This is a genomic window from Actinomyces sp., assembly GCF_030524025.1.
In the GTDB taxonomy this organism is placed as follows: domain Bacteria; phylum Actinomycetota; class Actinomycetes; order Actinomycetales; family Actinomycetaceae; genus Actinomyces.
On sequence record NZ_JAUNHI010000003.1, the window covers coordinates 105,648 to 162,231 of the forward strand.

At 73.0% G+C, this 56,584-nt stretch carries 48 protein-coding genes, 2 tRNA genes and 1 pseudogene (1 of these 51 running past the window's edge); 18 read left to right on the top strand and 33 right to left on the bottom strand.

Features of this window, described 5'->3' with window-relative positions; translation table 11 throughout:
* Positions 1-92: 92 nt before the first annotated feature.
* The gene (gene ppgK / locus Q4C85_RS02515) at positions 93-842 is read right to left on the bottom strand and encodes a polyphosphate--glucose phosphotransferase (RefSeq protein WP_303139212.1); all 750 of its coding nucleotides are present in this window, start codon (positions 840-842) and stop codon (positions 93-95) included.
* A 347-nt stretch (positions 843-1,189) separates the two neighbouring features.
* Between ppgK and Q4C85_RS02520 the strand changes: the two genes are divergently transcribed.
* Positions 1,190-1,471 (top strand): DUF1540 domain-containing protein, encoded by a 282-nt coding sequence (locus Q4C85_RS02520; RefSeq protein ID WP_303139214.1) that lies wholly within the window; start codon positions 1,190-1,192, stop codon positions 1,469-1,471.
* 143 nt (positions 1,472-1,614) lie between these two features.
* Here the strand turns inward: Q4C85_RS02520 and Q4C85_RS02525 are convergent, their stop codons facing one another.
* The 9 genes from Q4C85_RS02525 to Q4C85_RS02565 form a co-directional block, all read right to left on the bottom strand.
* A complete protein-coding gene (locus Q4C85_RS02525; RefSeq protein WP_303139216.1) occupies positions 1,615-2,478 on the bottom strand; it encodes a hypothetical protein in 864 nt (287 codons plus the stop codon).
* 228 nt (positions 2,479-2,706) lie between these two features.
* Positions 2,707-2,779 (bottom strand) — tRNA-Ala (locus Q4C85_RS02530).
* A 32-nt stretch (positions 2,780-2,811) separates the two neighbouring features.
* Positions 2,812-2,884, bottom strand: a tRNA-Ala gene (locus Q4C85_RS02535).
* Positions 2,885-2,969: 85 nt separating this feature from the next.
* A complete protein-coding gene (locus tag Q4C85_RS02540; RefSeq protein WP_303139217.1) occupies positions 2,970-3,569 on the bottom strand; it encodes a histidine phosphatase family protein in 600 nt (199 codons plus the stop codon).
* A complete protein-coding gene (gene rsfS, locus Q4C85_RS02545; protein WP_303139219.1) occupies positions 3,566-3,988 on the bottom strand; it encodes a ribosome silencing factor in 423 nt (140 codons plus the stop codon). Before rsfS ends, Q4C85_RS02540 begins: the two co-directional genes overlap by 4 nt.
* A gap of 60 nt (positions 3,989-4,048) precedes the next feature.
* Positions 4,049-5,797 (bottom strand): hypothetical protein, encoded by a 1,749-nt coding sequence (locus Q4C85_RS02550; RefSeq protein ID WP_303139221.1) that lies wholly within the window; start codon positions 5,795-5,797, stop codon positions 4,049-4,051.
* Positions 5,790-6,470 carry a nicotinate-nucleotide adenylyltransferase gene (nadD, locus tag Q4C85_RS02555; protein ID WP_303139222.1) on the bottom strand — a complete coding sequence of 227 codons (681 nt, stop codon included), beginning with the start codon at positions 6,468-6,470 and terminating at the stop codon, positions 5,790-5,792. The genes Q4C85_RS02550 and nadD overlap by 8 nt, the downstream gene beginning before the upstream one ends.
* A 140-nt stretch (positions 6,471-6,610) precedes the next feature.
* Positions 6,611-7,564, bottom strand: a complete 954-nt coding sequence (locus Q4C85_RS02560) for an ROK family protein (protein ID WP_303139224.1) — start codon at positions 7,562-7,564, stop codon at positions 6,611-6,613.
* Positions 7,565-7,569: 5 nt separating this feature from the next.
* Complete coding sequence (locus Q4C85_RS02565) at positions 7,570-8,463, bottom strand: SIS domain-containing protein (protein WP_303139226.1); 894 nt, start codon at positions 8,461-8,463, stop codon at positions 7,570-7,572.
* 231 nt (positions 8,464-8,694) lie between these two features.
* On the opposite strand from Q4C85_RS02565, the gene Q4C85_RS02570 reads away from it, so the two are divergent.
* From Q4C85_RS02570 to Q4C85_RS02590, 5 genes and pseudogenes are all read left to right on the top strand, one after another.
* Positions 8,695-8,904, top strand: a complete 210-nt coding sequence (locus Q4C85_RS02570; RefSeq protein ID WP_303139227.1) for a hypothetical protein — start codon at positions 8,695-8,697, stop codon at positions 8,902-8,904.
* Positions 8,905-9,132: 228 nt separating this feature from the next.
* Positions 9,133-9,678, top strand: a pseudogene (locus Q4C85_RS02575) (glycosyltransferase); the annotation flags it as partial.
* A gap of 122 nt (positions 9,679-9,800) precedes the next feature.
* Positions 9,801-10,229 carry a hypothetical protein gene (locus Q4C85_RS02580; RefSeq protein WP_303139228.1) on the top strand — a complete coding sequence of 143 codons (429 nt, stop codon included), beginning with the start codon at positions 9,801-9,803 and terminating at the stop codon, positions 10,227-10,229.
* Positions 10,230-10,311: 82 nt separating this feature from the next.
* Positions 10,312-11,772: a cell wall metabolism sensor histidine kinase WalK gene (locus Q4C85_RS02585; RefSeq protein ID WP_303139229.1), complete on the top strand. Its 1,461-nt coding sequence runs from the start codon at positions 10,312-10,314 to the stop codon at positions 11,770-11,772.
* Positions 11,769-12,431, top strand: coding sequence for a response regulator transcription factor (locus Q4C85_RS02590; RefSeq protein ID WP_303139231.1), 663 nt, complete (start codon positions 11,769-11,771; stop codon positions 12,429-12,431). Before Q4C85_RS02585 ends, Q4C85_RS02590 begins: the two co-directional genes overlap by 4 nt.
* Before the next feature lie 24 nt (positions 12,432-12,455).
* Here the strand turns inward: Q4C85_RS02590 and Q4C85_RS02595 are convergent, their stop codons facing one another.
* Entirely contained in the window at positions 12,456-12,815 is a 360-nt protein-coding gene (locus tag Q4C85_RS02595; protein WP_303139233.1) for a hypothetical protein, read from the bottom strand.
* Between the two features lie 326 nt (positions 12,816-13,141).
* On the opposite strand from Q4C85_RS02595, the gene Q4C85_RS02600 reads away from it, so the two are divergent.
* Positions 13,142-13,918 carry a DeoR/GlpR family DNA-binding transcription regulator gene (locus tag Q4C85_RS02600; RefSeq protein ID WP_303139235.1) on the top strand — a complete coding sequence of 259 codons (777 nt, stop codon included), beginning with the start codon at positions 13,142-13,144 and terminating at the stop codon, positions 13,916-13,918.
* Between the two features lie 89 nt (positions 13,919-14,007).
* Positions 14,008-16,215 carry a 1,3-beta-galactosyl-N-acetylhexosamine phosphorylase gene (gene gnpA, locus Q4C85_RS02605; RefSeq protein WP_303139237.1) on the top strand — a complete coding sequence of 736 codons (2,208 nt, stop codon included), beginning with the start codon at positions 14,008-14,010 and terminating at the stop codon, positions 16,213-16,215.
* A 72-nt stretch (positions 16,216-16,287) separates the two neighbouring features.
* Here gnpA and Q4C85_RS02610 read toward each other — a convergent pair whose 3' ends face one another.
* Positions 16,288-17,631, bottom strand: coding sequence for a glutamate-5-semialdehyde dehydrogenase (locus Q4C85_RS02610; RefSeq protein WP_303139239.1), 1,344 nt, complete (start codon positions 17,629-17,631; stop codon positions 16,288-16,290).
* 207 nt (positions 17,632-17,838) lie between these two features.
* On the opposite strand from Q4C85_RS02610, the gene Q4C85_RS02615 reads away from it, so the two are divergent.
* Complete coding sequence (locus tag Q4C85_RS02615; protein ID WP_303139241.1) at positions 17,839-19,002, top strand: AAA family ATPase; 1,164 nt, start codon at positions 17,839-17,841, stop codon at positions 19,000-19,002.
* A gap of 250 nt (positions 19,003-19,252) precedes the next feature.
* On the opposite strand, the gene proB is transcribed toward Q4C85_RS02615, so the two are convergent.
* From proB to Q4C85_RS02640, 5 genes are all read right to left on the bottom strand, one after another.
* Positions 19,253-20,413 (bottom strand): glutamate 5-kinase, encoded by a 1,161-nt coding sequence (gene proB / locus Q4C85_RS02620; RefSeq protein WP_303139242.1) that lies wholly within the window; start codon positions 20,411-20,413, stop codon positions 19,253-19,255.
* Entirely contained in the window at positions 20,410-21,993 is a 1,584-nt protein-coding gene (gene obgE, locus Q4C85_RS02625; protein WP_303139243.1) for a GTPase ObgE, read from the bottom strand. The genes proB and obgE overlap by 4 nt, the downstream gene beginning before the upstream one ends.
* Positions 21,994-22,107: 114 nt before the next feature.
* Positions 22,108-22,365, bottom strand: a complete 258-nt coding sequence (gene rpmA, locus Q4C85_RS02630; protein ID WP_303139245.1) for a 50S ribosomal protein L27 — start codon at positions 22,363-22,365, stop codon at positions 22,108-22,110.
* A gap of 47 nt (positions 22,366-22,412) precedes the next feature.
* The gene (gene rplU, locus Q4C85_RS02635) at positions 22,413-22,730 is read right to left on the bottom strand and encodes a 50S ribosomal protein L21 (protein WP_303139247.1); all 318 of its coding nucleotides are present in this window, start codon (positions 22,728-22,730) and stop codon (positions 22,413-22,415) included.
* A gap of 179 nt (positions 22,731-22,909) precedes the next feature.
* A complete protein-coding gene (locus Q4C85_RS02640; RefSeq protein ID WP_303139248.1) occupies positions 22,910-25,624 on the bottom strand; it encodes an Rne/Rng family ribonuclease in 2,715 nt (904 codons plus the stop codon).
* A gap of 454 nt (positions 25,625-26,078) precedes the next feature.
* On the opposite strand from Q4C85_RS02640, the gene Q4C85_RS02645 reads away from it, so the two are divergent.
* The 5 genes from Q4C85_RS02645 to Q4C85_RS02665 all read left to right on the top strand — a co-directional run bounded on the left by Q4C85_RS02645 (position 26,079) and on the right by Q4C85_RS02665 (position 34,257).
* Positions 26,079-27,575 (top strand): cytochrome ubiquinol oxidase subunit I, encoded by a 1,497-nt coding sequence (locus Q4C85_RS02645; RefSeq protein ID WP_303139249.1) that lies wholly within the window; start codon positions 26,079-26,081, stop codon positions 27,573-27,575.
* A gap of 25 nt (positions 27,576-27,600) precedes the next feature.
* Positions 27,601-28,734: a cytochrome d ubiquinol oxidase subunit II gene (gene cydB, locus Q4C85_RS02650; protein WP_303139251.1), complete on the top strand. Its 1,134-nt coding sequence runs from the start codon at positions 27,601-27,603 to the stop codon at positions 28,732-28,734.
* An 84-nt stretch (positions 28,735-28,818) separates the two neighbouring features.
* Positions 28,819-30,561, top strand: coding sequence for a thiol reductant ABC exporter subunit CydD (cydD, locus tag Q4C85_RS02655; RefSeq protein ID WP_303139253.1), 1,743 nt, complete (start codon positions 28,819-28,821; stop codon positions 30,559-30,561).
* Complete coding sequence (gene cydC / locus Q4C85_RS02660) at positions 30,558-32,345, top strand: thiol reductant ABC exporter subunit CydC (protein WP_303139255.1); 1,788 nt, start codon at positions 30,558-30,560, stop codon at positions 32,343-32,345. Before cydD ends, cydC begins: the two co-directional genes overlap by 4 nt.
* Positions 32,338-34,257, top strand: coding sequence for a GAF domain-containing sensor histidine kinase (locus Q4C85_RS02665; protein WP_303139257.1), 1,920 nt, complete (start codon positions 32,338-32,340; stop codon positions 34,255-34,257). The genes cydC and Q4C85_RS02665 overlap by 8 nt, the downstream gene beginning before the upstream one ends.
* A gap of 15 nt (positions 34,258-34,272) precedes the next feature.
* On the opposite strand, the gene Q4C85_RS02670 is transcribed toward Q4C85_RS02665, so the two are convergent.
* The 7 genes from Q4C85_RS02670 to Q4C85_RS02700 all read right to left on the bottom strand — a co-directional run bounded on the left by Q4C85_RS02670 (position 34,273) and on the right by Q4C85_RS02700 (position 41,892).
* Positions 34,273-34,926, bottom strand: a complete 654-nt coding sequence (locus Q4C85_RS02670) for a response regulator transcription factor (protein ID WP_303139259.1) — start codon at positions 34,924-34,926, stop codon at positions 34,273-34,275.
* Positions 34,927-35,018: 92 nt separating this feature from the next.
* Positions 35,019-36,029, bottom strand: a complete 1,011-nt coding sequence (gene mutM, locus Q4C85_RS02675; RefSeq protein ID WP_303139364.1) for a bifunctional DNA-formamidopyrimidine glycosylase/DNA-(apurinic or apyrimidinic site) lyase — start codon at positions 36,027-36,029, stop codon at positions 35,019-35,021.
* A gap of 4 nt (positions 36,030-36,033) precedes the next feature.
* Complete coding sequence (rnc, locus tag Q4C85_RS02680; protein WP_303139261.1) at positions 36,034-36,834, bottom strand: ribonuclease III; 801 nt, start codon at positions 36,832-36,834, stop codon at positions 36,034-36,036.
* On the bottom strand, positions 36,834-37,391 hold the full coding sequence (locus tag Q4C85_RS02685; RefSeq protein WP_303139262.1) for a DUF177 domain-containing protein: 558 nt from the start codon (positions 37,389-37,391) through the stop codon (positions 36,834-36,836). The genes rnc and Q4C85_RS02685 overlap by 1 nt, the downstream gene beginning before the upstream one ends.
* Positions 37,392-37,471: 80 nt before the next feature.
* The gene (locus Q4C85_RS02690; protein ID WP_303139264.1) at positions 37,472-38,035 is read right to left on the bottom strand and encodes an ATPase; all 564 of its coding nucleotides are present in this window, start codon (positions 38,033-38,035) and stop codon (positions 37,472-37,474) included.
* Entirely contained in the window at positions 38,019-38,561 is a 543-nt protein-coding gene (gene coaD, locus Q4C85_RS02695) for a pantetheine-phosphate adenylyltransferase (RefSeq protein WP_303139265.1), read from the bottom strand. The genes Q4C85_RS02690 and coaD overlap by 17 nt, the downstream gene beginning before the upstream one ends.
* Positions 38,562-38,628: 67 nt before the next feature.
* A complete protein-coding gene (locus tag Q4C85_RS02700; protein ID WP_303139266.1) occupies positions 38,629-41,892 on the bottom strand; it encodes a glycoside hydrolase family 2 TIM barrel-domain containing protein in 3,264 nt (1,087 codons plus the stop codon).
* 117 nt (positions 41,893-42,009) lie between these two features.
* Between Q4C85_RS02700 and rsmD the strand changes: the two genes are divergently transcribed.
* The gene (rsmD, locus tag Q4C85_RS02705) at positions 42,010-42,603 is read left to right on the top strand and encodes a 16S rRNA (guanine(966)-N(2))-methyltransferase RsmD (protein WP_303139268.1); all 594 of its coding nucleotides are present in this window, start codon (positions 42,010-42,012) and stop codon (positions 42,601-42,603) included.
* Positions 42,604-42,633: 30 nt separating this feature from the next.
* Here the strand turns inward: rsmD and Q4C85_RS02710 are convergent, their stop codons facing one another.
* A complete protein-coding gene (locus Q4C85_RS02710) occupies positions 42,634-44,931 on the bottom strand; it encodes an ATP-dependent DNA helicase RecG (RefSeq protein ID WP_303139270.1) in 2,298 nt (765 codons plus the stop codon).
* Positions 44,932-44,956: 25 nt separating this feature from the next.
* On the bottom strand, positions 44,957-46,810 hold the full coding sequence (locus Q4C85_RS02715) for a DAK2 domain-containing protein (RefSeq protein ID WP_303139272.1): 1,854 nt from the start codon (positions 46,808-46,810) through the stop codon (positions 44,957-44,959).
* A gap of 280 nt (positions 46,811-47,090) precedes the next feature.
* Here Q4C85_RS02715 and rpmB point away from each other — a divergent pair, with 280 nt between their 5' ends.
* The gene (gene rpmB, locus Q4C85_RS02720) at positions 47,091-47,282 is read left to right on the top strand and encodes a 50S ribosomal protein L28 (protein WP_303139274.1); all 192 of its coding nucleotides are present in this window, start codon (positions 47,091-47,093) and stop codon (positions 47,280-47,282) included.
* Positions 47,283-47,378: 96 nt separating this feature from the next.
* Here the strand turns inward: rpmB and Q4C85_RS02725 are convergent, their stop codons facing one another.
* Positions 47,379-48,419, bottom strand: a complete 1,041-nt coding sequence (locus Q4C85_RS02725) for a thiamine-phosphate kinase (protein ID WP_303139276.1) — start codon at positions 48,417-48,419, stop codon at positions 47,379-47,381.
* Entirely contained in the window at positions 48,406-49,602 is a 1,197-nt protein-coding gene (locus Q4C85_RS02730; RefSeq protein ID WP_303139278.1) for a D-alanine--D-alanine ligase family protein, read from the bottom strand. Before Q4C85_RS02730 ends, Q4C85_RS02725 begins: the two co-directional genes overlap by 14 nt.
* A 102-nt stretch (positions 49,603-49,704) precedes the next feature.
* Between Q4C85_RS02730 and Q4C85_RS02735 the strand changes: the two genes are divergently transcribed.
* Positions 49,705-50,409, top strand: coding sequence for a hypothetical protein (locus Q4C85_RS02735; RefSeq protein WP_303139280.1), 705 nt, complete (start codon positions 49,705-49,707; stop codon positions 50,407-50,409).
* On the opposite strand, the gene Q4C85_RS02740 is transcribed toward Q4C85_RS02735, so the two are convergent.
* From Q4C85_RS02740 to leuC, 5 genes are all read right to left on the bottom strand, one after another.
* The gene (locus Q4C85_RS02740; RefSeq protein ID WP_303139281.1) at positions 50,387-51,427 is read right to left on the bottom strand and encodes an NAD(P)H-dependent glycerol-3-phosphate dehydrogenase; all 1,041 of its coding nucleotides are present in this window, start codon (positions 51,425-51,427) and stop codon (positions 50,387-50,389) included. The genes Q4C85_RS02735 and Q4C85_RS02740 overlap by 23 nt on opposite strands.
* A complete protein-coding gene (locus Q4C85_RS02745) occupies positions 51,424-52,239 on the bottom strand; it encodes a 1-acyl-sn-glycerol-3-phosphate acyltransferase (RefSeq protein ID WP_303139366.1) in 816 nt (271 codons plus the stop codon). The genes Q4C85_RS02740 and Q4C85_RS02745 overlap by 4 nt, the downstream gene beginning before the upstream one ends.
* A gap of 60 nt (positions 52,240-52,299) precedes the next feature.
* A complete protein-coding gene (murA, locus tag Q4C85_RS02750) occupies positions 52,300-53,622 on the bottom strand; it encodes a UDP-N-acetylglucosamine 1-carboxyvinyltransferase (RefSeq protein WP_303139282.1) in 1,323 nt (440 codons plus the stop codon).
* A gap of 170 nt (positions 53,623-53,792) precedes the next feature.
* Positions 53,793-54,446 carry a 3-isopropylmalate dehydratase small subunit gene (gene leuD, locus Q4C85_RS02755; protein ID WP_303139284.1) on the bottom strand — a complete coding sequence of 218 codons (654 nt, stop codon included), beginning with the start codon at positions 54,444-54,446 and terminating at the stop codon, positions 53,793-53,795.
* Between the two features lie 22 nt (positions 54,447-54,468).
* Positions 54,469-55,875 carry a 3-isopropylmalate dehydratase large subunit gene (gene leuC, locus Q4C85_RS02760; protein WP_303139286.1) on the bottom strand — a complete coding sequence of 469 codons (1,407 nt, stop codon included), beginning with the start codon at positions 55,873-55,875 and terminating at the stop codon, positions 54,469-54,471.
* A gap of 165 nt (positions 55,876-56,040) precedes the next feature.
* On the opposite strand from leuC, the gene Q4C85_RS02765 reads away from it, so the two are divergent.
* On the top strand, positions 56,041-56,584 hold the 5' portion of the coding sequence (locus Q4C85_RS02765; protein WP_303139287.1) for an IclR family transcriptional regulator. It continues 197 nt past the right edge of the window; only the first 544 of its 741 coding nucleotides appear in the window; the start codon lies at positions 56,041-56,043; its stop codon lies off the right edge, out of view.

Below are 56,584 nucleotides of genomic sequence, written 5' to 3' on the forward strand. Positions count from 1 at the left end.
CCCGGCCGCGTGGCGGCTGGGCGGCCTGGGGGGGGGGGGGGGGGCCGCCGGCGCGCCCCCCCCCCCCCCCCCCACCCCACCGTCACGTCGGGTCAGGAGCTGCGGGACGCCTGGTAGGCGGCACCGACGATGCCCGCGGTGTTGAACAACGTGGCGGGAACGATCTCGGTCTTGAGGTCGAGCAGCGGCAGGAACTTGTGGTGCTTCTTCGACACCCCTCCCCCGACGACGAACAGGTCCGGGGAGAACAGCATCTCGACGTGGGAGTAGTAGCGCTGGAGACGCTTGGCCCACTTGCCCCACGACATGTCCTGAAGGTCCTTCTGCCCGGCCGAGGCCCGTGTCTCGGCGTCGTGGCCGTCGATCTCGAGGTGCCCGAGCTCGGTGTTGGGCACGAGGGTCCCGTCGACGACCACCGCGGAGCCGATGCCGGTTCCCAGGGTGGTGACGATGACGGTGCCGGCCACGCCCTTGGCGGCGCCATAGGCGACCTCGGCCAGGCCGGCGGCGTCGGCGTCGTTGAGGGCGGTCACGCCCCGCCCCAGGTGGCGCATCATCAGCTCGTTGACATCGACCCCGGTCCAGGACTGGTCGAGGTTGGCCATGAAGGGGACGGTGCCGCGGACGATCGGGGCCGGGAAGGCGATGCCGACCGGGATCTCACTGCCGACTTCGAGACGCTCGAGCAGCTCACGACACACCTCCGCGACCGCGTCGGGCGTCGCCGGCGTCGGCGTGACGATCCGCACCCGCTCTCCGATCAGCTCCCCACTGTCCAGGTCGACGAGCGCGCCCTTGACGCCCGAGCCTCCGATATCGATCCCGCATCCCACTGCTGTCATCGTGTCCTCCTCAAGCATCGTCGCGTGACACGGGCCTCAGAATATCGTAGGCGCCCGGCTCCTCGTGGCCGTCCGGCGGGGCCAGATGGGCAGCGGCGGGACCTTCTGGGCAGCATAGGCAACACTGAGCGCATTACCTCATGGCGCACTTGGCCAAGACCTCGCCCTCGCCCGCGCGCCGACCATTGGCAGGCGTGTCGGTCATACCATTCTTCGCCTGGAATGACGCGCATGAGCCGCTTGTGGCCCCCACCAGCGCATCCCCCTGTTGCCGACCGGATTCGGTCGTCTTAACGTCGAATGCGTCAGATGCGTCCATGTCCGCCCCGCAACGAGAGGAGCCCACCATGTCCACCGTCACCGCCGTCACCTCCTGCGCCACGACCTCCTGCGCCTACAACCACAATGGGTGCACCGCCTTCGCGATCACCATCGGCGGTCAGGACGCCGCCCCGTCGTGCACGACCTTCATCAGCCTCGACGCGCGCGGCGGCCTGCCCGTCGCCCAGGGCCACGTCGGCGCCTGCCAGCGCCTGGAGTGCGTGCACAACACCGACCTCATGTGCTCGGCCGAGGCCGTCAGCATCGGTGGCGACACTGCGGGCTGCCTGTCCTACGAGGCCCGCTGAGTCCAACGTTCCTCTGCCGGACCCGTCCGAGCCCGGCAGGCTCCCGCCTCGACCTGGCGCGCGCGACGCGTCGCACCTGACCGACGGGGCCCCACCGCATCGGTGGGGCCCCGTCCTGCGCCCGGCCGAGGCGGTCAGATGCGCTACGGGCGCGCCCCGGCCGAGTCCCGCACGAGACGGTCGAGCTCGTCGACCACCTCGCGAGCCGTGGGGGCCGTCCGGAGAAGGTCGACCCGGACGGTCACCGCCTCCGGACCGGTCAGCTGCATGAGGGTGACGTCCTGCGGGCAGGCGTCGACGCACAGCACCTGCCCGGCCAGCCCGGCGCAGGCGGCGCCGAGCGGACGCACCGAGCACAGGCGCCCCGGGACGGAGCCGTCAACGACCCCCGCGCACAATGCCGCCAGAACCGGTGTCCCGAGCGACTTGACGGCCTCCTGGGCGGCGAGCTCATCGAGGGCCGACCACAACGGAGCCTGCGGCTCGACCCCCGCCGGGTCGAGGAGCTCAGCAACGGCGTGGCCATGAATCCCCAGGGCGTCGTGGACGACGACACGCTCGGCCAGGACGACTCCGAGCCGCCCGCTCGGTGCGTGGGAGAGCTCGATGATGCCATCGAGCGGGTCACTGCCCGCCACCGCGCAGTGGCAGGCCGCGCTGTGGGCGTCGGCCAGGGCGAGATCCCGCTCCTGCCCCTCCAGCCAGGTCAGGACCCCCAGAAGGTGGGCCGAGGCGGCCGTCAGATGCATGCCGGGCTCGGCGGCGTCGAGGGTGATGTCGAGGCGCACCGAGGTCGCCACGCCGGCGGGCGTGCGAGCCAGGGCCGATGTGGGGCAGGCGGCCACGAAGATCCGGCCGGTCGTGTCCATGGCGTGCAGGACGAGCTGGTCGTCGCCCGGGTCGATCCGGAAGGCGGTCAGGCTCGCGCTGCCCGACCCGGCCAGGAGGCGCCGCCCCATGCGCCGGGAACCGACAACGGGCGCGCTCGACGGGTTGCTGGAGGTCACGGGTCCCCTTCCGCACGGGATGGCTTTGAGGTAAGGCAACCCTAATGGTCTGGGGAGGTCGGCGCCACCCCTTGGACCTACTCGTCCAGGCGCCGGACACGGAGTCGGTCGCGGCGGTCATGACCGCGATCATCGGCTTCATCCTGTCGGCATCAACGCTCCGGCGCTTGTACCGCACAACCACGCGTGCCCCGCGACAGGCGGGGCACGGTTCGTTTCTTCTGTCGGTGGAGCTAGGGGGATTCGAACCCCCGACCTCTTCCATGCCATGGAAGCGCGCTACCAACTGCGCCATAGCCCCGTGGATTCACCGCGCCGGCACCGGCGTGGTCGTGGAGCTAGGGGGATTCGAACCCCCGACCTCTTCCATGCCATGGAAGCGCGCTACCAACTGCGCCATAGCCCCGGGACGGGCGCCGCCGCGACGGGCGACGCGGATAACTGTAGGGAGTCGCGCGCACCGAGGGCAAATCCCGGTGGCGTGCGCTACCTCACCCGAGGTTCCACCCCAGGAGCGTCCAGCCCGGGGGGCGGTCCCCCGAGCTGAGGAGGGCGTGGCGGCAGTTGTCCAGGCCGCGCAGGCCGAACCAATCCGCCGGCTCCATCCCGAGCAGATGGGTCGCCCCGAGCGTGAGCGACGCGCCGTGCGAGACGACAACGACCGTCTCATCGCCGCTGAGCCGCGCGATGCGCCTGAGGGTGGCCCCGACTCGCTCGGCGGCGGCGTTGCGGGGCTCGACCCCGACGGATGCGGGGTCCTCACCCTGGCGCCAGGCCCGGTACTCCCGCGGCCAGCGCTCCTTCATCTCCTTGCGAGTCAGACCCTCGAACTCGCCGAAGGAGCGCTCGACGAGGTCCTGCTCGACCTCGACCGGCAGCCCGACGGCGGCGGCGAGCGCCTCGGCGGTCCCCATTGCCCTGCCCAGCGGCGAGGAGAAGATCCGCACCGGGTCGAGGCCCTGAAGGGCGGGGACCGCCGCCCGGACCTGGGCGAGACCCGCCTCATTGAGCGGGATGTCGACACGCCCCTGGATCCGTCCCTGTGCGTTGTAGTCGGTCTGGCCGTGGCGCCACAGCACGAGCCGGGTCATCTGGAGCCCTGCGTCGAGCGCGCCGCACCGTCGGCGGGCAACTCGAGCGAGCCTGCCGCGAGGTCCTCGGGCAGGGAAATGAGGGGGCAGTCCCTCCAGAGGCGCTCGAGGGCGTAGTACTCCCGGTCCTCGCTCTGCTGGACGTGGATGACCAGGTCGGTGTAGTCGAGCAGCACCCAGTGTGCCTCCTCGACGCCCTCGCGCGCCCGACGGCGCCCGCCCGCCTGGTGCAGGGCCTCCTCGACGGCGTCGACGATGGACCGCACCTGCCGGTCATTGGCCCCCGACACGATGAGAAAGACATCGGTCAGCGCCAGGCGCTCGGAGACGTCGATGGCGATGATCTCCTCGGCCTTCTTGCCCGCTGCGGCGCGGGCGGCGGTGATGGCGAGCTCGACGGACTGCGGGGTGGCGGGCACTGGGCTCCTCGGTGTTCGGTTCGACAGTGGGACGGAGTGTGTGGGGCACCGGAACGAGGGTCAGGTCAGCAGACTGGTCCACGTGGCGATCGCCTGGGCGGCCATGGCGGTCGAGGCGGTGTCACGCAGGAGCACGAACCACACGACGGCCAGGATGACCAGCAGGATCACGACGACGAGCAGCGCGATGAGGAGCACGCGCGTCAGCGTCGATGTCCGCTTGCCCTCGGGGGCGCGGGCCACGTCCTTGGTGGCCGCGGGGCTGGTCCGCTCGGCCGGCTCGGCCGTCCCGGGACGCTCCGGGGCGACGGGCTCCGGCTCGGAGGTGTACGGGCTCGTCGCGATCGTCTTGCCGCCCGAGCCGGTCGGGCCGCCCCCGTGCAGGGAGGGCCACTGCGGGTTGTCGATGCCTCCGTAGCCCTCCTCGCCCTCACCCGTGGCCGCCTGGCCACGGGTCGTCGACGGCGAGGACGGCTCTGCGGCGGCCGGCGCCTGCGCGGCCGAGCCGGCGGAGGGCGACGCCGCGGCGGCCGAACCGGCCGACAGTGCTGCTCCTGCCGCGCTCGCCGAGGCCGCGGAGCCCGCCGAGTGGAGGGTGCGCCAGTGGAGCGAGCTGTCCTCGGCCGCATCCTCCACCGGCTGGACGGCGCTCAGCTCACCGGAGTCGATGTCGATGGTGCGCACGCCCTGCGCGGCCGAGGGCACCCGGACGATCGGCCGACGCACCGGGCCGGCGGCGTCGCCGTCCTCCACCTCGGTGCTCGATGCGGTCACAGTCGGTTCGGCGGAACCGGCGGGCCGGGCGCCGACCGACGGGACGGCGGGAGCGGTCGTTGGAGAGGATGCCGGGCCGGCAGGAGCCGCCGAGGTCGTCGGGGACCAGGACGTCGCCGGCGAGGCGGGTGGACTCGCCGGGACCGCCGGTCCGGCCGTGGGCCCCTGGTCCACCGGCTCCGCAGGGCTCGTGCGCCCCAGGACGGAGCGCCGCTCGGGCAGGCTCGAGGTTCCGGTCGGTGTCGAGTCGACCTGCGGAGACCTGATCGGCAGGTCCACCGGCGTGTAGACGCCGGTGGGCATCTCCGAGAGCTCGTCGATCCGGTCGGCCGTCAGCCCGGCGTCGGCCACCTGGGGAGCCTCAGGCCCGCGCGGAGCCGGGACGGCCCCGGCGGTCGGCACCGCGGGGGCGGCAACGGGCGGGGGCGAGACCGGTGGGGCCGACACCGGCGGCAGCACCGGTGACGGGGTCGCCACGGGCGAGGGCGAGTGCGTCGACGCCGCCGAGGCTGCCGACCAGGCCGGGACGGCGGGCAGCAGCGGTGAGGGCGTCACCGGTGCGGGCGAGGCGGGCACCACCGGTGATGGCGTCGGAGTGGCCGCTGGGGAGGGGGTTTCGGCCAGCGGGGCCGAGGAGGGCTGCCGCTGCCATGAGGGCGTGGGGGCCGCGGGAGCGGCCGGTGCCACCGGCGCCGCGGGGGACACCGGCTCCGGCGTCCGCCGGACCTCCTCCTGCACCGGCACTCCCTGGGAGCCGGTGGCCGGGATCTGGATGTCGGACTGGTCGAGGAGGGGGTTCTGGAGGGCTCGTGCCTGCTCCATCGTCAGCTCTCCGGCGGCGACGGCGGCACGCAGGGCAGCGGCTTCCTCGCGCTGCCGCTTGAGCTCGCGGCGAGTGAGCACGGGCTGCTGACCAGTGAGGTAGGCCTCGCGCTCGGCGGCGCGCTCCGCCTGTCTCTTGGCCCGTCGGCTGGAGTGCGTCGCGTCGTCGCCGTCGGCGGGACGAGCCCCGCCGACGTCGCTGGGTTCACTCACCATGGTTTTCCTCCCTCAGGGACTGCTCTCTCGCGACATGAGCCGTCATCGACGTCGTGGATGCCGGTCGGTGCACCATACGGTAGAGCCCGTACTTGCGGATGTACTGAACCACGCCGTCGGGCACGAGGTACCACACCGGTACGCCGCTGCCGACACGCCGGCGGCAGTCGGTCGACGAGATCGCCATCGCCGGGACCTCAACAAGGGACACCTTGTCCTGGGGCAGTCCCGGGTCGGAGAGCACGTGCCCGGGGCGTGTGACGCCCACCATGTGGGCCAGGTCGAAGATCTCCTCGTTGTCCTTCCACGTCAGGATCTGCGCCAGGGCGTCCGCGCCCGTGATGAAGTACAGCTCGGCGCCCGGGTACTCCGAGGCGATGTCGTGGAGGGTGTCGATCGTGTAGGTCGTGCCGCCCCGGTCGATGTCGACCCGCGAGACCGTGAACCGGGGGTTCGGTGCGGTGGCGATCACCGTCATGAGGTAGCGGTGCTCGGCCGGCGTCACGCGCCGGTCCCGTTTGAAGGGCTGGGCCCAGGTCGGTACGAAGATGACCTCGTCAAGACCGAAGGCGTCCTGTACCTCTGAGGCCGCCACGAGGTGCCCGTGATGGATCGGGTCGAAGGTCCCTCCCATGATGCCGATGCGCAGGCGGCGCGAGCTCTCACTCATGGGCGTCGCTCCACGGTCAGGGTCAGCACGGGTACTCCTCAGGTCATCATCGCCCATTCGGGGGGGGCACGGTCATGACCATACTGCCACGCCTCGGGCCGCGGGCGGGGCGCACCACGCCCGACGTGAACACGCCGGCCTCATCCTCCGTCCTGGGTCTCCAGGGCCCTCCCGGCGCTCCCCAGCGCCTGGGACCACGGGCCGAGGCCCGCCGCCAGCACTCTCGGCGGCGGGCAGACGGTCAGCAGTGCCGCCACCCGCTGCCGCAAGGGCTCCAGGAGCCGTGTCTCGCCCGCTCCGGCCAGGCCGCCGCCGATGACGACGTCGAGCGGGCCCAGCAGGCACGTCGTGCGGGCGATGAGCTCGGCCAGCGCGTCGAGCCCGGTGTCCCACACGCGGACGGCCTCGGCGTCACCGGCCTCGACCTCCCGCAGGAGGCCGAGAGCCCCCTCCTCCAGGACCAGGCGCCTGGTGTCGACGGGCCGCGAGCCGGCCCACCGGCGGGCCAGAGCCCCTGCGCTCGCAACCTCCTCCAGACGCACCGAGGAGCCGGGCGCGTCCGGGTCGGGCACGAGCATCTGGCCGACCTCTCCGGCCCAGCCCCCGCAGACCACCGGCGTGCCGTCGATTACCAGGGCGGCCGACAGCCCGGTGCCCAGTGCCAGGTACAGGCAGTCCCGACCGGCCGCCCCCCACCGGGACTCCGCCCACGCCCCGCTGCGCACGTCGTGCCCCAGGGATACCGGACGCCCCAGGGCCTGCTCGAGGTCGAGGCGCATCGGAAACCCGCGCCAGCCGAGATTGACCGACAGGACGGCCAGCCCGGCGCGCTCATCGACGATCCCGGGGACATCGACACCAACGGGCCGCGCGACCTCGTCGGCGGTCAGCCTCCGGGCGCCGGCGCACACGCGCCCCGCCTCCAGGTCGGCGTCGAGGGCCGCGACGATCCGGGCCACGGCGTCCACAACCGCCTGCCCGCCGTGAGGCGTGGGGTCGGTGCGCCTGAGGACCGCCTCCCCCGCTCCGTCGGCCAGGACGGTCTTGATCGTCGTGCCGCCGACGTCGACGCCGACGGCCCAGCGCGCCGCCATGCCGGTCAGCCCTGCGGCCCGGGCAGGATGACCGCCCGGCTGAGGTGCCGCGGGCGGTCGGGATCCAGGCCGCGGGCGTGGGCGCGGGCCACCGCAGTCCGCTGGGCCAGGACGAGCACCGCCAGTGGGTCGAGCTCGAAGGTGAGCAGCGTGGCACCGGTCAGGGCCACCTGCTCCGCCATCCCGGCGGGGGCCTGACCGAACACCCAGGTCAGGCGCCCGGGCTCGGCGATGGCGATCGGCCCGTGGCGGTACTCCATGGCGGGGTAGGCCTCGGTCCACGCCTGGGAGGCCTCACGCCACTTGAGGGCGGCCTCGTTGGCCAGGCCGTAGCACCAGCCCTCCCCCAGGAAGGAGACCTGGGAGGCCTCGACCCACTCAGCGGGGATCTCCGTGTCCAGGGCCGCGCGGGCGTCGGCCACCGACCTCGACAGGTCCTGGCCGGTCGAGGCGCGCAGCAGGCTGAGAGCCGTCGTGGCGAAGCGGGTCTGGACCACCGACTGCTCGTCGGCGAAGTCGAGGACGATCTCCTCGGCCACGTGCGGCGTCACGGGACCGTCCCCCACCGCGGTGATCAGGGTCGAGGGCGTGCCACGCTCCCGCAGGGCCACGGCGACGTCGACGATCTCGGTGGTCGTGCCCGAGCGCGACAGGAGGATGGCGCGGTCGTAGTCCCGGTCGACCGGGAGCAGGGAGGCGGTGAAGGCGTCGGTCTGCCCCTGACCCGCCTCCTCCCGCAGCACCGCGTAGGACTGGGCCATGAACCACGAGGTGCCGCAGCCGATGATGGCTACGTTCTCCCCCGGCTGCGGCAGTCCCGCCACACCGCGGGCCAGCTCGGCGGCCCTGTCCCACAGCTCGGGCTGGCTGATGATCTCCGAGGTTGTTCTGCTGGTCACATGTCCCCCTAAGGACGACGCGGATCTCTCCGCTGGGCTGATCGAATGCGACGAGAATAGCACTAAAAACATCATCTTTCATCGTCTCGATCGGTGCGGGGAGCGCTCCGCAGGTTCCTGAGCACTCTCTCATCGTCGCCTCATCACCCTGTAGCCCCCGCCCTCCAGGATCGATCGTGGGTGGGCGTGACACCGCGATGCCACCCAGGACGACGGAGGCACACGACAACCATGGGACACGACAACGCAATCGGGAACGCGATCAGGGTGGTGCTCTACAGCCACGACTCGCAGGGCCTGGGACACCTGCGCCGCAATCTCGCACTCGCCCACCACCTGGCGGACCACCTGCCCTCCCTGACCGGGCGCGCAGTGAGCGGTCTGATCGTCACCGGGCTGACGACCGACCACGGCTTCGTCCTGCCCACGGGCTTCGACTGACTGACCCTTCCCGGTGTCACGAAGACCGATTCGGGCTACGCCCCCGCAGCCTCGGGGTCGACACCGCCTCCCTGCGCACGGTGCGCAGCCAGGTCCTCGACGCTGCCCTTCTCGCCCTCGGCCCGGACCTCGTCATCATCGACCGCCGGCCCCACCGGCCGACGGAGCCTGGGCCGGCAGCGGCGTGACGCACCTCATCGACTCCCCCACCAGCGGAAGGACACGCCTGTGAGCCCCACCGGATACGTCCTCAAGGTCTACCCACGCTTCTCCGAGACCTTCATCGTCACCGAGATCCTCGCCCGCGAGGCCCACGGCGACGACCTGTCCATCTACGCCCAGCGGCCCACGACCGACGCACGCTTCCACCCCGAGATCGCGCGGGTCCGCGCCCAGGTGCCCCGGGTTCCCCGCCCCGCACGGCCCACCGAGATGTGGGCGCAGATAGTCGGCGGCCTGGCCGACGACACCCAGCGCGCACGATTCGCCGCTCTCATGCCGACCCTGGCCGGCCTGCCCGGCGACGAGGTCTCCCAGGCCGTGTCCCTGGCCCACTGCGCCCAGCACGACGGCATCACCCACCTCCACGCCCACTTCGCGACCCTGGCGGGCCGCACCGCCTGGATCGGCTCGCAGCTCACGGGCATCCCCTACACGGTGACCACCCACGCCAAGGACATCTACCACGAGTCGGTCGACCGGCAGTGGCTACGCCGGGTGTGCGCCGACGCCGACAGGGCCATCGCCATCTCCCGCTTCAACGAGGAGTACCTGCGCGCCGGGCGTCTGCGCATCAAGCCCGGGATGTCGGTGGCGGTCTCGCTGGTCGGCCGCGGTGACGGGGTGCCGATGGGTGGGCGCGCCTGCTGTGGCCGGTCAGCCACTCCAAGGCGGAGTTGAGCCGTCGGCGGGCCGAGCGCGTGGGCCTGAGCACACACCGGCGCCTCCTGGACGATGGGTTGCTGGTCGAGCACGGCTCGATCCCCTCCGACCCGCGCCTGAGCGCGGTCATCGCCCGGGCCCGCCGGAGCGGGGTCCTGGAGGACTGGCGGCCCGACGCCGTGCTGCGCCACAACCCCCTGCGGCGCCTCGTCGTGGCCGCCCACCCGGACCCGGCGGCCAGCCGCACGGTCCTCGACCTGCTCGACTCCGTGGCCGAGGCGATGGCGGTGCGCCCCGAGCGGCTCCAGGCCTACACGCACGCGGCCAGGCTGCGTCTGGTGTGCGTGCACGCCTTCCGGCCCGGGGCCCGGTCGTGGCTGGAGGGCTGGCGGCGACACAGCCTGCTCGCCCAGGGGGCACGGCTGGCGGTGCACGGCCCATGACCGCAGCGGCCCGCCGCCCACCGGGTTCCTGTCACCGGGCCGGTTCCCCCGACGCCGCGCCCGCGTCGAGCACAATGGGACGGTGCGCCGCCTCGCGTCTCCGAAGGTCACGATCCAGACCCGCGTCATGCTCGCGATCCTGCTCGTGTCCTGCGTGGCGCTGGCCAACTCGGGGGTGCTCATCTGGATCCTGGGGATCCGCGGTGTCGAGCGGGGGGTCGACGACCAGCTGCGCGCCGAGCGCAGCCAGCTGCGCGTCCTGGCCGAGGACGGCCTCCACCCCGCGACCGGCGAGCCCCTGACCACCCCGGCGATGGTGGTCGAGACCTACCTTGGCCGCACCGTGCTGCAGCCCTCGGAGTCCGCCCTGGGCTTCCTGGACGGCAAGGCCACATGGACCGTCCCCTCCCAGGTGCAACTGCGGCCCGAGGACGACACCGAGCTGCTCACCGCCATCGCCCCGCTGGCCAGCGGGTCGGAGTCGGTCATCGAGACGGTGCGCACCTCCCGGAGCACCTACCGGGTCCTTGTCGTCCCGGTCATCGAGGAGGGCCAGCCCGTGGCCAGCCTCGTCCACGTCGTCGACATGGAGGCCGCTGCCGCCGACCTGCGCCGCATGATGCTCCTGTACACGGCGGCGGCACTGATCAGCGTCGCCCTCGTGGCCGGCCTGGCGTGGTTCGCCGTCGACCGGCTCGTCCGCCCCATCGAGGAGCTGCGGCGGGCGGCGGAGTCCATCGACGAACGCGACCTGACCAGCAGGGTCCCCGTGCGCGGACGGGACGACCTCAGCGCCCTGGCCGAGACCGTCAACCGGATGCTCGACCGGGTCCAACGTGCCATCGAGGGCCAGCGCGAGCTGCTCGACGACGTCGGCCACGAGCTGCGCACCCCGATCACGATCATTCGCGGGCACCTCGAGCTCATCGACCCCACCGACGTGACCGACGTGCGCCAGACCCAGGAGCTGGCCCTCGATGAGCTGGACCGCATGGGTGTCCTCGTCAACGACCTGCTCCTGCTGGCCAAGAGCACCCAGGCCGGCTTCGTCTCCCCCACACCCACCGACGTGGCCGCCCTGACCGACCAGGTCCTCGACAAGGCCCAGGCCCTGGGGGAACGGCGCTGGAGCCTGGACGCGCGGGCCGAGGTCCTCGTCATGCTGGACGCCGCCAGGACGACCCAGGCCTGGCTCCAGCTGGCCGCCAACGCCGTCAAGTACTCGGCACCGGACAGCCCGGTCTCGCTGGGCTCCCGGATCGAGGAGGGCGACCTGCTCATGTGGGTCGCCGACCGCGGAATCGGCATCGCCCCCGACGACCTCGAGACCGTGCGCCAGCGCTTCGGCCGGTCGCGCATCGCCAGCCAACACGCCGCCGGCTCGGGACTGGGGCTGAGCATCGTGCAGAATATCGTCAGCGCCCACGGCGGCGCGCTCGACATCGACTCGGTGCTCGGGGAGGGCTCATGCTTCACGCTCCGGATCCCCCTGGGCCTTGACCAGACCCCTGACCCGCATCCCGAGGAGCAGACCCGACCATGAGCACGATACTCATCGTTGAGGACGAGGCGCGCATCGCCTCCTTCATCGCCAAGGGACTCAAGGCGGCAGGCTTCGTCCCCCGCACCACATCCCTGGGACGCGAGGCCGTCGAGCTGGCCCTCCAAGGGGACCCCGACCTCATCCTGCTCGACGTCGGCCTGCCCGACATCTCCGGCTTCGACGTGCTCACCGCCCTGCGGGGCCAGGGGGTGACCACACCGGTCATCATGCTCACGGCGCGCTCCTCGGTGGCCGACAGGGTCGCCGGCCTCCAGGGCGGGGCGGACGACTACATGCCCAAGCCCTTCTCCTTCGAAGAGCTCCTCGCGCGGGTCCGCCTGCGCCTGCGCGCCGAGCCGGCCCCCGCCGAGGGGACGATGACCCTGACCCACCACGACCTCACGCTGGACATCAAGACGCGTCGTGTCGACGTGGCGGGCACGACCGTCGAGCTCAGCGCCCGCGAGTTCTCCCTCCTGGAGACCTTCATGCGCCACCCCGGTCAGGTGCTCAGCCGCGAACAGCTCCTGTCTACGGTGTGGGGCCTGGACTTCGACCCGGGTTCCAACGTGGTCGAGGTCTACGTCTCCTACCTGCGCCAGAAGCTCGGCAAGGAGCGCCTGCGCACTGTGCGCGGCATGGGCTACCGCCTCGAGTAGGGCACCGAGGAGGACGCCGAGGGCTCAGTCGTCGGTGTCGCCCGCGTCATCGGCCTCGCCGGCATCGTCGGAGGACACGGCGACGTCGTCGTGCTGGACCTCGACCGGGTTGGCGACCTCGCCGGCTGGGGCCGCCGGCTGGGGTGCGGCCGGCGCCTGAGTGGCCGGGGGCTCGGCGGTCACCGGCGTCGTCGGGGATGCGTCGGCGGCCGGGTCGGTGGGCGGTGCGGTCGAGGTCGATCCCGAGACCGGGGGCATGACGACACCGGACTCCGAGGAGGCGTCGGCCGAGGCGCGCAACGAGGCGACCCCGAGCACGACGAGCAGCGCCGCGGCGCCCGTCACAACGCCCGAGGCGATCACCTTGCCCCGTGAGATGCTCATCGAACCAGTCCTCTCTGTGCCGCCTGACAACACAGGGCGGCGTCTCATGGTGGTCGGTGCCCACCCCATGCTACGTGCCGCATCCGGCCCGACAACAGGCCGTTGGCGGGCATGCAGGCATGAGTCTGCTCGCATGCCCCGGGTGCCCGCCGAGGCCCTCCCACCGGCAAGCCCGGCTTCACCCGGCGAAATGCTCGATCCTGATCTATGCTGAGTGCATCCCGGTCCATCGTGCACGGACCGCGCAACTCACGAGCCCGTGGTGGTGGGTGCCCCTGGCCGGACAGCCGCAACGACGCGGACCACAAACCTGTGAGGAGGACAGGATGACCCGTCATGAGCGCCTCTCCGCCATCCTGAGCATCGTTGTCGATGAGGGCAGCGTCCACATCGACGACATCATCGACCGTCTCGGCGTCTCGGCGGCCACCGCCCGCCGCGACCTCGACCTGCTCGCCGACCAGCAGCTGGTCACCCGCACCCGGGGCGGGGCCTCGGCCAACCCCACCTCCTCCCAGCTGCCCCTGCGCTTCAAGTCCAGCCGCATGGGCCTGGAGAAGGCCAAGATCGCCCATGCCGCCGCGGCCATGGTCCGGGCCGGGGACATCGTCGGGCTCAACGGCGGCACGACGACCACCGAGGTGGCCCGCGAGATCGCGCTCCTGGCGGGGCTGACCGACGCCGACAACCCGATCACGGTGGTGACCAACGCCGTCAACATCGCCAGCGAGCTGACCGTGCGCCAGTGCGTGCGGGTGGTCGTCACCGGCGGCGTGGCGCGCAGCCAGTCCTACGAGCTGACCGGCCCGCTGTCCGACCTCATCCTGCCCCAGATCAATGTGGGCACCCTCTTCCTGGGCGTCGACGCCCTCGACACCTCCGGCGCCTACGCCCAGCACGAAGGAGAGGCGGCGGTCAACGCCGCACTCGTGCGGGCCGCTCGACGCGTGGTCGTCGTCGCCGACCACACCAAGCTGGGGATGAGCGCCTTCGCCCTCATCTGCCGGATCTCGGACGTCCACGCCCTCATCACCGACGACGGCGCCACCCCCGAGCAGGTGGAGGCCCTGCGCGGCGCCGGCATCGAGGTCCGCCTCGTGTAAGCCCTCGACGACCCCCGACCCACCGGGTCCGGGCCCCTTCCCCAGGGCCCCGGACCCACCTATTGAGTACCACCCAGCAAGGAGTTCCCATGCCCCTCCCGCCATCCCCCTCGCCCCGCACCACCGGTCGCGTCACCCTTCCCATCGAGGAGGGCATCGACGACCAGCTCCGCGAGCTCGTCGCGGCCCTGGGGGCCGACGCGGTGCGCAACTCCGACGGCACCTGGCTGCCCGAGGTCGCCACCGAGCTCGTCGAGAAGGTCTACTCGACCTACTTCCCCGCCCGGGGCGACCAGGAGTGGGCACTGGCCCACCCCGACACCCTGGTCAACCAGTACCTCCTGAGCCCCCGCGTGACCGCGACCGGGCCCGGCCCGCTGGACATCGACGTCATGGAGGGCTATTTCCGCGAGCAGTTCACGCCCTGCTACGAGCGTGTCGAGAGGTTCTGGGAGGTCATCGACCGCACGACCGGCCGGGTCGTGCCCACCCAGGAGTGGAGCGTCGAGCAGTCCACGGGTGTGGTCACCATTTCCCGGCCCGAGCCGTGGCACGTCTACACCGTCGCCTTCCTCGCCGACCAGGTGTGGGACACCACCCAGATGTACAACTACATCACCAACGGCTGGGACTCCACCGACCCCACCCGCGTCAAGGAGCGCCCCTACGACATCCGCAAGAACGGGGTGTGGGAGCACGCCCGCCAGGCGCTGAGCAGCTGGCTCGAGGACCACCCCGAGGTAGACGTCGTGCGCTTCACGACTTTCTTCTACCACTTCACTATTGCCTTCGACACCGAGGGCCGGGAGAAGTTCGTCGACTGGTTCGGTTACTCGGCCTCGGTGTCCCCCGAGGCGATCGACGCCTTCGAGGCGGAGTACGGCTACGCCCTGCGCGCCGAGGACTTCGTCGACGCCGGCTACTACAACTCCCCCTTCCGCATCCCCTCACCGGCCTTCCGGGACTGGATCGACTTCCAGTCGCGTTTCGTGTCCGCCCGCGCCAAGGAGCTGGTCGACATCACCCACGCCGCCGGGCGCGAGGCCATGATGTTCCTCGGCGACAACTGGATCGGCACCGAGCCCTACGGGCCGCACTTCGCCTCCATCGGCCTGGACGCCGTCGTCGGCTCGGCCGGCTCGGCCGCCACGACCCGGCTCATCGGCGACATCCCGGGGGTGAGATACACCGAGGTGCGGTTCCTGCCCTACTTCTTCCCCGACGTGTTCAACCACGACGGCGGTGACCCAGTGGGCGAGGCCAACGAGTCATGGCTGACCAGCCGCCGCGCCATCGTGCGCCGCCCCCTGGACCGCATGGGCTACGGCGGCTACGTCTCCCTGGCCCTGGAGTTCCCGGAGTTCATCGAGAGGATCACCGAGATCTGCCAGGAGTTCCGCGACATCCACGAACGCTCCGGCGGCGAGCTGCCCGCCAACGCCCCCTTCACCGTCGGCATCCTCAACTCCTGGGGCGCCCTGCGCTCCTGGCAGACCCACATGGTGGCCCACGCCAAGTGGTACAAGGCCGCCTACTCCTACGTCGGCGTCGTCGAGGCACTGGCCGGGCTGCCCTTCGAGGTGCGATTCCTGTCCTTCGACGAGGTCCTGGCCGACGGCGTGCCCGAGGACATCGGGGTGCTCATCAACGCAGGCGCGGCCGGCACCGCCTTCTCCGGGGGCGAGTCCTGGGCCGACGAGCGCCTGACCGGCCTCATCCGCTCCTGGGTGGCGGCCGGCCACGGCTTCATCGGCGTGGGCGAGCCCACCGCCGTCGACCACGGGGGCGCCTTCCTCCAGCTCTCTGACGTCCTGGGCGTTGAGCGCGAGCGCCAGCTGAGCCTGTCGACCGACCGCTACCCGGTCCTGGTCGAGGACCACCCCATCATGGCCGATGTCGAGGGGGCCTTCGACGACGGGCAGGGCGCCGGCGGGGACGTCTACGCCACGGGGCCGCTCGCCCGGGTGCTGTCCTACGTCGAGGGCACCGTGCGGGTGGCGGTCAACGAGTTCGGGGAGGGTCGGGCCGTGTACTTCTCCGGCCTGCCCTACTCCCCGGTCAACTCCCGCACGCTTCAGCGCGCCCTGTACTGGGCCGCCGGGCGCGAGGACCTGCTTGAGCAGTGGTTCGCCTCCCACCCGTCCACCGAGGTGGCCTGGTACCCCGGCGGGCGCCGCTTCCTGGTCACCAACAACTCCTCTCAGACGGTGCGCACCTGCGTGCGCGGCCTGGGTCGGAGCTGGGACCTGGAGATCGAGCCCATGGGCCTGGTGTGGGTCGACGTGGAGGGCTCCTGACCGCCGGGACCGGGACTCATGACACCCCGAGATCGAGACATATGGCACCTCGAGATCAGGGGTGGCAGGGGCTCAGGGGCGGATGTGCCCGTCGCCCTCGACGACCCAGGTCGTGCTCGTCAGGGCGGTCAGTCCCATGGGCCCGCGGGCGTGGAGCTTCTGGGTGGAGATGCCCAGCTCGGCCCCCAGGCCCAGTTGGCCGCCGTCGGTGAAACGGGTCGAGGCGTTGACCATGATGGCCGCCGAGTCCACCCCGGCCACGAAACGGTTGATCGCGGCGACGTCGCGGCTGAGGATCGCCTCGGTGTGCCCGGTGGAGTGGGCCGCGATGTGGGCGACGGCGTCGTCGAGGTCCTCGACCACCCTGACGGCCAGGTCGAGGCTGCCGTACTCGGTGTCCCAGTCCTGTGAGGTGGCCGGCGCGAGCAGGGCACCGTGGCCGTCGGCCTTGGCGGTCTCGGCCAGGGCGCCGTGCGCGGCCGGGTCGGCGTGGAGCGTGACCCCCTCGGCCCACAGGGCCGCGGCCGCCGCCGGCAGGAGCTCACCCGCGACGTCGGGGTGGACGAGGAGGGTCTCGGCGGCATTGCACACGCCCACCCGTTGGGTCTTGGCGTTGACGATGATCCTGACCGCCGCCTCCAGGTCGGCCGCCGCGTCGACGTAGATGTGGCAGTTGCCGGAGCCGGTCTCGATCACCGGCACCGAGGACTGCTCGACGACTGCCCGGATGAGTCCGGCCCCGCCACGGGGCACAAGGACGTCGATGAGGCCACGGGCACCCATGAGGGCCGTGGCGCCGGCGCGTCCGGCGGGGTCGATCGTGGTGACAAGGTCGACGGGAAGGCCGGTGGAGGCCAGTGCCTCACGCAGGACCGCGATGATCGCGGCGTTGGAGGACTGGGCGGCGCTGCCGCCGCGCAGCACGACGGCGTTGCCGGACTTCAGGGTCAAGGCGGCGACGTCGACGGTGACATTGGGTCGCGCCTCGTAGATCATGCCGACCACGCCCATGGGCACGCGGATGCGCCGCACCCGCAGACCGTTGGGCAGGGTCTGGCCGTCGACGACCTGGCCGACGGGGTCGGGCAGGGCCGCGATCTCGCGCACGGCCGCCGCGATGGCCTCGATGCGCTCGGCGGTCAGGGCCAGCCGGTCGATCAGGCCCGGTTTCATCCCCTCCTGACGGGCGCGCTCGAGGTCCTCGGCGTTGGCCTCCAGGATCGTGTCGGTGGCCGCGACGAGGTGGTCGGCCATGGCCGACAGCGCGGCGTCCTTGGCCTCGCGGTTGAGCCCCGCGATGCCCCGCTGGGCGGCGCGTGCGGCTCGGGCGACGGCCTCGACGTAGGCGGTGGCGTCCTGTGTGTGGTCGGGCAGTGCGGTGCTGGAGGCGTCAGGGGTGACCGGCGTCGTGCTCATGGAGCCACAGTAGGGTGCGCGGCCTCCCCGGGTCACGGACCGTCTCACCCCCGGCCGGTGCCGCCCGGTCTCGGGCCCCAGGTGGGTCTCAGCCGGCGGTGCGGGGCAGCTCGGCGAGGTCGTCCATACCGAACAAGGCGATATGGGACAATCCGTGCAGTTGGCGGCGGGCCGCGACCCGCCCCTCGCATGCTGAGAGGTGACCTGGTGCGGATCACACACATCTGCGCAAGCAACTGGCGGAACTTCAAGAACGTCGATTTCGAGGTCGGCGACCGGCTGTTCATCGTCGGCCCCAACGCCTCGGGGAAATCGAATCTTCTCGACCTTCTCCGCTTCCTGTCTGACATCGCCGAGCCAGGAGGAGGCCTGGCCTCGGCGATCGAGCGCCGAGGAGGCCTGACCAAGGTACGCAGTCTCTTCGCTCGCAACAACGCCAAGGGGCGCCTGGTCGTCGACGTGCGTCTGCGCGACGGGGCGGACCTGTGGCGCTACCACCTGTCGATCAAGGGAGAGTCCGGCGGGCGCAACCGGCCGATCGTCGACGCCGAGATCGTCGAGCTCAACGACACGACGCTGCTGCACCGGCCCGATGAGGACGACCGGGAGGACCCTGAGCGGCTCACCCAGACCCACCTCGAGCAGATCGCCGCCAACAAGGAGTTCCGCCTCATCGCGGACTACTTCTCCCGCGTCCAGTACTTCCACCTCGTCCCCCAGATCATTCGTGACCCGGGTCGGACCACCCCCGCGCACGACGACCCGTACGGCAGCGAGTTCATCGCGCAGATGAACGCCACGCCGACACTGACGCGCAACGCATGGCTCCGGCGGATGCAGGCGGCGCTCCAGGCCGCCGTCCCGGGCTTCGAGTCCCTGAGCATTGAAACCGACGCGGCGGGACGACCACACCTGGTGGCGGGCTACAAGAACTGGCGCTCGAAGCCATCACGCCAGTCCGAGGCGGATTTCTCCGACGGGACGCTCCGACTCATCGGCCTCCTGTGGTCCATCATCAAGGCCCCGGCCAATCCCGGTGTCCTACTGCTTGAGGAGCCCGAGCTGTCGCTCAACAACGCTATCGTGAGGACACTGCCATCCGTCCTGGCCCAGGTGAGACGCTCCTCGGACCTGCAGATCATCTTGTCGACGCACGCCCCCGAGATTCTCAACGACGAGGGCATTCACCCAGATGAAGTCCTCGTCCTGCGCGTCACCGACGACGGCTCCCGGGCCTGCCTGCTGGCGGAGCTGCCTGAGGTCGCGCAGCTCGAGATCGGTCTGAGTGTCTCGGAGGTCGTCGAGGGACTCATCGCTCCTGACGACCTCACAGGGTTCATGACCGCGACCCGGGGCAAGGGCCGCCGATGAGCAACGCCCCCGGGGACCCGTCCGTGCGGGTCGCTGTCGAGGGCCAGTCCGACACGGGCATGGTCGAGACTCTGCTCGCACACGTCGGACTAGCCCTGACCCGTCCCTGCCTCGTCAGGAACGGGTCATCGAAGCTCGATGACCTCATCCCGAACCTAGCCCGCACGACGCTCTACGACCCGTGGATCGTCTTCCGCGACGCTGATACCGCCTGCCCCGATACGACTCGGAGTACCGCCCCTTGCGGGGCTCAGCCGGCGGTGCGGGGCAGCTCGGCGAGGTCGTCGCGGTGCACGACGGGGGCCACGTGGTCGGGGCCGGGCCGTCGGTGGGCGCGCGCCTCGATGACCTCCTCGAGCTCGGCGGCCGAGTAGCGGCAGATCCCGCGGGCCACCGGCCCGTCGGGTCCGACGACCTCGACCACGGAGCCGGACTCGAAGTCGCCGGCGACGGCGGTCACGCCCGGCAGCAGGAGCGACTTCTTGCCCACGGTCACCGCCCGCGCCGCACCGGCGTCGATGATGACGCGCCCCTCGGGAATCGAGGCGTAGGCCATCCACAGGCGCCGGCTGGGCCGGTGCGGTCCCGTGGGCTCGAACCAGGTCCCCAGGTCCTGGGGGATGGTGGCCTGACCCAGGAGGCGGGCGGCGTCATTGGCGGCGGCCACGATCGTGGCCGTGCCCGAGGCGCAGGCGATCGTGGCGGCCTGAGCTTTGGAGCGCATCCCCCCGGTGCCCAGGGCCGAGCCGCGTGCCGAGACATCGACCGAGGCGAGCTGGCCGGCACCGACGACGTGGCGCACCGGTACCGCCCCCGGGGTGCCCGGCCGGGCCGTCCACAGGCCGTCGACATCGGTGAACAGCACGAGGACGTCGGCGGTCACCAGGTGCGAGACGAGGGCCGCGAGATGGTCGTTGTCCCCCAGGCTGAACTCGGTGGTGGCCACGGCGTCGTTCTCATTGACCACCGGCACCGCGCCCAGGGACAGCAGGGCGTCGAAGGTGGCGCGCACGGTCCGGTAGTGGCTGCGCACCGCCACGTCCTGGACGGTGAGCAGCACCTGGGCAGTGACCACCCCGTAGGCGCTCATGGCCGTCTGCCAGCGGGCCACCAGGTTGCCCTGGCCGACCGAGGCGGCCGCCTGGAGCAGCCGCAGCTCGGTGGGCCGGGCCTCCATGCCCAGGGGGACCATGCCCGCGGCCACCGCCCCGGAGGACACGAGGACGACGTCGTGGCCCCGCTGGCGCATTCGGGCGATGAGGCCGGCCAGGATGTCGATCCGGTTGAGGTCCAGGCCCCCGTCGGGCCGGGTCAGGCTCGAGGAGCCGACCTTGAGGACGACCCGCGCACCGCTGGGCAGGCTCGTGGGACGGCCCGACGGGTCGACGGCTGGGCGCGAGGCGGTTGTCACGGCTCGTCCTCCTCGTCCTGCCAGGTGGAGGCGTCCGTCCAGATCCCTTCGGCGGCCTCCTCGCGCAACTCGGCTCGGGCAGCCTCCTTGGCGTCCATCATCTCGTGGTAGCCCGCCCGGCGCTCAGCGTTGGTGCGGCGGTGACGGTCCTCCAGGCGCATGTCGGTGCCGCGCGCCCCCAGCAGCTCGGCCCCGGTGGACATCGTGGGCTCCCAGGTGAACAGGACCCCGCCCTCGACCTCGCCGATGAGCACGGCGTCGCCCGCGTGCGCCCCGGCGCGCACGAGCTCGTCCTCGACGCCCGCGGTCGCCAGGCGGTCGGCGAGGTAGCCCACCGCCTCGTCGTTGGAGAAGTCGGTCTGGAGCACCCACCGCTCGGGCTTGTCGCCGCGCACCTGGTAGACCCGGCCCTCCTGCGGGTGGTTGATGAGACTGACGACGGCCACCGCAGGCTCGTGGCGGGAGCCCACGGCCGCCGGGCGGATGACCGGGCGCTGCCCGCCGTGGCCGGCACGCTCGCCCGGCTCATCGCGCCGGGCCTGCTCGACAAGCCCGGCCAGCGTGAAGGAGAGCTCCTTGAGGCCCGTGCGGGCGACGGCGGACACCGGCAGGACCGTCAGGCCGCGGGAGGTCAGGTCCTCGGTGACGAAGTCGGCGAGCTCGGCGGCCTCGGGCACGTCCACCTTGGCCAGGACGACCACCCGCGGCCGGGCCATGAGCGGGGCCCGCCCGGTCAGCGCGGGGTCGTCCTCCTGGCGGCCCAGCCGCTCGGCATAGGCGGCGAGCTCGGCCTCGATGCTCTCCAGGTCCGAGACAGGGTCTCGCCCGGGCTCCAGGGTCGCGCAGTCCAGGACGTGCACGATGACGGCGCAGCGCTCGATATGGCGCAGGAACTCCAGGCCCAGGCCCTTGCCGCGGCTCGCCCCGGGGATGAGGCCGGGCACGTCGGCGATCGTGTACCGCGTGTCGCCGGCCTCGACCACCCCGAGGTTGGGCACGAGCGTGGTGAAGGGGTAGTCGGCGATCTTGGGACGGGCGGCGCTCATCGAGGCGATGAGGGAGGACTTGCCGGCACTGGGGTAGCCCACGAGGGCGACGTCGGCGATCGTCTTGAGCTCGAGGGTGACGTCGCGCCGCTGGCCGGGCAGTCCCAGGAGGTGGAATCCCGGCGCCTTGCGCCTGGCAGAGGCCAGGGAGAAGTTGCCCCTCCCCCCGGTGCCGCCACTGGCCACGACGAGCCGGGTCCCGGGGCCGACAAGGTCGGCCAGGACGGCGCCGTCGGCGTCCTTGACGACCGTGCCCTCGGGCACGGGCAGGACGAGGTCCTCACCGTCGACTCCGCGGCGCCAGTCGCCCATGCCGGGAGTGCCGTTGCCCGCCTGGCGGTGGGGCGAGCGGTGGTAGGACAGCAGCGTCGTCACCCGGGGGTCGACCTCGAGGATGACGTCGCCTCCGTGGCCGCCGTCACCGCCGTCGGGCCCGGCCAGGGGCTTGAACTTCTCACGGTGCACCGAGGTGCAGCCGTGGCCGCCGTCTCCGCCAGCGACGTGGAGGACCACGCGATCGATGAAGCTGGGCATGTGGTCTCTCCTCGCGGGATGAGGGTGGGGCTTCGTCAACGGCACGAGGGCGGACGGCCAAGCCGTCCGCCCTCGGTCAGTCCTCGGTCAGTGATGTCGTGGGTGCGCCGGGGCTCAGGCCTCGGCGAGCACAACGTTAACGACCCTGCGGCCGCGGCGGGTGCCGAAATGGACGTTGCCCGCGGCGGTGGCGAACAGGGTGTCGTCATTGCCGCGGCCCACATTGGCGCCGGGGTGGAAGTGCGTGCCGCGCTGGCGGACGATGATCTCGCCGGCCTTGACGAACTGGCCGCCGAAGCGCTTGACGCCCAGGCGCTGGGCGTTGGAGTCACGGCCGTTCCGGGAGGAACCAAGACCCTTCTTGTGTGCCATCTCAGATGTCTTTCCTAGTCAGCGGGTGAGTGCGTCGGGACGGCCGCTCAGCCGATCGCCTTGATCCTGATGGCGGTCAGCTGGGCGCGGTGGCCCTGGCGCCTGCGGTAGCCCGTCTTGTTCTTGAACTTGAGGATGTTGATCTTCGGGCCCTTCTCGTCACCGACGATCTCGGCGGTGACCGAGGTGGAGGCAAGGTCCGCAGCAGTGGTCACCTTGTCGCCGTCGACCAGCATGACGGGGGCGAGGCTGACCTCGTCGCCGATCTCACCGGGGAGCTTGTCGACGACCACGACGTCGCCGACGGAGACCTTCTCCTGACGGCCGCCGGCCTTGACGATCGCGTAGACCACTTGAATGCTCATCTCTGTCGTAACTTCAGACGCCCGGGACCGGTCAGGTCCACTGCCGGGCCGGGCTATGTCCATGGCATGGGTGCATGAGGCACCGGCCGACTACTTTATGCGATCGGCAACGCCGGACCAACCCGCGCCATTGCCCGGAGCGTGTGGTCTTCCGCACGAGGCAGGCGGCGCAGGCCGCCTCAGGCCGGGTCGCCGTCCTTGTGGGCGTGCTCAGCGGCCGCGGCGATCTGGGCGAGCGCCCCACGGACCGCTGCCCGCGCGGCGTCGTCCGGGCCACTGGCCTCCTGAGCCTCCTCAGAGCCGCCGGTCCGGGCGGCCTGCTCGGCCGAGGCCTGGGCCTCCTTGGCCTTGGACTTGCCCGTGGCCTTGCGCCCGCGGCCCCGCCCGTTGCCGCGCTGGCCCTGCACCTCGCCCCGGCCCCCGTTCTCCACCGGGGTGTCGTGGACGATGAACCCGCGCCCCGAGCAGCACTCGCAGGGCGTGGAGAAGGCCTCGACCAGGCCCTGACCGACCCGCTTGCGGGTCATCTGCACCAGGCCCAGGCTCGTGACCTCGGTGACCTGGTGGCGGGTGCGGTCCCTGCCCAGGCACTCCACCAGGCGGCGCAGCACGAGGTCGCGGTTGGACTCCAGCACCATGTCGACGAAGTCGATGACGACCATGCCGCCGATGTCGCGCAGGCGCAGCTGGCGCACGATCTCCTCGGCCGCCTCGAGGTTGTTGCGGGTGACGGTCTCCTCCAGGGTGCCCCCCGCTCCGGTGAACCGGCCGGTGTTGACGTCGATGACGGTCATCGCCTCGGTGCGGTCGATGACGAGCGTGCCGCCGCTGGGCAGCCACACCTTGCGGTCGAAGCCCTTGGCGAGCTGCTCGTCGACCCGGTGCGCGGCGAAGACGTCCTCGGGACCCACCCAGTGCTCGAGACGGTCGGCGAGGTCGGGGCTCAGCTCGGTGACGTACTGGCTGATCGTCCTCCAGGCCTGGTCGCCCGAGACGACGAGCCTGCGGAAGTCCTCGTTGAACACGTCGCGCACGACGCGCACGGCCAGCTCGGGCTCCCCCTTGAGCAGCTGCGGCGCCTTGCCCGAGCCCCTGAGGATCTGGGAGGCCTTCTTGTCGATGGCCTCCCACTGGGAGACCAGGCGTGCGACGTCGTCGGCGAGCTGGTCCTCACTGGCGCCCTCGGCCGCGGTGCGCACGATGACGCCGGCGTCCTCGGGGACGATCCGCTTGAGGATCTTCTTGAGGCGGGCCCGCTCGGTGTCGGGCAGCTTGCGGGAGATGCCCGTCATCGTCCCGCCGGGGACCAGGACGAGGTAGCGCCCGGCGAGGGTGACCTGGCTGGTCAGGCGCGCACCCTTGTGCCCGATGGGGTCCTTGGTCACCTGAACCAGGACCGTGTCGCCGCTGGACAGCGCGTCCTCGATCCGCCGGGGACGGCCCTCCATGCCGGCGGCGTCCCAGTTGACCTCACCGGCGTAGAGCACGGCGTTGCGTCCCTTGCCCAGGTCGACGAAGGCGGCCTCCATCGAGGGCAGGACGTTCTGGACTCGGCCGATGTAGACGTTGCCGACCATGGAGGACTGGGTGTGGCGGGCCACGTAGTGCTCGACGAGCAGCCCGTCCTCAAGCACGGCGATCTGGTTGAGGCCGTCCTGCTCACGCACGACCATCTGCCGGTCGACGCTTTCACGCCGGGCCAGGAACTCGGCCTCGGTGACGATGGGGCGCCTCCGGCCCGCCGCACGCCCCTCGCGGCGCCGCTGGCGCTTGGCCTCCAGGCGGGTCGAGCCCTTGAGGGCGGTCACCTCGTCACGCACGTCGCGCCCGGAGTCCGAACGCGTGCGCGACCGCCGACGGCGCCGACGGCGCGAGGAGCCCTGGGCCTCGGCGTCCCCGGGGTCTGTCAACTCCTCGGGCTCCCCGGCCTCGGTATCGTCCTCACCGTCATGCTGATCCTCGGCGGCGGCCTCCTCGGCCAGGTCCTGGACCGACTCCTCCGTCCTGCCCCGCGCCCGCCGTCCGCGTCCGCCGCGGCGGCGCTTGCGGCGTCCCGCACCGTCCTCGGCGGGGTCGAGGCCGTCCCCGGACCCGGTGGAGTCGTCGGTCGAGGCCTGCTCCTCGGCGTCCTCCTCCTGGCCGCGAGCGCTGCGGCCACTGGCCGGCGGGATGCGCTCGGGGGTCGTCGAGGGGGCGCTCGCCTGGCGGCGACGACGGCCACGGCCCGGCGCGGCGTCCTCCTCCTCGGTCTCGGCCGGCGGCGCCTGCTCCGCCGGCGCAACGCGCTGCGGCGAGGTGGTGGCCGCTGTCGCCTTGCGGCGACGGCGCCGCGCCCGCGCCGGGTCGGGGGCCTGGAAGAGTAGGGAGGCGGCGGGCAGGCGGGTGGGCTCGTTGTCCTCGTCCACAGCCTCCTCAGCGTCGTCAGCCTCCTCAGTCTCCTCGGCGTCCTCAGCCTCGTCGACCTCCTCAGGCTCCTTGTCATCCGCCGGCGGCACGGCCCCCTCGGCCTCAGGGGCCAGGTCGGGATCGGCATCGGCGGCGGTGAGGACGGGCTGCTCGGCGGCCGGGGCATGCTGGGGCGTCGTCGCGGCGGCCGTCGCCTTGCGGCGCCGGCGCACGGGTCGAGCCGAGGATCCGGCGGGTTCCTGCGCGGACCGGGGGGCCGTCGACTCGACCTCCTGGGGCACAGTGCCACCGGAGTCGCCGGAGTCGTCGGCGTGAGCGGAGGAGGCCGGGGGGCCGGGCAGCTCGGGAGCCGGGGCGGGGGTCCTTGCCGCGGCCGTGGCCCGGCGGCGCCGACGGGCCGGGGAGGTCCCGGCCGATCCCTGGGAGGTGGCCGCGGCCTCGTCGTCGGGCTGGGAGGCCGATGTCTCGTTCGGCTGGGAGGAAGCCATGGGGTCTGCTCCTTCTGGACGAGCCGGGCACCGCCGTACCTGCGACGCCGTCGCGTGGTCGCGCTCCCATCACAGGAAGCGGAAAAGTCTGTGGATGCACCAGATGGCGCCGGCCTGCGGCGGAACTCGCTGCGAGCGGGAGTGCGGCGGCGCGCTGAGCGGCGCACGTCCCCAAGCGGCCTCGACCGAGGTTCGGACTCCGGAGTGCCGGTACGAGGCGACCCCGGGGCCAGACCGAGTATCCCACACCGCGGCCCACGACGGCGCGCGGCAACGCGGGCGCGCGGCGTGTCTCGCCAGGAGCGGACAGCCGGAGGCGACCGCACCGTGACCTGATCGCGCGGAGGTTTTACGACGTCCCGTCACAGCCTCACCTATACTCGGCACAAGCTCCGCGCAGTTGCACGGATGAACTTATCATTCTTATCAACTTCACCTGAGAAAGGCGGGCTCGATGGACATCGCACCAATGGCGCTGGACTCCCTCGATCTGGCACGGTGGCAGTTCGGCATCACCACCGTCTACCACTTCATCCTCGTCCCCCTGACGATCGGCCTGTCCCCGCTGGTGGCGCTCATGGAGACCCTCTACCTACGGACCGGCAACGAGCAGTGGCGCACCGTCACGAAGTTCTTCGGCAAGATCCTGCTCATCAACTTCGCGCTCGGGGTGGCCACCGGCATCGTCCAGGAGTTCCAGTTCGGCATGAACTGGTCGGAGTACTCCCGCTTCGTGGGCAACATCTTCGGCGCCCCCCTGGCCTTCGAGGCGCTCCTGGCCTTCTTCATGGAGTCCACCTTCCTCGGGCTGTGGATCTTCGGCTGGGACCGCCTGAGCCCCAAGATCCACAACCTATGCATGTGGATGGTGGCGCTGGGCACGAACTTCTCCGCCGTGTTCATCCTGGCGGCCAACTCCTGGATGCAGCATCCCGTGGGCGCGGTCATCAACCCCGAGACCGGGCGCGCCGAGCTCGACGGCGTCGGCGGATTCCTCAAGGTGCTGACCAACCCGATCCTGTGGACGACGATCCCCCACGTCATCGCCTCGGCCCTGCTCGTGGCCGGCGCGGTCATCGTCGGGGTCTCCGTGTGGTGGATGACTAAGGCCGCACGCGCCGGGCAGGACTTCGAGGCACGCGAGCTGTGGCGCCGCGCGGCGCGTTTCGGGGCGATCGTCATGGTGCTCGGCGGCCTGGTCACCGCCGGCTCGGGCCACCACCAGGGCCAGCTCGTGGCCGAGGAGCAGCCGGCCAAGATGGCGGCGGCCGAGGCCCTGTGCCACACCGAGTCCGGAGCCGGTTTCACCGTCCTGGCCTTCGGCAGCTGCGACGGGGAGATCACCCGGGTCATCACCGTGCCCCACGTCTACTCCTTCATGGCGACCAATGACCCCAACGCCGAGTTGATGGGGCTCGACGACGCCCAGGCGATGTACGAGGAGCAGTTCGGCACCGGCGTGGACTACACGCCCAATGTCATGGTCACCTTCTGGTCCTTCCGCCTCATGATCGGGCTGGGCATGGCCTCCCTGGGCGTCGGCGTCCTGGCTCTGTGGCTGACCCGCAAGGGCCGGCTCGTCACCGACCCGCGGATCGGCACGGCCGCCCTGTGGACGATGTGGCTGCCCTTCATCGCCTGCAGCTTCGGCTGGATCCTCACCGAGATGGGGCGCCAGCCCTGGGTGGTCGCCCCCAACCTCGCCGACCCCGTCTCCCAGGTCCACCTGCTCACCCAGGACGGTGTGTCGACGGTCGTGTCCTCGGCCACGGTCCTGACCTCCTTGGTCGTCTTCACCCTCCTGTACGCGGCCCTGGGCGTAGTCTGGTTCGTCCTGCTCCGCCGCTACATCCGTGAGGGCGTCCACACCCCGACCGACCCGTCCCCGCAGGACGACGGTCCGGGCAAGGAGCCCACCACCGACGCCGACCACCTGTCCTTCGCGTACTGAGCCGCAGGAAGTAGAGGTACACACCATGACCCTGTCCATCCTCTGGTTCATTCTCATCGCCGTCCTGTGGACCGGCTACCTCGCGCTGGAGGGCTTCGACTTCGGCGTCGGGATGCTGCTGCGGGTCCTGGGCCGCGACGAGCGGGAGCGCCGCGCGATGATGAGGTCGATCGGCCCTCACTGGGACGGCAACGAGGTCTGGCTCCTGACCGCCGGCGGCGCCACCTTCGCCGCCTTCCCCGAGTGGTACTCCACCCTGTTCTCCGGCGCGTACATCGCCCTGTTCCTCATCCTGCTGTGCCTCATCGTGCGCGTGTGCGCCATCGAGTGGCGCCCCAAGATCAACGACCAGCGGTGGCGCGACCGCTGGGACATCGTGCACACCGTGGCGGCCTGGGTCGTGTCGATCCTGTGGGGGGTGGCCTTCGCCAACCTCGTCCAGGGCATGCGGATCGAGGTGGTCGACACCGCCTCGGGCTCTGTGGTCCCTGCCGCCCAGGTTCCGGCCGACGGCCTGGTCGTGGGCGCCTCTCACCAGATCACCGGCGGATTCCTGTCGATGATCACGCCCTTCACGCTGGTGGGCGGCGCGGTGACCTGTCTGCTGTTCCTCACCCACGGCGCCCTGTTCATCGCGCTCAAGACCGCCGGTGACCTGTCGACGCGCGCCCTGGGACTGGCCCGGCGCATCGGGGTCGTCTCGACGGCACTGGCCGCCGCCTGGGCGCTGTGGGCACAGGTCGCCCACTCCCCCAACACCGCCTCCTGGGCCCCCCTCACGCTGACGGCCGGATGCCTGGTCGGCTCCCTGTTGGCCGTGCGCCAGGGCCGCGACAGCTGGGCCTTCGGCCTGCACTTCGGCGGGATCGTCTTTGCCGTCGCCTTCATCTTCGCCGCCATGGCCCCCGACGTCATGCGCTCCTCGATCGACCAGGCCTACTCCCTGACCATCGAGCAGGCGGCCTCGGCCGACACGACCCTGCTCATCATGTCGGTCGCCGCGGCGGTGTTCACCCCGATGGTCCTCCTCTACACCATCTGGTCCTACCGGGTGTTCTCCAGCCGTGTCAGCGCCGAGGCCATCGACCCCGACACCGGCGGCCTCCACCCCACCAAGGTGCGCGACTCCGAGCAGCCCGAAGCCCTCATCGGCTACTGACCGCCCGCGCCGGGGACGCAGCGCAGCGCCGTCCCCGGCGCCATAGCGAGAACACCGGGACCACAGTCCTACTATCCTGGACGGGTGAAGCCACTGGACCCCCGGCTCCTGCGTCACGCGCGCTCGGCCCGGCGCTACATCGTCACCACGGCGGTCACCGGCACGCTCACCGCGCTGCTCGTCGTCGCCCAGGCCCATCTCATCTCCCGGGCGGTCGCCCCCATGGTCACCGGCTCCCCCGCAGCACGACCAGCTGCCGGGCTCCTTGGCGCCCTGGCGCTCGTCCTGGCCGGCCGTGCCCTCGTCCTGCTCCTCCAGGAGCGTCAGGCCCACCGTGCCGCCACGGGCACCGTCATCGAGCTGCGCCGCCAGGTCCTCGAGCACGCCGGCGCACTGGGCCCGCGCTGGCAGGCCATCCACGGCCCGTCGACCGCGACCCTGCTCACCCGCGGCCTGGAGGACCTCCAGCCCTACTTCACCCGTTACCTGCCCCAGCTGCTCCTGGCGGCCACGGTCACGCCGATGACCGCCCTGGTCATGCTCGTCCAGGACGTGCCCTCCACGGTCGCCGTGGCCGTGACGGTCCCCCTCATCCCGGTTTTCATGGTTCTCATCGGCCGCCTCACCCAGCGGCACTCCGAGGAGCGTCTCGCAGCGATGGACCGCCTGGGCGCCCAGGTCCTCGACCTGCTGGCCGGGCTGCCCACCCTGAAGGCCCTGGGCCGCGAGCAGGGTCCCGGACGCCGGGTGGCCGCGCTGGGACGGGCCTACAACGCCACGACCATGCAGACCCTCAAGGTCGCCTTCCTGTCGGGGGCGGTCCTGGAGTTCATCACGACGCTGTCGGTGGCGATCATCGCCGTCGAAGTCGGGTTCCGGCTTCTGTACGGACGCATGGACCTGGCCACCGGGCTGCTCGTCATCATGATCGCTCCGGAGGTCTACCAGCCCCTGCGCCAGGTGGGCTTCCACTTCCACGCCTCGGCCAACGGTGTGGCCGCCGCCCAGGCCGTCTTCGAGGTGCTCGACACCCCCCGCCCCGAACGGGGCGCCCTGCCCGCCCCGGACCTGCGCGGCGCGGTCATCGAGATCGAGGACCTGTGGGTCCGTGCGCGCGGCACCTGGGCGCCGGCCGCGCTGAGCGCCGCCATCTCGCCGGGCCGCCTCGTGGCCCTGACCGGGCCGTCGGGCGCGGGCAAGACGACGACGGCCCTCGTCCTGCTGTCCCTCCTGCCGGCCAACCGCGGTGCTGTACGGGTGCGCACGCCCGACGGCTCCCGGACCGACCTGGCCGACATCGACCCCGCCTCCTGGTGGAGGCAGGTCTCCTGGGTGCCCCAGCGGCCCGTCATCGTCCCGGGGACCATCGCCGACAACGTCCTGGGCCCGGAGCGGGCCGCGCGGTGCGCCGAGGAGCCACCGGCCGCGCTCCTCGAGGCGGCGCGCGCCACCGGCCTGGACGAGGTGGTCGACGTCCTCCCCCAGGGATGGCTCACCCCGGTGGGCCAGGCCGGGGCGGGCCTGTCGGTGGGCCAGCGCCAGCGCCTGGCCCTGACCCGGGCGCTTGTCGACTCCACCCCACTGGTCGTGCTCGATGAGCCGACCGCCCACCTCGACGCGGCCAGTGAGGCCCACGTCCTGGCCGGGGTCGAGGCGCTGCGCGCCGCCGGACGCACCGTGGTCGTCGTCGCCCACCGCCAGGCGCTCATCGCCCGGGCCGACGACGTGGTCGCGGTCTCCAGCACCCCGGTGGACCGCCCGGAGGGCGGCGCCGAGCCGCCGGTCCTCGTGGCGCCCCGCGCCCAGGTCGAGGGGGCGGGACGATGACCGCCGTGCTCACCAAGGAGGAGACGCGAGCCCTGCGCAGGGCGGTGGGCCTGCTCGGCCTGCGCCGCAGGACCCTGGCGCTCAGCGTGGCGACGGGCTCGCTCAGCCTCATGAGCGCTGTCGCCCTGGCCGGGGTCGCGGCCTGGCTCATCGCACGCGCCGCGCAGATGCCCGACATCGTCGCCCTGGGCGTGGCACCGGTGGCCGTCCGCCTGTTCGGCATCTCCCGGCCGCTCATGCGCTACTGCGAGCGGCTGGCCTCCCACGACACCGCGCTGCACGGGATGAGCGCGCTGCGCACCCGCCTCTACGAGATCCTGGCCGCCTCGCGCGCCGACGTCGTCGTGGGCCTGCGCCGCGGGGACGTGCTGGCGCGCGTGGGCGCGGACGTGGACGCGGTGGGCGACCTCGTCGTGCGCGCCGTGCTGCCCATGGCCGTCGCGATCGTCCTCGGCGTCTCCACGAGCCTGGGCCTGGGCCTCATCCACCCTCCCGCGGGACTCATCGTCGCCGTCTGCCTGCTCATCTCGGGAGTCGGCGGGCCCCTGGCCACAGTGCGGGCCGCCCGGCGGGCCGAGCTGGCCCGCCAGGAGCAGGCCACCGACCTGTCGGCCACCGTCCTGGCGGCGGTCGAGGGCGGCCCCGAGCTCAGTGTCTCGGGCCGCATGCCCCGCCTCATGGAGGATCTGGCCGGCCTCGAGCGCCACCTGGCCGCCTCGCGCGACGCCGCCGCCCGCCCGGCCGCCCTGGCCGCCTCCATCGACTCCGCCGCGATGGGGCTGGCGGTGCTGGGCAACCTCATCGTGGGCACCGCCGCGGTCGCCGCGGGCGAGCTGCCGTCCACCCTCCTGGCGGTGATCGTCCTCGTTCCGCTCAGCGCCTTCGAGGCGTCCTCCGCCCTGGGACCGGCCACCGTCCAGCTCGTCACCTCGGCGGGCGCGGCCCTGCGGCTCATCGAGCTCGTCGAACGGGCCGAGGACTCAACGGCCCAGGCGCCCGCCCCCCGGCCCCTGCCCGCCGGCGCGGCGGGGGGACCGCGCCTGACCGCACGCGACCTGGCCGTGGGCTGGCCCGGCGGGCCGGTCGTGGCCGAAGGCATCAGCCTCAGCCTCGCCCCCGGAGACAGGCTCGCGGTCGTCGGCCCCTCCGGTGTCGGCAAGACGACCCTCCTGCTCACCCTGGCCGGGCTGCTGCCTCCCCTGTCCGGCACGCTCAGCCTCGCTGGCGCCGATCCGTGGTCCGCCGACCGCGCCGAGGTCGCCGCCCGGGTGACGCTGACCGCCGAGGACGCCCATGTCTTCGACACGACGGTCCTGGAGAACCTGCGCGTGGCCAACGGGGCGCTCGAGGCCACCGAGGCGGTCGAGGTGCTCGAGCGCGCCGGCCTGGGCCCGTGGCTCGCCTCGCTCCCCCAGGGCCTGGACACGCCGATCGGCTCGGACGCGACGACGGTCTCCGGCGGCGAGCGCCGCCGGCTGCTCCTGGCCCGAGCGCTGGCGGCGCCCGCCCCCGTCATGCTCCTGGACGAACCGGGAGAGCACCTGGACTCCGCCACCGCCGACGGCCTCGTCGAGGACCTGCTCGGCGACCGGCCCGCCCGGGGGGTGTTGCTCGTCACCCACCGCCTGTCGGCCCTGGCCCGGGCGGACGAGGTCATCGTCCTCGGCCGCCCGGACCCCGCCGGGCCGGCTCGTGTCCAGCGCCGCGGGCCCCACGCCCGTCTGCTCGCCGAGGACCGGGACTACAGGTGGGCCGTGGACCAGGAGGTGACCGACCGTGGCTGAGCGGCCCACCGACGCCGGCAGGGTCCTACTGCCCGGGGTCCCCGACGACGACCTCATCCTGCATCTGCCCGCCGGCCCCGGGCCCGATGCCTCCGGGGCGGGAACCATCGCCTACGCGGTGCACACCGAGCGGCTCACCTCGACCCGCAGCCGCCCCGCCCGCCCGGCGGCGCCCGACCGGGGCGCGGGCGGCGTCGACCTGTTCCGCGAGGCCCTGCGCCTGACCAGCTCGCTCAGGGTCCCCGAGGCACTGCGCCGCCTGGCCGACTCGGCGTGCACGGTCACCGGGGCGAGCTGGGCCACCATCGCGGTTCTCGGGCGGGCCGACCGCGCGCCCCTGACCTCGGGCGCCGCGACTGCCTCCCCCGACGAGCTCGACGCGATGATCACCGGGGCCGCCACGGGCGCCCGCGGGGAGGGCGACGTCGTCATCTGCAACGACCTGTCGAGCGCCCCCTTCACCGGCGCCATCGAGGGCGAGGGCCCGGGATCGGTGCTCTCGGCGCCGCTGCGGGTGCACGGCTACGTGTACGGCCGGCTCTACCTGTGCGACAAGGCCGAGGGCTTCGATGCCGCGGACGCGGCCACCGTCGTCGCCCTGGCCGAGGCGGCCGCGGTCGCCGTGGAGAACTCCCGCCTGTACCGCCAGGCCCGCGACCGCGAGCAGTGGATGGCCCTGGCTCAGGAGCTGACGACGCTGCTGTTGTCGGGGGCCGAGCAGGACGACGCGCTGACCCACATCGCCCACCGGGTGCGTGAGGTCGCCCACGCCGACACGGCCGCGCTCATCCTGCCCAGTGTCGGGGAGACCTGGATCTGCGAGATCGCCGACGGCGCCCACGCCGGAGAGCTGATCGGCACCTTCTTCCCCCCGGAGGGCCGGGCGCTGACCGCCCTGGCACACCGCACGGGCCTCATCGAGGAGTCCCTCGCCCAGGCCTGGGACGCCAGCGACCTGCTCGTCGAGGAGCTGGCGCACTTCGGCCCGGCCCTGTATGCCCCGATGGTCCACCGCGGCCGCGGCGTGGGGGTCATGCTCCTGCTGCGGGAGCAGGGCGCCGCGCCCTTCACCCGTCAGGAGCTCGAGGTCGCCGAGCTCTTCGCCGGCCAGGCGACGATGGCCTTCGAGCTCGCCGACGCCCAGCACGCCGAGGAGATGGCCACCCTGCTCGACGAGCGCGCCCGCATCGGCCGGGACCTGCACGACCTGGCCATCCAGCAGCTCTTCGCCACCGGCATGCAGATCTCCGCGGCCCACGACCGCATCCGCCGGGCCGCCCAGGCCGGTGTCGTGGACCCCGAGGATGCCTGCTCGGCCCTCGAGGGCTCGCTGGCGGCCATCGACGACTCGGTGGAGCAGATCCGCTCGATCGTGCGCTCGCTGCGCGACCGCGACGAGGATGTGGGGATGGTCGAGCGCCTGCGGCGCGAGGCCTCCCTGGCGCGGACCTCCCTGGGCTACGCCCCCTCCCTCCTGCTGACCGTCGACGGGCACGGGCTGGCCCAGGCCGACTCCCGCGACGCCGACGAGCTGGTCGACGCCGTCGACGCCGCGGTGGAGGCCGACATCGCCGACGACGCCGTGGCGGTGGTCCGTGAGGCCCTGTCCAACGTGGCACGGCACGCCCGGGCCTCCTCGGTCAAGGTCGAGGTCTCGGTCAACGGCGTCCTGGCCGCGGGCGTCCTCGGTGCCCGCAGCTGCCCGGAACGGGGGGTGCCCGCGCTCGAGATCGTGTGCACCGACGACGGCGTGGGCGTCGACCCGGCGGTCACGCGCCGCTCGGGCACGGCCAACATGTCGGAGCGGGCCAGACGCCGGGCCGGCACCTTCGTCATCGGGTCCGGCGCCGGCGGGGGCACGCGCCTGGTGTGGTGGGCCCCGCTGGAGCACCCCGGCCGGGCGCTGCGCTGAGGCCGGCGCCCGGGCTCAGGGGCGGCGCCAGCCGGAGGCGCGCTGGCCGGCCACCCAGGCCGCCACCTGGGTGCGGCGCTGCAGGCCCATCTTGGCCAGCAGGGAGGTGATGTGGTTCTTGACCGTCTTCTCGGCCACCCCGAGGCGCTCGCCGATCTCGCGGTTGGACAGTCCGTCGCCGATGAGGTCGAGGACCTTGCGCTCGGCGTTGGTCAGGTCGGCGGTCGGGTCGTCGTGGTCGGCCCTGCGACGGGTGACCGTGCGCTCGTCGAGCAGGACGCGTCCCGAGGCCACGGCGCGCACGACGTCGGAGATCTCCGCCCCGTGGACGGTTTTGAGCAGGTAGGCGCGGGCGCCGGCGTCGAGGGCCTCGGCCAGGGCGTCGTCGTCGTCGAAGGAGGTCAGCACGATCGGCAGGGCCCCGGGGACGGACTCGCGCAGCTCGCGCATCAGCTCGATGCCGGTGCCGTCGGGCAGCTGGAGGTCGACGAGCACGACGTCGGGGTGCACGAGCTCGGCCCTGCGCAGTGCCTCGGCCTTGGAGCCGGCCTCCGCCACGATGTCGAGATCCTCGGCCCGGTCGATGATCTCGGCAATGCCTCTGCGGACGATCTCATGGTCATCGACGATCATGACTCGGGCAGTCTCGGCGGAGGCGGGGCTGGGCATGCCGTGAGGGTATCAGCACCGGGGACCTACGTCGCACGCATGGCGGTATCGCCCCGTGAGGCGGCGGGCCCAACGGCCGTGACGCACGTATGTCAGGTCTCCAGCGGGCGCACCTGGCAGACCGGGCAGGAGGTGTGGCTGCGCCCCGCCAACCGCTCGGTGCGCAGGGTCGTGCCGCATCTGCGGCAGGGCCGGCCCGCCCGGCCGTAGGCGGCGAGCTCGCGGGCGAAGTACCCGGCGGCCCCCTCGGCGTCGACGTACAGGGAGTCGAAGCTCGTCCCGCCCGCCGCCAGGGCCCGGGTCATCACCTCCGCCGTGCGGTCGAACAGCTCGGCGAGGCGGTCGGGAGCGAGTCCCGATCCGGGGCGCAGGCCGTGGACCCGCGCGGCCCACAGGCCCTCGTCGGCGTAGATGTTGCCGACCCCCGACACGAGGCGCTGGTCGAGCAGGAGGGTCTTGACGGCTCGCGCCGAGCGACCCGCCCGGGCCTCCAGGGCACTGCGGTCCAGGTCGGGGTCGAGCAGGTCGCGGGCGATGTGCGCGGCGTCGCGGGGCAGCCGGGTCTCTGGGCTGCCCTCACCCCCGGGCCCGCCGTCCGCGGTGGGCACGAGCGCGCTGAGGCGCAGCCCGCCGAACATGCGCTGGTCAACCAGGTCGAGCGCCGCACCACCCGGGGCGTCCCCGGGGCGGGCGGCCAGGTGGAGGCGAACCCGCAGGTGCCGCGGGCGCGCCTCGACCCCGGGTCTCAGGGCCGGGGGCCGCCGGGCGGTCAGGTCGGCACCCTCGGCCGCCGGGTCGACCACCGCCTGACGCTCCAGCTGCGGCGGTGGAGCCGTGCCGGTGCCACGCACGAGCAGCTGGCCGCTCATGCCCAGGTGGGCCGACACGGCGGCGCCGTCGTCCAGCGGCAGCCACAGGAACTTGCCGCGGCGCACCGCCCCGGTGATGGTCCGGCCGCTCAGGCCCTGGGCGAAGGCCTGCGGCCCGCCCTCCTGACGGCGCAGGGGGCGGGGGTCGAGCACCTCGACCCGCTCGACGCTCCGTCCCGTCAGGTGCCGTGCCAGCCCCCGCCGGACGGCCTCGACCTCGGGCAGCTCGGGCACCGTCTCAGGCCCCGGCGGCGCGGTCGCGGTGGGCGGCGAGGTCGGCACGCAGCGCCTCGTTGACCCCGGGCAGGTCGAGACCGCCGTCGCCGTGGGCGGCGAGGATCGAGGCGTAGGCGGCCTCGGCGGCGGCGTGCTCGGCGACCTTCTTCGAGGTGCCCGAGCCCCGGCCGAGGACCTGTCCGTCCACCAGGGCCCGGGCGGTGAAGACACGCTCGTGGTCGGGGCCCACCCCCTCGACCTCGTAGACGGGGTTGCCCAGGGAGTGGGCGGCGCTCAGCTCCTGCAGGCTCGTCTTCCAGTCCAGGCCCGCCCCCCGGGTGCGCGCGGTGTCGAGGAAGCGGGAGACGAGGCGCTCGACGACCTCACGGGTCGGCTCGAGGCCGTGGCTGAGGTAGGTGGCGCCGATCAGCGCCTCGACGCCGTCGGACAGGATCGAGTCCTTGTCCCGGCCGCCCGACAGCGCCTCGCCCTTGCCGAGCTTGATGAACTCCCCCAGCCCTAGGTCGCGGGCCACCGCGGCCAGGGCCGGCTCGGAGACGGTGGCCGCACGCATCTTGGCCAGCTGCCCCTCGGCGACCGTCGGGTGGGTGCGGAACAGGTACTCGGTGACCACCAGTCCCAGGACGGAGTCGCCCAGAAACTCGAGGCGCTCGTTGGTGGGCAGGCCTCCATTCTCGTGCGCCCAGGAGCGGTGGGTCAGGGCCAGGTCGAGCAGGGAGGGCTCGATCGGTGGTCCCCAGCGGTAGACGAGAGTATCGACGTCGGTGCGCGCCGGGGGTGCGGGGCGGCGGGACCGGGCCATCAGCCCCGCCCCGGCTCGTCGGGGGCCGCCAGCAGCCCCGCCAGGGCCGACCAGCGCGGGTCGATGCTCTCATGGGAGTGGTCGGTGGGCAGGTCCTCGATCCGCTCGCCGCACTGGGGGCACAGGCCTGCGCACTGGGGGGTGCACAGGGGGCGGAAGGGCAGGGTGAGCACGAGGGCGTCACGCAGGGCGGGCTCCAGGTCCAGCCCCGTGTCCCCCAGGAGGAAGAGGTCGTCGGCCTCCTCGTCGCCCTGCTCGGCCTGGGCGCGTGCCGCCTCGGGCAGGAGGTAGAGCTCGTCGAAGGACACGGTCCGCTGCTCGTCGAGGTCGCGCAGGCAGCGCACGCACTGCCCGTGGACGCTCAGGTCGGCCCTGCCGCGCACAAGGACCCCGTCGTCGAGGCTCGTCAGCTCGGCGTCCACAAGGATCGGGCTGCCCGGGGGCACGCCGATCACCTCGGTGCCCAGGTCGGCGGGGGCGGGCACCTCGAGGTGCACGTCCTTGGTGGATCCGGCCTGTGTCGACAGGTCGACGATGTCCACGACGAGTGAGGCCATGGCTTCCTCCTGGGTGGCGCGGTCGGCGGGCGTCGGCGGGTGCGCGGACGTCCTCGGGGGCGAGAGTACCCGGGTGCGGCTCAGTGGCGAGAGGCCGAGGGGTCCACCGACCAGCCCGCCGAGCGGCGCCCGGCATCGCGTCCGGTGTCGCGCCCGGTGTCGTGGCGGTCGGGCCCCATGCGGTCGGCCAGCACCTGTCGGCCGGCATGCACCTGCTCGGTGATCCTGCCCAGCTCGGCCTCGAGCGCCGCCAGGGTACGGTCGGAGTAGCCGTCGGCGCCGCGGCGCAGGTCGGCGGCCTTGTCCTCGGCCGCCGAGATGATGACGTCGGCCCGGTCGTTGGCCAGGCGCACGACGTTCTCCCCGGCGACGAGCCGGTCGGCCTCCTCATGGGCCCGCTCGACGATCCGCTCGGCCTCGGCCCGCCCCTGGGCGAGCACCGCGTCGGCCTCGGCGACGATCTTCTCGGCGCGGCGCACGGCCGTGGGGACCGCCCGGCGCGCGCGCTCGACGAGGTCGAGGACCTCATCCCGGTTGACAATGGCCGAGGCGCTCATGGGCATCGAGCGCGCCGACACGACCAGGGAGTCGATCTCGTCGAGGATGCGCAGGAGGTCCTCGCCTGCGTCACGGCTGGTGGTCACGGTGGGGTCCTTCGTCATCATGGTGGGCATGGGTCGGGCCGACGGCGCCGGCCAGGGCCTGGGCCAGCGCCACGACGACGCCGGGGGGCACGAGCGCGGAGACGTCCCCGCCGTGGCGGGCCACGTCCTTGACCAGGGAGGACGAGATGTGGGCGTGGGCCGGGGCCGCCACGAGGAAGACAGTCTCGGGGGCCCCCAAGTCGCGGTTGAGCAGCGCCATGGGGACCTCGGCGTCCAGGTCCGATCCTGAGCGCAGGCCCTTGACGATGGCGCCGGCCCCGCGCTCCCGGCAGAAGTCGGCCAGCAGGCCCGGCACGACGGCGACCTCGACACCGGGCAGCGGGGCCAGCGCCGCACGGGCCAGGGCCACGCGCCGCTCGAGGTCGAACAGGTGGCTGCCCGCCTTGGCCGCGTTGTGCGCGACACCGACCACGACCCGGTCGAACACGCTGCACGCCCGACGCACGACGTCGACGTGCCCGAGGGTGATCGGGTCGAAGGTTCCTGGGTAGACGGCCACGGTCATGCCGCGAGGTTAACGGCTGGGCCCCGGCCCTCCGGGGACGCGCGCCGGGGGCGTCGCGCCAGGCTCCTCAGGGCTGGACGAGGCCGATCCAGGCCTCGAGGCGGACCGTGCGGGGGGCGGCCGCGGCCTCCGGGCGCACATCCGGGCCGCAGGACCGGGTGCCGATCCCGTGGTGGAGGGCGTCGAGGTGGAGCCACAGGTGGTCGTCGGCGGCCAGGTCCTCGGCATGTGTCGCGGCGGTCAGCGACTCCAGGCTCCACGGGCTCAAGGAGAACGTCGTCGGACAGGAGTCGGGCACGAGCACGAGCAGGCGCCGGGTCCCCGTCCCGGTCAGGTCGTCGCCCTCGAGCCACAGGCTGCGCAGGCCCGGACGGCTGCCGCCCTCCTGGGGGCGGACCGGCTGCTGCCACATGGCCTCGACCAGTCCGGTGAACACGCCGTGCCGCGAGGCGGCCGTCAGGTCCGGGTAGGCCGGCCCCGGGCCCGTTCCCGACCAGGTGGCGCGCACGAGGTCGGCGGGCAGTCCCAGCCGGACCCCCAGCCGGGGCAGGACGGGGGGAAGGTCGCCCGTGGGGACGATGGTCGTGCGCAGGCGCACCCCGCCGCCCTCGGCGCGCAGCCTCGTCGTGACCTCCAGCCCCCAGGCCCGCTGGGGCGCCCCGCAGCGGCTGCGCACGGTGACGACCCCCTGGTCGGACACGCCGGTCGACACGTGCCGCTCGGTCATGAGGTGAAGCCGGGCTCCGCGCCACCGGTCCGCCGAGGACAGCCCGGCCGCTCCCGAGCCCTGGCCGAGGTTGTCGGCGGTGGGCGGCTCCTCCCAGTACTCCACCGGGCCGTGCCCCTCGTCGTTGTCGGTGGGGGCGCGCCACACCGTCGTCAGCGGCCCGATCACCTCGACCCCGCCGAGGTCGATGAGGCGACCGGCCCGGTCCAGCGCGGCCGGACCCAGGTCGATCCCTCCTCCGGGCAGCCGGACCGGCGCCTCCTCGTGGCCGTCCTCCAGCGCGCCGTGGGCCGGCCCGCCGGTGGCCGGGGCGGGCAGCCGCACGGCGGGCACGGGGTCCAGGCTGGTCTCCCGGCAGGACAGGACGCGGCGCCCCGTCTCATCGACGCAGCCGACCTGGGGCGCGAGCGGCCGACCGGTGGCGGGGTCGACCTGGCGGGGGCCGTCGTCGACGATGCCGCCGACCACCGGGTCGAGCACGACGGTCAGGACGTGCACCCCACGGCCCCGGCCGCGCGCGTCCCCGACGGCCTCGGCGAGCCCGGGCGCCTCAAGGACCTCGTCCTGGCCGGGGGCCAGGACGGGCAGGTCCAGCTCCCCGGTGCGCACGGCGTCGGGGGCGTCGTCGACGGCCACCTGCCAGGCCAGTGCCAGGCCCGAGGTCGTGCGGCTGTGGAAGCGGTTGCGCACCTCGACCATCCCCGCCCGGTGGGCCAGGGCCCGGGCCACGACGGGCGCCACCGCGTTGGCCCAGGCGGTCGTGCCCGACGAGGGCCGGGAGGAGGCCGAGACGAGGCCGTCGCACACGAAGACGCCGTCGTGGACCGGCTCGCCGAAGTCGCCGCCGTAGCGCAGCGCGCCGCCGGCCTCGGGCCGCGGGTCGACCAGGGCGTGGTCGCGCCACTCCCACACGAAGCCGCCCAGGTGGCGCGGGTGGGGGTCGATCCGCTCGGTGTAGCCCTCGATACCGCCGGGTCCGGTGCCCATCGCGTGGAGGTACTCGCACATGACATAGGGCAGGGCGCGGACGCGAGCGGCCTGGGCGGGGGTCAGGTGCCCGGCGGGGTGCCCGTCGCGGCCCACCGGCGACGACCCGCCGGGCAAGCCGGGCTCGCGGGCCACCACCGCGTCGACCTCCTCGAGGGTGGGGTACATCCGGGAGTGCACGTCGGTGTAGTCGCCGGCGAAGTCGGCCTCGTAGTGGACGAGGCGGCCGGGGTCGCGCTGCTTGATCCACTGGCTCATCGCGGCCAGGTTGCGCCCCGTGCCCGACTCGTTGCCCAGGGACCACAGCAGGACGCTCGGGTGGTTCTTGTCCCGCTCAACCATGCGTCGGGCGCGGTCGACCAGTGCCTCCTGCCAGGCGGGGTCGTCCACGGGGTTGCCCCGCCAGCCGTGGGACTCAAAGCCGTGGGTCTCCAGGTCGCACTCGTCCATGACTATCAGGCCGATCTCATCGGTCAGGTCGAGCAGCCGCGGGTGGGGCGGGTAGTGGGAGGTGCGGATGGCGTTGACGTTGTGGGCCTTCATCAGCGCGAGGTCGGCGCGGGCCCAGTCCTCGTCGAAGACCCGGCCGCGCAGGGCGCCGACCTCGTGGCGGTTGACGCCCGAGAGCACGAGGCGCCGGCCGTTGAGTCGCACCTGTCCGTCGACGACCTCGAGTCGCCGGAAGCCGATGCGCTGGGTGACGGTCTCCTCCTGAGCGTCGACGACGAGCTCGTAGAGGTGGGGGCACTCGGCGCTCCAGGGCTCGACCGTCGGCACGCTCAGACGGGTGGTGCCGGGCCGGACCAGCACAGCACTGACCCCTAGGGAGGGCAGGCTCACCGTGACCGGGAAGGCCTCCTGCGCCCCGGTCACGTCGACGTCGACCGTGCCCGCGCCGGTGGCCGGGTCGTAGTCGGTGCGGGCGAAGAGGTCCTCGATCGCGCCGGCGGGCAGGTGGATGAGCTCGACGTCGCGGAAGATGCCGGGCAGCCACCACTGGTCCTGGTCCTCGACGTAGGTGCCCGGCGACCACTGGCTGACCCGGATGGCCACCGTGTTCGGTCCGTGGCGCAGCAGCCCGGTGACGTTGAGCTCGGTGGGCAGGCGGGAGCCCTGGGTCGTGCCCACCCAGGTGCCGTTGACCCACACCGAGGCGAAGGACTCCACGCCCTCCAGGCGGAGCCGGTCCGTCCCGGACTGCCCGTCGGCGGTGGCCAGGGGCCAGTCCTCGGGCACGGTCACGGTGCGCACGTGGTCGGCGGTGGGGTTGTCATCGGGCACGAAGGGAGGGTCGAGCGGGATGGGGAACTGGACGTTGGTGTACCAGGGCAGGCCCCGCCGGCCCTCGTCGGTGAGCACCCAGTGCGCCGGCAGGTCGATGCTCCCCCAGGTGCCCAGGGAGTCGTCCTCGGTGTCGAAGGTCGGCTCGACCGGGCGCCCGCAGCGGTCCAGGCCCTCGGGGTGGGCCACGGCATGGAGCCGGAAGGCCCAGGTGCCGCGCAGGCTCAGGCGCGGGGCGTCGGAGTTCAGCCAGGCACGGGGCTCCAGGTGCGCGCCGAGCCCCGGACCGGGGGCGGTGGGCAGCATCCAGTCGGTGCACGGTTCGGTGTGAGACATCGTTGTCCTCTCCTCGCGGCGGGGTACCGGTTCCAGCCTAGATGATCGATGATGATTGATTCCACGGCAAAGGCTGTGGCAGGCGTAGCGGCTGCGGGCTGTCGTATGGTCGGGGGCATGACGAGGATCGTGGCCGGCAGCGCCGGAGGGCGTCGCATCGAGGTCCCCCGGGCGGGGACCCGCCCGACCTCCGAGCGGGTGCGCGAGGCGCTGTTCTCCCGTCTCGAGCACGACGGCGTGATCGACGGCGCCCGGGTGCTCGACCTGTGCGCGGGCTCGGGGGCGCTGGGACTGGAGGCAGCGAGCCGGGGCGCCGTCGAGGTCGTGCTCGTCGACTCGGCGCGCCAGGCCACCCGGGTGTGCGAGCGCAACGCGCGGTCCTTGGCCCTGGGCGGGGTGCGGACGGTCACCGCCCGGGCCGAGTCCTTCCTCGCCGGCGCGGCCAACGCCCCGCGCGACCTCGTCCTGCTCGACCCTCCCTATCAGCTCACCGAGGGCGAGCTGGCAGGGCTGCTCACCGCCCTGGCCCGCCGGGAGGACCCGTGGCTGTCCGAACGCGGGCTGCTCGTCGTCGAGCGCTCCACCCGTTCCCCCGAGCCGGTGTGGCCGGAGGGCCTGCGCCGCGTGACCACCAAGCGCTACGGGGAGACCGTCCTGTGGTTCGCCGAGCCCACCGGGCCCGAGGACGGCACGCAGACACCGAGCCCCTGAGCGGGTGCGGGCCGGCCGGGCTCAGGAGGCTCAGGACCTGTCCAGCCAGACCCGCGACTCCTCATCGAGCCGCTCGGCGATCGCCTCGAACAGGGCGGGGTGGCGCGCCAGGGACGGGTCCTCCGCCACGATCGCCTCGGCCTGGTCGCGCACGCGGGCGATGAGGGCGGCGTCCCGGGTCACGCGCAACAGGGCGAGGTCCGAACGGCGCCCCGACTGAGCCGAGCCCAGCACATTGCCCTCGCTGCGCAGCTCGAGGTCGGCCTCGGCCAGGGCGAAGCCGTCGGTGGTCGAGGCGAATGCCTTGAGCCGGTGGAAGGCCGTCGAGCCGACCTCCGCCCCGGTCACCGCCATGCACACCGCCGGGGCGGAGCCGCGCCCCACCCGGCCCCGCAGCTGGTGAAGCTGGGACAGCCCGAAGCGGTCGGCGTCGAGGATGACCATCATAGTGGCCGCGGGCACGTCGACCCCCACCTCGACCACCGTCGTGGCCACGAGCACGGGGGTGCGCCCCGAGGCGAAGTCCTCCATGGCGGCGTCCTTGTCCGCCCTGGTCATCCGGCCAGTCAAGGTGCCCACACCCGCCCCGCCCAGGGCGGGCTCGGCGCGCAGACGCTCGGCCCAGTCGACGACGGCGGCCAGCGGGCGCGCCTGGGCCGTGACATCCGCGTCCTCCGCGGCCCCCGCCGACTCGGCGACATCCGGGCCGTCCTCGGGGGCGTCGGTGTCCTCAATGCGCGGGCACACGACGTAGACGCGCCCGCCGGCGGCAATCTCCCGGGCGGCGCGCCGCCACAGTCCCTCGACCCAGGTCGTCCTGGCCCAGGGCACGAGGTGGGTGTCGACGGGGCTGCGGCCGGCGGGCAGGCCATCGAGGACGACGGTGTCGAGGTCGCCGAAGACCGTCATGGCGATAGTGCGCGGGATGGGCGTGGCGGTCATGACGAGCAGGTGGGGGGTGCGGCGCCCGGAGTCGGAGGGGTCGGCCACGGCCCCGCGCTCGCGCAGGGCATCGCGCTGGGCCACACCGAAGCGGTGCTGCTCGTCGACGACGACCATCCCCAGGAAGGGAATCTGGACGGTGTCGGCCAGCAGGGCGTGCGTGCCCACGACGAGGGCGGGCTCGCCGCCCGCGAGCGCCGCCAGCACGCCGCGGCGCTCGGCCGCCGGGGTCGAACCGGTCAGCAGGTGGACGCGCGTGGCGCGCTCGGCGCCGACCAGGGTCCCGGCCTGCGCCAGCGGCCCGAGCAGGGCCTCGAGCGAGGCGTGGTGCTGGGCGGCCAGGACCTCGGTGGGGGCCAGCAGGGCCGCCTGCCCGCCAGCACCGACGACCTGGAGCATGGCGCGCAGGGCCACGAGGGTCTTGCCCGAGCCGACGTCGCCCTGCAGGAGGCACTGCATCGGCGTGGTCGAGTCCAGGGCGGACTCCAGCTCAGCGCCGACGCGCACCTGTCCGGGGGTCAACGTGTAGGGCAGCGCGGCGTCGAGGTCGGCGCGCAGGGAGTCCGGGTCCGGCACGGGCCAGGCGGTGGAGGTGCGTTCAGCGCGGTGCTCGGCGCGGCGCTGGGCCAAGGCGGTGAGCAGGACGAGGGCCTCCTCGTGGCGCAGGCGGGCCCGGCCCGCGCGCCACTGGCCGGGGTCGGCGGGGTGGTGGACCCACTGGTAGGCGGTCAGGGCGTCGACCAGGCCCTCGGCCGCGCGCAGGGCCTCGGGCAGGGGGTCGGGGACGTCCTCGGCCGTCAGCTGGTCGAGGACGGTGCGCACGGCCTTGGCCACCTTCCAGGAGGGCAGGGCGTCGGTGGCGGGGTAGATCGGCACGGGCATGGCCAGGACGGCCTCGCGCTCGGCCGCGTCGAGGTCGTCGAGGACCTGGAAGCGGGGGCCGACCAGCTGCCTGCGTCCCCGGTGGCGCCCGACCCGGCCCGACAGGAGGACCGTCGTGCCGGGAGCGAGCTGCGCGGCGTGGTGGCGCATGAGTCCGACGGCGCCGAACAGGACGATGTCCATCGTCGTCGCGCCGTCGGTGACGGTGGCCTCCATGAGGGCGGGCGGGCGGCCCGAGCGCGTGCGCCGGGACGAGGAGGTCAGGACCTGGGCCTGGACGGTCGCCTGCTCGCCGTCGACCAGGGTGCGCAGGTCGGTCAGCTCGCCCCAGGTGTCGTAGCGGCGCGGCAGCAGGCGCATGAGGTCGGCACCGGTGTCGACGCCCTGCTTGGCCAGCTGGGCGGCCGTGGCGGCGCCGAGCAGCTTGGCGAGGGGACGGCGCAGCAGCGGGACGGCGCCGCGGGGCGCGGCGCGGCGCCCGGGCGGGCCCGAGGGTGGGGACATGGGTCGGTTTCCTGTCACGCGTCGGTCACTCGATGGCCAGAAGGACCTCGGGTTCCGCCTGCCCCCCGGCGTGGACGACGACCTCGACCCGGTCGGGGTCGGCCAGGACCTCCTCGCAGTAGGAGGACACCGCCGCAGTGGCCAGGGCGCCGACATCGGGCAGGGCGCCCCGCCCCAGGATGACGGTGACGAGCTCGTCGTCGGGTCTGAGCAGTCCGCCGAGTGCCCGGGCCACGGCCTCGGGCTCGGCGGTCGGGCCGGCAAGCGCCGTCGTGCGCACGGCCACGGCCGCCTGGCCGGCCCGGCGCGTCACCCCGGCGATCCCGACAGTGTCGGTCTGGCCCGCCACAGCGACGGCCGCGGCCAGGACACGGGCCTCGTCGTCGGTGTCGCACACGATGAGCTGGACGGGGTCCCCCGCCTCCGGGGTCGTCTCGACCCCGGAGGCGCCGCGCACGGTGGAGACGGCGGAGCGGGCGGCCAGGAAGCGGGCGGCCTCGTGGGCACTGGCAACGCAGGCCGAGTCGCAGGGCAGGACGGCCACCCGCGCCAGCCCCAGGTCGCCGGCGGCGCGCACGATGCCGTCGCGCTCGGGGAACAGGACGACGACGGCTCCCGTGCGGGCCAGCTGCTCGACCAGCCCGGGGGCGCGGGTGCAGGCCACGACCCCGACGCGCTCGGCGCCTCTGCCCCCAGGGACCTGGGTCCCGGCGTACTGGGAGGGGTGGAGGCTCACGGACTCGTCGCGCTGAGCCGCCTCCCGCTGGGCACGGCGGGCGGCCAGTCGCTCGAAGGACACGACGTGACCGTCGCCCCGGCCCACGGGAAGCGGGGCGGGCTCCCAGTGGGCTGCCAGGGCCAGCGCCGTGGGATGGAGGTGGTGGACGCAGACCTGGCGGGCCCTGCCCTGGCGCGGCAGGGCGGCGCGCGGCGTGTCGGTGTGGACGTGCACCTGGTAGAGGCCGACGCCCAGGGCGTCGGGGGTGCCCACCACCCCGACGGAGTCGCCGATGCGCTCGAGGTCGGCGCGCAGCGCGGCGGCCTGGGCGGCGGTGGCCTCGAGGAGGTACATGACCTCGAACTCCCCGGTCGAGACCTCGCCGGTGGCGGCCGCCTGTACCCCGTGGGCGCGGGGGCCGTGCGTGGCGGCGTCCACAAGGTCGGTGAGCATCTGCCAGGCGACGTCGGTGTAGGGGTGTTCCCCTTCCGGTCCGGCGGCGTTGATCGTGTCCGACAGCCCGGTGAGCATGAGCATGAGGGCCGCGCCCCCGGCGTCGACCGGCCCGTGCCCCAGGCCGGCGGTCTCCACGACGCTCTCCTGGGCGCCGAAGGCCGCGGCGGCGGCGATGAGAGAGGCAGTCGGTGGCGCGGCGCCCCCCGCCTCCTCCAGGGCGCTGCGGGCGCCGAGCGCGGCGTCCTTGGCGACGGTCAGCAGCGTCCCGGTCACCGGGCGCGACACCGCCTGCCAGGTGGTGTCGGCGATGCGCTCGTAGGCGTGGACGAGGTCGACGGGCACCAGCCGCCAGGGATCGGCGGACTCGGCGCACACGTCGGCCAGGGCCGCCAGCGCCTGAGAGACGAGCAGCCCCGAGTTGCCCCGCGCGCCGCGCACGGCACCGTCGGAGGCGGCGCGGGAGGTCTGCACGAGGTCGGCCGAGGCGGGCAGACGGTCCATGGCCTCGCAGGCGGCTGCCAGCGTGAGCAGGACGTTGGTCCCCGTGTCGGAGTCGGGCACGGGGAAGACGTTGAGGGAGTCGACCAGGGCACGGCTGGACTGCGCCACCCGGCGGGCCTGCTCCAGCCACGCCCGCAGCACGGCAGCCGTCACCTCGCCCGCGGGGCGGACAGCGGCGGTGGACCGGTCCTGGGTGTCCGACACCTGTGCCCTCCTGTGCGTCTGTAGCGACGTGGGCCGTGTCCGCCAGCCCCCGCCCGTCCGCATCTAGGCTACCGGCCGTGCCCGCTCCTCGCCGCCCGGCGGTGCTGCGCGGACGGGCGCATGTGCCTCACCCCACGCCCCGCGCGCTTTGGGCCAGGGTGCGCCGTCGGATACAGTGGCGGGGTTGTCCCGGGGCCGGTCCTCGGGCGGAAGACCCTGCGCCGGGCCCTCGGGCTCGAGCGCCTCAGCGACTAGATTGACTAGATTGAGGAGTGAGACCGTGGCTGCTGTGTGCGACGTCTGCGGCAAGAGCCCCATCTTCGGCAAGAGCGTCTCGCACTCCCACGTGCGGACCAGCCGCCGGTGGAACCCCAACATCCAGCGTGTGCGTGCACTCGTCAACGGCGCCCCCAAGCGCCTCAACGTGTGCACCTCCTGCCTCAAGGCCGGCAAGGTCACGCGCAACGTCTGACAGGCCCTCGTGGGCCGACCCGGGCCGCCACTTCCAGGACGGGAGTGGCGGCCCGTCGCGTGCGCCTGGGGCGCACCCCGAGGCGTACAGGCTCTGTCAGGTGCGGGCGGTGAAGTGGTCCCAGCCGACGTGGTCGGGGGCGGCGCCCTCGACGGTGACCGCGGGGCCCCGGGCGCCCGCCGCCAGGACGCGGCCGATGACCCGGCAGCCGGGCGGCAGCCGGGCGAGAGCACCGGGCGGGACGGCGGCGAGCATGCCGTGGTCCTCCCCGCCGGTCAGCACCCACTGGCGCGCCACGGCAGAGGGGTTCTCGGCGCCGAGGAACCGGGCCACCTCGACGAGCTCGGCCAGGTCGGTGGCTGTCCCCGACGCCGGATCGGTCGGCTCGGCCAGGTCGATGGCCACCCCCGAGGCCCGAGCCATGCGCCCGGCGTCGCGCAGCAGGGAGTCCGAGACGTCCATCATCGCCGTGGCCCCCGCCTGGGCCAGGGCGGGTCCGGCGGCCAGGGGCGGGTGGGGGGCGCGGAAGACCTCGACGGCCTGGCGCGCGGCGTCGGGAACCGGCCCCCGGTCCGCCAGGGCGCCCGCCTCGAGCAGTGCCAGGCCCGCGGCGGAGCGCCCCAGGGTTCCGACGTGGACAAGCAGGTCGCCGGGCCTGGCCCCCGAGCGCAGGACGGGGGCCAGGCCTTCCAGGTCCCCGTGGGCGGTGACCGCGATGACGAGCCCGTCCCCGGCGCTCAAGTCCCCGCCGACGACGCCGGCTCCCACCGGCTGGCAGGCGGCGGCCAGGCCCGCGGCCAGGTCGGTGACCCAGTCCAGGGGGGTGGACGAGGGCAGGACGAGGGCGACGACCAGCGCCACGGGGCGGGCGCCCATGGCGGCGACGTCGGCCAGGTTCTGCGCCGCGGCACGCCGGCCGATGTCGTGACCGGTGGACCAGGCGGTGCGGAAGTGGCGGCCCTCGACGAGCACGTCGGTGGTCACGCAGTAGCGGCCGTCGGGCGCGGCGAGCACGGCGCAGTCATCACCGGGGCCCACCAGCGCCAGATCCGATCCGGGCAGCACAGGGAGGATGGCGTCCAGGACCGCGGCCTCGCCGAGCTCGCCGACGCTGGGCCCGCCCTCAGCGGTTGACATCGGCGGGGCGCTCCAGGGCCAGCTCGATGAGCTCGCTGACCAGGTCGCCGTACTCCAACCCGGAGACCTGCCACATGTAGGGGTACATGGAGAAGGGGGTGAAGCCCGGCATGGTATTGACCTCGTTGACGATGACCCGGCCGTCCTCGGTCACGAAGAAGTCAACTCTGGCCAGCCCCTCGCAGCCCAGGGCCGTGAACGCCCGGGCGGCGGTGGACATGAGCAGCTCGCGGGTCTCCTGGGGCAGCGGTGCGGGGCAGACCACCTGGACGGCGTCGTGGGCGAGGTACTTCGTCTCGTAGTCGTAGAACTCCCCGGCGCCCTGGTCGGCGTCCATGACGATCTCACCGGGCAGGGCCACGCGGGGGTCGGAGTCGCCGACACCGCCCAGGACCGCCACCTCGATCTCCCGGCCGGTGACCCCAGACTCGACCAGGACCTTGGGGTCGACGGCGCGCGCCGCCTCGATGGCGGCCGCCAGGCCCCCGTGGCTCGTCACGCGGGTGATGCCCAGGGAGGAGCCGGCGCGCGCGGGCTTGACGAAGACTGGCAGGCTCAGGGACCGGCACTGCTCGAGGACGGCGGCTCGCTCGCGGCTCCAACGGTGCGGCTCGACCAGGACGTGCTCGGCGGTGGCGATGCCCGCCGCGCCCAGGAGCACCTTGGTCACCTGCTTGTCCATGCATGCCGCGCTGGCCAGCACCCCGCAGCCGACATAGGGGATCCCCAGCATCTCAAGCATCCCCTGGATGGTGCCGTCCTCGCCGTAGGGGCCGTGCAGCAGCGGCAGGACGACGTCGACAACACCCAGGCCGGTGGTCCCGGCGGCGGTGCGCACGACGAGCTCGCCTCCCCCCAGGGGCACCGACAGCTCGCCGCGGCCCAGGCCGTCGGCAGCGATCTCCACCGGCGGGCGGGTGTCATCGAGCTCAAGGGCGGCGGGGTCGTCGTCGACAAGGACCCACTGCCCGCCCGGCGTGATGCCGATGGGCACGACCTCGTAGCGCTCCCGGTCGATGGAGCGCAGCACCCCGGCCGCCGTGGCGCAGGAGATCGTGTGCTCCCCGCTGCGCCCGCCGAAGACAACGGCGACACGGGTGCGTCTCGGGGCACCCGGTCCCGGAGGCACGGCGGGCGGGGTGCTCGGCGCCTGCGACGCGCCGGTGGCCTGGATGTCTGTCATGGCGGCAACGCTACCGCGCCGCGGTTACCCTGTGGGCAACACCGTGCGGGCCGTGACCCGCGGACCGGCACGGCACCGACCGCACCCGTCCCAGGAGGCGTCATGTCCCCCCAGCCCAGTGCCCTCCCGGCCCCGCGCTCCCGCAGGTCGATGCTCCGTGCCGCCCGGGCGGCCGGGGTGCTGGCCGCCGTCGCCCTGCCGGTGGCCGCCTGCTCAGCCGGGTCCTCGACCGTGTCGAGCTCGACGTCGCCCTCGAGCTCGACACACTCCGGGGGGACGCCGACGACCTCGACGCCCTCGGCCGACGCCTCCCCGGCGCACCACCCGCTGACCAAGGACGAGGCCACGGCCCAGGCCACGGAGGACGGCGGATCGGGCTGGACCTCGACGGCCTCGGAGCAGACCTCCACGGGCGACTGCGGCATCGAGGTCGATGTGCGCACCGGCGTCCACGAGGGCTACGACCGGGTGGTGGTCGAGATGAGCGGTCAGGGCACCCCGGGCTGGTGGGCCGACTGGGTGACCGACGCGGCCACCCAGGGCCGGGGCGAGCCGATCACGGTGTCGGGGGAGCATATGCTCCGGGTGCTGGGCCAGGGCACCTCCTACCCCTCTGAGGAGTCCGCGAGCGCCCAGTACACCGGGTCCGGCCCGATCCCCGTGGGGGGCAGGGGCGTGACCGAGGTGTGGTTCGACGGGACCTTCGAGTCCCAGTTCCAGCTCGTCATCGGCACCCACTCCCAGAGCTACCGGGTCTTCACCCTGTCCGAGCCCACCCGGCTCGTCATCGACGTCGCCCACCCGTAGGCCGGGCGTGGACGCCCTCGGCCTTGCGGGGGCGGGCCAGCAGGGCGTCGTTGACCTCGGTGACGGTGGCCGTGCCCTCGACCACGGCGACGATCCCCGCGGTGATCGGCATCTCCACCCCGTGGGCGGTGGCCAGGTCGAGCACGGCGCGCGCCGACCTGGCGCCCTCGGCCACCCCCCGGGAGGCCGCCGCCGCCTGCTCGACGCTCATCCCCTCTCCCAGCCTGCGGCCGAAGGTCTGGTTGCGCGACAGGGGGCTCGAGCAGGTCGCCACGAGGTCCCCCATGCCGGCCAGCCCCGCGAAGGTCTCGGGACGGGCGCCCAGCGCCAGGCCCAGGCGGGTGATCTCGACCAGGCCGCGGGTGATGATCGTGGCCTTGGAGTTGTCCCCGAAGCCGCAGCCCGCCGCCGCGCCCACGGCCAGGGCGATGACGTTCTTGACCGCTCCGCTCAGCTCGACGCCGAGCACGTCGGTGTTCGTGTAGGGGCGGAAGGCGGGCGTGGCGCACAGGGTGGCCACCCGGGCGGCCACCGCCTCGTCCTGGGCGGCCACGACCGTGGCGGTGGGCTGCCGGGCGGCGATCTCGTCGGCCAGGTTGGGACCCGAGACGACGGCGACCCGCTCGGCGGGCAGGTCGAGGACCTCGGCGAGGACCTCGCTCATGCGCAGACCGGTGCCCGTCTCGACGCCTTTCATGAGGGACACCGCCAGGGCCCCCTCGTCCAGGGCGCCGCCCAGGGGGCGCAGGACTCCCCGGGCGCTCTGGGAGGGCACCGCCACGACGACCAGGCCCGCGCCGTCGACGGCCCGGTGGATGTCGGTGGTGGCCCGGACATCGGGGGGTAGGCGGCAGTCCGGCACGTAGCGCTCGTTGGTGCCGGCGTTGATCTCCTCGGCGATCTCGGGGCGCCGGGCCCACACGACGGTGGGGGTGCCGGCCTCGGCCAAGAGGCAGGCGAAGGTGGTGCCCCACGCTCCCGAGCCGATGACGGCGGCCCGTGCGACCCCGGCGCTCACGCGGTGGCCCCGTCCTGGACCGCGTCCGGGTCCTCGCCGGACGCACGGGTGCCCGGGGCGGGGTCCTCAGCGCCGGTCGGCGGGTCGGGACGGCGCACCCCCCGCTTGCCCTTGCCGGGGTCGCCGTCGTACTTCATGTCGTAGGGGCGGGGGGCCTTGAGCCCGCGCAGCTGCTCGACGATCTCGGTGATGGCCCGCATGATCTCGGCGGTGGCCTCGCGCACGGCCTCCCGGTCGGTCGTGTCGGTGCCGAAGCGCGACAGATCGAGGGGCCGGCCGATCATGACGCGCACCTCCTTGCGCGGGAAGGGGTGGAAGCCCCCGCCGAAGGAGTCGATGATCTCCTGGGCACCCCACTGGCCCATCGGCAGGACGGGCACCCCAGTGGCCATGGCCAGCCGGGCGGCCCCGGTCTTGCCCGTCATCGGCCACTGGAGGGGGTCGCGCGACAAGGTCCCCTCGGGGAAGACCATGACGACATCGCCCCCGCGCAGCCTCCGTTCGGCCTCGACCAGGGCGTTGCCGGCCTGGGCCGACTGCCGGTAGACGGGGATCTGGCCGCCGGCCTTGAAGACCCGTCCGAGCAGGGGGATGTCGAAGAGCGTGGACTTGGCCAGGGAGTAGGCCGGCACGTCGACGTCGACCAGGGCGCGCATCGCGGTCAGGGAGTCGAGATCGGACAGGTGGTTGGCCACGGCGACGAAACCGCCGGAGGACGGGATGTTCTCGGTTCCCGTCACCTGCTGTCGGGAGACGGCCTTGAGGAAGGGGATGATCGCCCCGCGGGATGCGAAGCGGTAGAAGGGGGTCATCGGTCGCGTCGTGGGCACGCCCCGAAGACTACCGGGTCCCGCCCGGGCCGGCGCGGGGCCTTAGGCCAGGCGGGTCACCGCGGCGTCGAGGGAGGTCAGCTTGCTCATGAAGTGCTCGTAGCCGCGGTCGATGAGGTTGATACCCTCGACACGGCTCGTGCCTTCGGCGGCCAGGGCCGCGATGAGGTGGGAGAAGCCGCCGCGCAGGTCGGGCACGACGATGTCGGCGCCCCGCAGCGGCGTCGGGCCGGAGATGACCGCTGAGTGGTAGAAGTTGCGCTGGCCGAAGCGGCAAGCGGTCCCTCCCAGGCACTCCCGGTAGACCTGGATGGTCGCACCCATCTGGCGCAGGGCCTTGGTGAAGCCCAAGCGGTTCTCGTAGACCGTCTCGTGGACGATCGACAGGCCCTCGGCCTGGGTCAGGGCCACGACGAGGGGCTGCTGCCAGTCGGTCATGAACCCGGGGTGGACATTGGTCTCCACGACGATGGAGCGCAGGTCGCCGCCGGGGTGGTAGAAGCGGATCCCGTCGTCGCGCACATCGAAGGCGCCACCGACCTTGCGGAAGGTGTTGAGGAAGGTGGTCATGTCGCCCTGGTGGGCCCCGCGCACGAAGAGGTCGCCGTGGGTGGCCAGCGCCGCCGAGGCCCACGAGGCCGTCTCGATGCGGTCGGGCAGCGCCGAGTGGTTGTAGCCGATCAGCTCCTCGACGCCCTCGACGTGGATCGTGCGGTCGGTGTCCACCGAGATGATCGCGCCCATCTTCTGCAGGACGTCGACCAGGTCCATGATCTCGGGCTCGACGGCCGCCCCCCGCAGCTCGGTCAGGCCCGCCGAGCGCACGGCGGTCAGCAGGGTCTGCTCGGTGGCACCCACGCTCGGGTAGGGCAGCTCGATGACGGTCCCGTGCAGCCCGTCGGGGGCGGTCAGGGCGATGCCCTGGGACTGCTTGTCGACGACCGCGCCGAACTGGCGCAGGATCTCCAGGTGGAAGTCGATGGGCCGGTCCCCGATGCGGCAGCCTCCCAGGTCGGGGATGAAGGCCTCGCCCAGGCGGTGCAGGAGGGGCCCGCAGAAGAGGATCGGGATGCGCGAGCTGCCGGCGTGGGCGTCGATGTCGGCCACGTGCGCCGACTCGACCTTGGAGGGGTCGAGCTTGAGGACGCCCTCGGACTGGTCGTAGTCGATGGTCACCCCGTGCAGGGACAGCAGGCCCGAGACGACGTCGACGTCGCGGATGAGCGGGACGTTGCGCAGGACCGAGGGCGTCGTGCCCAGGAGCGCCGCGACCATGGCCTTGGAGACCAGGTTCTTGGCTCCGCGCACCGTGATCTCACCGGTGAGCGGGCGTCCGCCCTCGACCTGGAGCAGACCGTCGACCATGGGTACCTCCGCGAAATGTGTTCCTGTGCGGGACGCGCCCGCCCCTCCGCACGGCGTGAGGGTGCAGAGTCGTCCCAGCATAGGCGTTCGCCGTGGGCTGCCCGGACTCGCTGCGGGCGGCCCACGGCGAACGCTCAGGTGGTGTGCCTCACCCCGTGGCCGGGGCAGGCTCAGGGCTGCGGCATGTCGGCGGCCCGGGCAGGCACCACCTGGGCGGCGGGCTCGTGGAGGGCGGGCAGCGTGCGCGGCTTGTAGGCGGGGCGGGAGCCCTCGTAGGCGGCGATCTCCTCCTCGTGGGTCAGGGTCAGGGAGATGTCATCCAGGCCCTCCATGAGGGTCCAACGCACGTAGTCGTCGATGGCGAAGGTGGTGCGCAGGCCACCGGCCTCGACCGTGCGGTTCTCCAGGTCGACCGTCACCTCCGCGCCGGGCTCGGACTCCAGGATCTTCCACAGCTGCTCGGTGTCCTCCTGGGTCAGGACTCCCGCGACGAGCCCCTGCTTGCCCGCGTTGCCGCGGAAGATGTCGGCGAAGCGCGGAGCCAGGACCACCTTGAAGCCGTAGTCCTTGAGCGCCCACACCGCGTGCTCACGCGAGGAGCCGGTGCCGAAGTCGGGGCCCGCCACGAGGACGGAGGCACGGGCGTAGGCCTCCTGGTTGAGGATGAAGTCGGGCTCACCGGCGCGCCACGAGGCGAACAGGGCGTCCTCGAAACCCGTGCGGGTGATGCGCTTGAGGTAGACCGCGGGGATGATCTGGTCGGTGTCGACGGCGCTGCGGCGCAGGGGGGCGCCGATGCCGGTGTGGCGGATGAACTTGTCCATGGTGGGATCTCCTTGCTCCGGCTCAGGCGCCCAGGTCGGCGGGGGCGGACAGCGTGCCGCGCACGGCGGTGGCCGCGGCCACGACCGGCGAGACGAGGTGGGTGCGCCCGCCCGTGCCCTGACGCCCCTCGAAGTTGCGGTTGGAGGTCGAGGCGGCCCGCTCCCCCGGGGCGAGCTTGTCGGGGTTCATCGCCAGGCACATCGAGCAGCCGGCGTTGCGCCACTCGGCGCCGAAGTCCGTGAAGACCTGGTCCAAGCCCTCGGCCTCGGCCTGGATGCGGATGCGCGCCGAGGCGGGCACGACGAGCATGCGCACCCCCGGCGCCTTCCTGCGGCCCCGCAGGACCTCGGCCGCGGCGCGCAGGTCCTCGATACGGCCGTTGGTGCAGCTGCCCAGGAAGACGGCGTCGACCCGAATGTCGCGCAGCGGCGTGCCGGGGGTCAGGTCCATGTACTCGATGGCCCGCTCGGCCGCCCGGCGCTCGTTGGCGTCGGCGATGTCCTCGGGCACCGGCACGTTGGCCGAGATGGGCAGGCCCTGGCCCGGGTTGGTCCCCCAGGTCACGTAGGGCTCGATGTCGGCGGCCTCCAGGACCACCTCGGTGTCGAAGACGGCGTCGTCATCGCTGCGCAGCGAGCGCCAGTAGGTCACGGCCTCGTCCCAGTCCTGGCCGACCGGGGCGTGCGGACGCCCGGCGAGGTAGTCGACAGTGGTCTGGTCGGGGGCGATCATGCCGGCCCGGGCACCGGCCTCGATGCTCATGTTGCAGATCGTCATACGCGCCTCCATCGACAACTGCTCGATGGCCCGGCCGCGATACTCGATGACGTGTCCCTGGGCGCCGTTGGTGCCGATCTTGGCGATGATGGCCAGGATGATATCCTTGGCGCCGCTGCCCGCAGGCAGCTCGCCGTCGATGCGCACGCTCATCGTCTTGAACGGTGCGATGGGCAGGGTCTGGGTGGCCAGGACATGCTCGACCTGGCTCGTGCCGATGCCGAAGGCAAGCGCCCCGAAGGCGCCGTGGGTCGAGGTGTGGGAGTCCCCGCACACGACGGTCATGCCCGGCTGGGTCAGGCCCAGCTGGGGGCCGACAGCGTGGACGATGCCCTGGTCGGCGTCGCCCAGGGAGTGCAGGCGCACCCCGAACTCGGCGCAGTTGGCCCGCAGCGTGTCGATCTGGGTGCGGCTGGTCAGGTCGGCGATCGGCAGGTCGATGTCGAGGGTCGGGGTGTTGTGGTCCTCGGTGGCCAGCGTCAGGTCGGGACGGCGGACACGGCGACCGGCCAGGCGCAGGCCCTCGAAGGCCTGGGGGCTGGTGACCTCGTGGACGAGGTGGAGGTCGATGTAGAGGAGGTCGGGGGCCCCGTCGGCGCCCTGAGCGACGACGTGGTCGCGCCAAACCTTCTGCGCGAGGGTCATTCCCATCGCTACGCTTCCTTTCCTGGAGGTTGGCCCGGTCCCGGAGCTGCGGGCTCGGGGTCGCCTCGGGCACGGCTCCGGCGGCGGTGTGGACGTGAAAGTGCCGACACTGCGCCAGTGATCCGGTCAAAGTACTTGAGATCTCATCTCGTGGGATGGCAGTATCAGATTATGGACGCGTTGAATGACGTGGAGAGCAGCAGCGGGGTCGGAGTGATCGACAAGGCCGCGCTGGTCATGAGCGCGCTGGAGGCCGGGCCTGCGACCCTCGCCCAGCTGGTGGCGACGACCCACCTCGCGCGGCCCACGGCCCACCGGATCGCCGTGGCCCTGGAGTACCACCGGCTCGTGTCCCGCGACTCCCAGGGCCGCTTCGTCCTGGGGCCGCGGCTCAACGAGCTGGCCTCGGCCGCCGGCGAGGACCACCTCCTGGCCGCGGCGGGCCCCGTCCTGGCGGCCCTGCGCGACAAGACCCACGAGTCGGCCCAGCTCTACCGCCGCCAGGGCGACGTGCGCATCTGCGTGGCCAACGCCGAGCGGCCGATCGGGCTGCGCGACTCCATCCCGGTGGGCGCGACGATGTCGATGCAGGGCGGCTCGGGAGCCCAGGTCCTCCTGGCCTGGGAGGAGCCCGACCGGCTCCACCGGGGCCTGGTGGGCGCCCGCTTCAACGCCACCATGCTCTCGGCCGTGCGGCGCCGGGGCTGGGCCCAGT

Bases quoted from the DNA above. Each gene is read 5' to 3' on its own strand.
- ppgK (WP_303139212.1), bottom strand. From the start codon at position 842: ATGACAGCAGTGGGATGCGGGATCGATATCGGAGGCTCGGGCGTCAAG.
- Q4C85_RS02520 (WP_303139214.1), top strand. From the start codon at position 1,190: ATGTCCACCGTCACCGCCGTCACCTCCTGCGCCACGACCTCCTGCGCC.
- Q4C85_RS02540 (WP_303139217.1), bottom strand. From the start codon at position 3,569: ATGACCCGGCTCGTGCTGTGGCGCCACGGCCAGACCGACTACAACGCA.
- nadD (WP_303139222.1), bottom strand. From the start codon at position 6,470: ATGAGTGAGAGCTCGCGCCGCCTGCGCATCGGCATCATGGGAGGGACC.
- Q4C85_RS02560 (WP_303139224.1), bottom strand. From the start codon at position 7,564: ATGGCGGCGCGCTGGGCCGTCGGCGTCGACGTCGGCGGCACGACGATC.
- Q4C85_RS02570 (WP_303139227.1), top strand. From the start codon at position 8,695: ATGGGACACGACAACGCAATCGGGAACGCGATCAGGGTGGTGCTCTAC.
- Q4C85_RS02590 (WP_303139231.1), top strand. From the start codon at position 11,769: ATGAGCACGATACTCATCGTTGAGGACGAGGCGCGCATCGCCTCCTTC.
- Q4C85_RS02595 (WP_303139233.1), bottom strand. From the start codon at position 12,815: ATGAGCATCTCACGGGGCAAGGTGATCGCCTCGGGCGTTGTGACGGGC.
- Q4C85_RS02600 (WP_303139235.1), top strand. From the start codon at position 13,142: ATGACCCGTCATGAGCGCCTCTCCGCCATCCTGAGCATCGTTGTCGAT.
- gnpA (WP_303139237.1), top strand. From the start codon at position 14,008: ATGCCCCTCCCGCCATCCCCCTCGCCCCGCACCACCGGTCGCGTCACC.
- Q4C85_RS02610 (WP_303139239.1), bottom strand. From the start codon at position 17,631: ATGAGCACGACGCCGGTCACCCCTGACGCCTCCAGCACCGCACTGCCC.
- obgE (WP_303139243.1), bottom strand. From the start codon at position 21,993: ATGCCCAGCTTCATCGATCGCGTGGTCCTCCACGTCGCTGGCGGAGAC.
- rpmA (WP_303139245.1), bottom strand. From the start codon at position 22,365: ATGGCACACAAGAAGGGTCTTGGTTCCTCCCGGAACGGCCGTGACTCC.
- rplU (WP_303139247.1), bottom strand. From the start codon at position 22,730: ATGAGCATTCAAGTGGTCTACGCGATCGTCAAGGCCGGCGGCCGTCAG.
- Q4C85_RS02640 (WP_303139248.1), bottom strand. From the start codon at position 25,624: ATGGCTTCCTCCCAGCCGAACGAGACATCGGCCTCCCAGCCCGACGAC.
- Q4C85_RS02645 (WP_303139249.1), top strand. From the start codon at position 26,079: ATGGACATCGCACCAATGGCGCTGGACTCCCTCGATCTGGCACGGTGG.
- cydB (WP_303139251.1), top strand. From the start codon at position 27,601: ATGACCCTGTCCATCCTCTGGTTCATTCTCATCGCCGTCCTGTGGACC.
- cydC (WP_303139255.1), top strand. From the start codon at position 30,558: ATGACCGCCGTGCTCACCAAGGAGGAGACGCGAGCCCTGCGCAGGGCG.
- Q4C85_RS02670 (WP_303139259.1), bottom strand. From the start codon at position 34,926: ATGCCCAGCCCCGCCTCCGCCGAGACTGCCCGAGTCATGATCGTCGAT.
- rnc (WP_303139261.1), bottom strand. From the start codon at position 36,834: ATGGCCCGGTCCCGCCGCCCCGCACCCCCGGCGCGCACCGACGTCGAT.
- Q4C85_RS02685 (WP_303139262.1), bottom strand. From the start codon at position 37,391: ATGGCCTCACTCGTCGTGGACATCGTCGACCTGTCGACACAGGCCGGA.
- coaD (WP_303139265.1), bottom strand. From the start codon at position 38,561: ATGACCGTGGCCGTCTACCCAGGAACCTTCGACCCGATCACCCTCGGG.
- Q4C85_RS02700 (WP_303139266.1), bottom strand. From the start codon at position 41,892: ATGTCTCACACCGAACCGTGCACCGACTGGATGCTGCCCACCGCCCCC.
- rsmD (WP_303139268.1), top strand. From the start codon at position 42,010: ATGACGAGGATCGTGGCCGGCAGCGCCGGAGGGCGTCGCATCGAGGTC.
- Q4C85_RS02710 (WP_303139270.1), bottom strand. From the start codon at position 44,931: ATGTCCCCACCCTCGGGCCCGCCCGGGCGCCGCGCCGCGCCCCGCGGC.
- Q4C85_RS02725 (WP_303139276.1), bottom strand. From the start codon at position 48,419: ATGTCAACCGCTGAGGGCGGGCCCAGCGTCGGCGAGCTCGGCGAGGCC.
- Q4C85_RS02730 (WP_303139278.1), bottom strand. From the start codon at position 49,602: ATGACAGACATCCAGGCCACCGGCGCGTCGCAGGCGCCGAGCACCCCG.
- Q4C85_RS02735 (WP_303139280.1), top strand. From the start codon at position 49,705: ATGTCCCCCCAGCCCAGTGCCCTCCCGGCCCCGCGCTCCCGCAGGTCG.
- Q4C85_RS02745 (WP_303139366.1), bottom strand. From the start codon at position 52,239: ATGACCCCCTTCTACCGCTTCGCATCCCGCGGGGCGATCATCCCCTTC.
- murA (WP_303139282.1), bottom strand. From the start codon at position 53,622: ATGGTCGACGGTCTGCTCCAGGTCGAGGGCGGACGCCCGCTCACCGGT.
- leuD (WP_303139284.1), bottom strand. From the start codon at position 54,446: ATGGACAAGTTCATCCGCCACACCGGCATCGGCGCCCCCCTGCGCCGC.
- leuC (WP_303139286.1), bottom strand. From the start codon at position 55,875: ATGGGAATGACCCTCGCGCAGAAGGTTTGGCGCGACCACGTCGTCGCT.